The 55225-nt window shown below is 76.3% G+C and carries 63 protein-coding genes (1 of these 63 cut by a window edge); 37 read left to right on the top strand and 26 right to left on the bottom strand.

The genetic code is table 11. The features are described 5' to 3' along the window. Positions 1–731, bottom strand: the beginning of a protein-coding gene (locus tag ACFO3M_RS16150) for an APC family permease (RefSeq protein ID WP_387990866.1). 1315 nt of this gene lie to the left of the window's left edge; 731 of the gene's 2046 nt are visible here — the first part of the coding sequence; it begins with the start codon at positions 729–731; the stop codon falls past the left edge of the window. 170 nt (positions 732–901) lie between these two features. On the opposite strand from ACFO3M_RS16150, the gene ACFO3M_RS16145 reads away from it, so the two are divergent. Further along, positions 902–1567, top strand: coding sequence for a potassium channel family protein (locus ACFO3M_RS16145; protein WP_387990863.1), 666 nt, complete (start codon positions 902–904; stop codon positions 1565–1567). After that, complete coding sequence (locus ACFO3M_RS16140) at positions 1567–2232, top strand: potassium channel family protein (protein ID WP_387990860.1); 666 nt, start codon at positions 1567–1569, stop codon at positions 2230–2232. The genes ACFO3M_RS16145 and ACFO3M_RS16140 overlap by 1 nt, the downstream gene beginning before the upstream one ends. Here ACFO3M_RS16140 and ACFO3M_RS16135 read toward each other — a convergent pair. Genes ACFO3M_RS16135 through ACFO3M_RS16105 form a run of 7 tightly spaced genes read right to left on the bottom strand, consistent with a single transcriptional unit; the run spans position 2229 to position 6773 of the window. Further along, positions 2229–3101, bottom strand: a complete 873-nt coding sequence (locus tag ACFO3M_RS16135) for a DUF3159 domain-containing protein (RefSeq protein ID WP_387990857.1) — start codon at positions 3099–3101, stop codon at positions 2229–2231. The two genes, ACFO3M_RS16140 and ACFO3M_RS16135, sit on opposite strands and share 4 nt — an antisense overlap. Then, positions 3098–3475, bottom strand: coding sequence for an OB-fold nucleic acid binding domain-containing protein (locus ACFO3M_RS16130; RefSeq protein WP_387990854.1), 378 nt, complete (start codon positions 3473–3475; stop codon positions 3098–3100). The genes ACFO3M_RS16135 and ACFO3M_RS16130 overlap by 4 nt, the downstream gene beginning before the upstream one ends. Further along, entirely contained in the window at positions 3472–4266 is a 795-nt protein-coding gene (locus tag ACFO3M_RS16125; RefSeq protein WP_387990851.1) for an alpha/beta hydrolase family protein, read from the bottom strand. The genes ACFO3M_RS16130 and ACFO3M_RS16125 overlap by 4 nt, the downstream gene beginning before the upstream one ends. Continuing rightward, positions 4263–4997, bottom strand: coding sequence for a DUF3710 domain-containing protein (locus tag ACFO3M_RS16120; RefSeq protein ID WP_387990848.1), 735 nt, complete (start codon positions 4995–4997; stop codon positions 4263–4265). Before ACFO3M_RS16120 ends, ACFO3M_RS16125 begins: the two co-directional genes overlap by 4 nt. 1 nt (position 4998) lies before the next feature. Then, the gene (dut, locus tag ACFO3M_RS16115; protein ID WP_387990845.1) at positions 4999–5454 is read right to left on the bottom strand and encodes a dUTP diphosphatase; all 456 of its coding nucleotides are present in this window, start codon (positions 5452–5454) and stop codon (positions 4999–5001) included. Between the two features lie 50 nt (positions 5455–5504). Further along, positions 5505–6431, bottom strand: a complete 927-nt coding sequence (locus ACFO3M_RS16110; protein WP_387990842.1) for a hypothetical protein — start codon at positions 6429–6431, stop codon at positions 5505–5507. A 39-nt stretch (positions 6432–6470) separates the two neighbouring features. Further along, positions 6471–6773, bottom strand: coding sequence for a DUF4193 domain-containing protein (locus ACFO3M_RS16105; protein ID WP_204693870.1), 303 nt, complete (start codon positions 6771–6773; stop codon positions 6471–6473). Between the two features lie 307 nt (positions 6774–7080). On the opposite strand from ACFO3M_RS16105, the gene ACFO3M_RS16100 reads away from it, so the two are divergent. Together ACFO3M_RS16100 and ACFO3M_RS16095 are read left to right on the top strand one after the other, a co-directional pair. Next, complete coding sequence (locus tag ACFO3M_RS16100) at positions 7081–8124, top strand: phosphotransferase family protein (protein ID WP_387990839.1); 1044 nt, start codon at positions 7081–7083, stop codon at positions 8122–8124. 106 nt (positions 8125–8230) lie between these two features. Continuing rightward, on the top strand, positions 8231–8767 hold the full coding sequence (locus ACFO3M_RS16095; RefSeq protein ID WP_387990837.1) for a LytR C-terminal domain-containing protein: 537 nt from the start codon (positions 8231–8233) through the stop codon (positions 8765–8767). Between the two features lie 7 nt (positions 8768–8774). Here the strand turns inward: ACFO3M_RS16095 and ACFO3M_RS16090 are convergent, their stop codons facing one another. After that, positions 8775–9596 carry an inositol monophosphatase family protein gene (locus tag ACFO3M_RS16090; RefSeq protein WP_387990834.1) on the bottom strand — a complete coding sequence of 274 codons (822 nt, stop codon included), beginning with the start codon at positions 9594–9596 and terminating at the stop codon, positions 8775–8777. 60 nt (positions 9597–9656) lie between these two features. Here ACFO3M_RS16090 and ppgK point away from each other — a divergent pair, with 60 nt between their 5' ends. From ppgK to ACFO3M_RS16065, 5 genes are all read left to right on the top strand, one after another. Continuing rightward, the gene (ppgK, locus tag ACFO3M_RS16085; RefSeq protein ID WP_387990831.1) at positions 9657–10400 is read left to right on the top strand and encodes a polyphosphate--glucose phosphotransferase; all 744 of its coding nucleotides are present in this window, start codon (positions 9657–9659) and stop codon (positions 10398–10400) included. A 248-nt stretch (positions 10401–10648) separates the two neighbouring features. Continuing rightward, entirely contained in the window at positions 10649–12022 is a 1374-nt protein-coding gene (locus ACFO3M_RS16080) for an RNA polymerase sigma factor (protein ID WP_387990828.1), read from the top strand. Positions 12023–12483: 461 nt separating this feature from the next. Next, the gene (locus ACFO3M_RS16075) at positions 12484–12708 is read left to right on the top strand and encodes a DUF7455 domain-containing protein (RefSeq protein ID WP_143108228.1); all 225 of its coding nucleotides are present in this window, start codon (positions 12484–12486) and stop codon (positions 12706–12708) included. Positions 12709–12851: 143 nt separating this feature from the next. Then, positions 12852–15092, top strand: a complete 2241-nt coding sequence (locus ACFO3M_RS16070) for a VanW family protein (RefSeq protein WP_387990824.1) — start codon at positions 12852–12854, stop codon at positions 15090–15092. 83 nt (positions 15093–15175) lie between these two features. After that, positions 15176–16246: a YihY/virulence factor BrkB family protein gene (locus tag ACFO3M_RS16065; RefSeq protein ID WP_387990821.1), complete on the top strand. Its 1071-nt coding sequence runs from the start codon at positions 15176–15178 to the stop codon at positions 16244–16246. Here ACFO3M_RS16065 and ACFO3M_RS16060 read toward each other — a convergent pair. Further along, positions 16243–16473, bottom strand: a complete 231-nt coding sequence (locus ACFO3M_RS16060; protein ID WP_387990818.1) for a DUF3039 domain-containing protein — start codon at positions 16471–16473, stop codon at positions 16243–16245. The genes ACFO3M_RS16065 and ACFO3M_RS16060 overlap by 4 nt on opposite strands. 152 nt (positions 16474–16625) lie before the next feature. On the opposite strand from ACFO3M_RS16060, the gene ACFO3M_RS16055 reads away from it, so the two are divergent. Both ACFO3M_RS16055 and ACFO3M_RS16050 read left to right on the top strand, forming a co-directional pair. Further along, a complete protein-coding gene (locus ACFO3M_RS16055; RefSeq protein ID WP_387990815.1) occupies positions 16626–17528 on the top strand; it encodes a pseudouridine-5'-phosphate glycosidase in 903 nt (300 codons plus the stop codon). Continuing rightward, the gene (locus ACFO3M_RS16050; RefSeq protein ID WP_387991037.1) at positions 17525–18406 is read left to right on the top strand and encodes a carbohydrate kinase family protein; all 882 of its coding nucleotides are present in this window, start codon (positions 17525–17527) and stop codon (positions 18404–18406) included. Before ACFO3M_RS16055 ends, ACFO3M_RS16050 begins: the two co-directional genes overlap by 4 nt. Positions 18407–18426: 20 nt before the next feature. Here ACFO3M_RS16050 and ACFO3M_RS16045 read toward each other — a convergent pair whose 3' ends face one another. From ACFO3M_RS16045 to merB, 3 genes are all read right to left on the bottom strand, one after another. After that, a complete protein-coding gene (locus ACFO3M_RS16045) occupies positions 18427–18741 on the bottom strand; it encodes a DUF3099 domain-containing protein (protein ID WP_387990813.1) in 315 nt (104 codons plus the stop codon). A gap of 232 nt (positions 18742–18973) precedes the next feature. Further along, positions 18974–19591, bottom strand: coding sequence for an HhH-GPD-type base excision DNA repair protein (locus ACFO3M_RS16040; protein WP_387990811.1), 618 nt, complete (start codon positions 19589–19591; stop codon positions 18974–18976). Between the two features lie 103 nt (positions 19592–19694). After that, complete coding sequence (merB, locus tag ACFO3M_RS16035; RefSeq protein ID WP_387990808.1) at positions 19695–20354, bottom strand: organomercurial lyase; 660 nt, start codon at positions 20352–20354, stop codon at positions 19695–19697. A gap of 458 nt (positions 20355–20812) precedes the next feature. Here merB and ACFO3M_RS16030 point away from each other — a divergent pair, with 458 nt between their 5' ends. After that, on the top strand, positions 20813–21235 hold the full coding sequence (locus ACFO3M_RS16030) for a CBS domain-containing protein (RefSeq protein ID WP_387990805.1): 423 nt from the start codon (positions 20813–20815) through the stop codon (positions 21233–21235). Positions 21236–21244: 9 nt separating this feature from the next. On the opposite strand, the gene ACFO3M_RS16025 is transcribed toward ACFO3M_RS16030, so the two are convergent. Continuing rightward, on the bottom strand, positions 21245–21367 hold the full coding sequence (locus ACFO3M_RS16025; protein WP_387990802.1) for a hypothetical protein: 123 nt from the start codon (positions 21365–21367) through the stop codon (positions 21245–21247). A gap of 254 nt (positions 21368–21621) precedes the next feature. Between ACFO3M_RS16025 and ACFO3M_RS16020 the strand changes: the two genes are divergently transcribed. Continuing rightward, positions 21622–21780, top strand: a complete 159-nt coding sequence (locus tag ACFO3M_RS16020) for a hypothetical protein (protein WP_387990799.1) — start codon at positions 21622–21624, stop codon at positions 21778–21780. 117 nt (positions 21781–21897) lie between these two features. Here ACFO3M_RS16020 and ACFO3M_RS16015 read toward each other — a convergent pair whose 3' ends face one another. Beyond that, positions 21898–22689, bottom strand: a complete 792-nt coding sequence (locus ACFO3M_RS16015; RefSeq protein WP_387990796.1) for an alpha/beta fold hydrolase — start codon at positions 22687–22689, stop codon at positions 21898–21900. A gap of 342 nt (positions 22690–23031) precedes the next feature. On the opposite strand from ACFO3M_RS16015, the gene ACFO3M_RS16010 reads away from it, so the two are divergent. The 5 genes from ACFO3M_RS16010 to ACFO3M_RS15990 all read left to right on the top strand — a co-directional run bounded on the left by ACFO3M_RS16010 (position 23032) and on the right by ACFO3M_RS15990 (position 26563). Then, positions 23032–23379 (top strand): PIG-L deacetylase family protein, encoded by a 348-nt coding sequence (locus ACFO3M_RS16010; RefSeq protein ID WP_387991034.1) that lies wholly within the window; start codon positions 23032–23034, stop codon positions 23377–23379. Positions 23380–23473: 94 nt separating this feature from the next. After that, positions 23474–23905 (top strand): D-aminoacyl-tRNA deacylase, encoded by a 432-nt coding sequence (dtd, locus tag ACFO3M_RS16005; protein WP_387990793.1) that lies wholly within the window; start codon positions 23474–23476, stop codon positions 23903–23905. A 247-nt stretch (positions 23906–24152) separates the two neighbouring features. Further along, positions 24153–25136: an RNA polymerase sigma factor SigB gene (sigB, locus tag ACFO3M_RS16000; RefSeq protein ID WP_387990790.1), complete on the top strand. Its 984-nt coding sequence runs from the start codon at positions 24153–24155 to the stop codon at positions 25134–25136. A 163-nt stretch (positions 25137–25299) separates the two neighbouring features. Continuing rightward, positions 25300–25851, top strand: coding sequence for a TIGR03086 family metal-binding protein (locus tag ACFO3M_RS15995; protein ID WP_387990787.1), 552 nt, complete (start codon positions 25300–25302; stop codon positions 25849–25851). Positions 25852–25918: 67 nt separating this feature from the next. Further along, a complete protein-coding gene (locus tag ACFO3M_RS15990; protein WP_387990784.1) occupies positions 25919–26563 on the top strand; it encodes a dihydrofolate reductase family protein in 645 nt (214 codons plus the stop codon). A gap of 75 nt (positions 26564–26638) precedes the next feature. On the opposite strand, the gene ACFO3M_RS15985 is transcribed toward ACFO3M_RS15990, so the two are convergent. Then, positions 26639–29344 (bottom strand): bifunctional acetate--CoA ligase family protein/GNAT family N-acetyltransferase, encoded by a 2706-nt coding sequence (locus tag ACFO3M_RS15985; protein WP_387990781.1) that lies wholly within the window; start codon positions 29342–29344, stop codon positions 26639–26641. Continuing rightward, a complete protein-coding gene (locus ACFO3M_RS15980; protein ID WP_387990780.1) occupies positions 29337–30518 on the bottom strand; it encodes an acetoin utilization protein AcuC in 1182 nt (393 codons plus the stop codon). The genes ACFO3M_RS15985 and ACFO3M_RS15980 overlap by 8 nt, the downstream gene beginning before the upstream one ends. A 213-nt stretch (positions 30519–30731) precedes the next feature. Between ACFO3M_RS15980 and ACFO3M_RS15975 the strand changes: the two genes are divergently transcribed. Then, on the top strand, positions 30732–31439 hold the full coding sequence (locus tag ACFO3M_RS15975; RefSeq protein WP_387990778.1) for a metal-dependent transcriptional regulator: 708 nt from the start codon (positions 30732–30734) through the stop codon (positions 31437–31439). 165 nt (positions 31440–31604) lie between these two features. After that, a complete protein-coding gene (locus tag ACFO3M_RS15970; protein ID WP_387990776.1) occupies positions 31605–33686 on the top strand; it encodes a S9 family peptidase in 2082 nt (693 codons plus the stop codon). A 6-nt stretch (positions 33687–33692) separates the two neighbouring features. Here the strand turns inward: ACFO3M_RS15970 and ACFO3M_RS15965 are convergent, their stop codons facing one another. From ACFO3M_RS15965 to ACFO3M_RS15955, 3 genes are all read right to left on the bottom strand, one after another. Beyond that, the gene (locus ACFO3M_RS15965; RefSeq protein ID WP_387990774.1) at positions 33693–34775 is read right to left on the bottom strand and encodes a DUF4192 domain-containing protein; all 1083 of its coding nucleotides are present in this window, start codon (positions 34773–34775) and stop codon (positions 33693–33695) included. 103 nt (positions 34776–34878) lie between these two features. After that, on the bottom strand, positions 34879–35634 hold the full coding sequence (locus ACFO3M_RS15960) for a hypothetical protein (protein WP_387990771.1): 756 nt from the start codon (positions 35632–35634) through the stop codon (positions 34879–34881). Positions 35635–35688: 54 nt separating this feature from the next. Further along, the gene (locus tag ACFO3M_RS15955) at positions 35689–35982 is read right to left on the bottom strand and encodes a Dabb family protein (RefSeq protein ID WP_387990768.1); all 294 of its coding nucleotides are present in this window, start codon (positions 35980–35982) and stop codon (positions 35689–35691) included. 62 nt (positions 35983–36044) lie between these two features. On the opposite strand from ACFO3M_RS15955, the gene ACFO3M_RS15950 reads away from it, so the two are divergent. From ACFO3M_RS15950 to yczE, 7 genes are all read left to right on the top strand, one after another. Continuing rightward, complete coding sequence (locus ACFO3M_RS15950; RefSeq protein ID WP_387990765.1) at positions 36045–37298, top strand: glycosyltransferase family 4 protein; 1254 nt, start codon at positions 36045–36047, stop codon at positions 37296–37298. A 34-nt stretch (positions 37299–37332) separates the two neighbouring features. Then, a complete protein-coding gene (locus ACFO3M_RS15945; protein WP_387990762.1) occupies positions 37333–38094 on the top strand; it encodes a class I SAM-dependent methyltransferase in 762 nt (253 codons plus the stop codon). A gap of 37 nt (positions 38095–38131) precedes the next feature. After that, positions 38132–39166, top strand: coding sequence for a prenyltransferase (locus tag ACFO3M_RS15940; protein WP_387990759.1), 1035 nt, complete (start codon positions 38132–38134; stop codon positions 39164–39166). A 65-nt stretch (positions 39167–39231) separates the two neighbouring features. Further along, the gene (locus ACFO3M_RS15935; protein ID WP_387990757.1) at positions 39232–40050 is read left to right on the top strand and encodes a glycosyltransferase; all 819 of its coding nucleotides are present in this window, start codon (positions 39232–39234) and stop codon (positions 40048–40050) included. Continuing rightward, a complete protein-coding gene (locus ACFO3M_RS15930) occupies positions 40047–40976 on the top strand; it encodes a glycosyltransferase family 2 protein (RefSeq protein ID WP_387990754.1) in 930 nt (309 codons plus the stop codon). The genes ACFO3M_RS15935 and ACFO3M_RS15930 overlap by 4 nt, the downstream gene beginning before the upstream one ends. A gap of 9 nt (positions 40977–40985) precedes the next feature. Beyond that, positions 40986–41507, top strand: coding sequence for a DinB family protein (locus ACFO3M_RS15925; protein ID WP_387990751.1), 522 nt, complete (start codon positions 40986–40988; stop codon positions 41505–41507). A 171-nt stretch (positions 41508–41678) separates the two neighbouring features. Next, positions 41679–42284 carry a membrane protein YczE gene (gene yczE, locus ACFO3M_RS15920; RefSeq protein ID WP_387990748.1) on the top strand — a complete coding sequence of 202 codons (606 nt, stop codon included), beginning with the start codon at positions 41679–41681 and terminating at the stop codon, positions 42282–42284. Here yczE and ACFO3M_RS15915 read toward each other — a convergent pair. The 4 genes from ACFO3M_RS15915 to ACFO3M_RS15900 all read right to left on the bottom strand — a co-directional run bounded on the left by ACFO3M_RS15915 (position 42268) and on the right by ACFO3M_RS15900 (position 45069). Beyond that, positions 42268–42597 carry a TraR/DksA family transcriptional regulator gene (locus tag ACFO3M_RS15915; RefSeq protein WP_387990745.1) on the bottom strand — a complete coding sequence of 110 codons (330 nt, stop codon included), beginning with the start codon at positions 42595–42597 and terminating at the stop codon, positions 42268–42270. The genes yczE and ACFO3M_RS15915 overlap by 17 nt on opposite strands. Continuing rightward, positions 42587–43273, bottom strand: coding sequence for a class I SAM-dependent methyltransferase (locus ACFO3M_RS15910; protein WP_387990742.1), 687 nt, complete (start codon positions 43271–43273; stop codon positions 42587–42589). Before ACFO3M_RS15910 ends, ACFO3M_RS15915 begins: the two co-directional genes overlap by 11 nt. Next, positions 43270–44538, bottom strand: a complete 1269-nt coding sequence (locus ACFO3M_RS15905) for a YibE/F family protein (protein WP_387990740.1) — start codon at positions 44536–44538, stop codon at positions 43270–43272. Before ACFO3M_RS15905 ends, ACFO3M_RS15910 begins: the two co-directional genes overlap by 4 nt. A 63-nt stretch (positions 44539–44601) precedes the next feature. Beyond that, the gene (locus tag ACFO3M_RS15900; protein ID WP_387990737.1) at positions 44602–45069 is read right to left on the bottom strand and encodes an STAS domain-containing protein; all 468 of its coding nucleotides are present in this window, start codon (positions 45067–45069) and stop codon (positions 44602–44604) included. 164 nt (positions 45070–45233) lie between these two features. Here ACFO3M_RS15900 and ACFO3M_RS15895 point away from each other — a divergent pair, with 164 nt between their 5' ends. From ACFO3M_RS15895 to ACFO3M_RS15865, 7 genes are all read left to right on the top strand, one after another. Further along, positions 45234–45731: an Hsp20/alpha crystallin family protein gene (locus ACFO3M_RS15895; protein ID WP_387990735.1), complete on the top strand. Its 498-nt coding sequence runs from the start codon at positions 45234–45236 to the stop codon at positions 45729–45731. Positions 45732–45829: 98 nt separating this feature from the next. Next, positions 45830–46234 (top strand): helix-turn-helix domain-containing protein, encoded by a 405-nt coding sequence (locus ACFO3M_RS15890; protein ID WP_387990732.1) that lies wholly within the window; start codon positions 45830–45832, stop codon positions 46232–46234. Between the two features lie 32 nt (positions 46235–46266). After that, entirely contained in the window at positions 46267–46578 is a 312-nt protein-coding gene (locus tag ACFO3M_RS15885) for a metal-sensitive transcriptional regulator (protein ID WP_387990729.1), read from the top strand. A 28-nt stretch (positions 46579–46606) separates the two neighbouring features. Continuing rightward, the gene (locus ACFO3M_RS15880) at positions 46607–46816 is read left to right on the top strand and encodes a heavy-metal-associated domain-containing protein (RefSeq protein WP_387990726.1); all 210 of its coding nucleotides are present in this window, start codon (positions 46607–46609) and stop codon (positions 46814–46816) included. A 25-nt stretch (positions 46817–46841) separates the two neighbouring features. Further along, positions 46842–47723: a hypothetical protein gene (locus tag ACFO3M_RS15875; RefSeq protein WP_387990723.1), complete on the top strand. Its 882-nt coding sequence runs from the start codon at positions 46842–46844 to the stop codon at positions 47721–47723. Further along, entirely contained in the window at positions 47720–50035 is a 2316-nt protein-coding gene (locus tag ACFO3M_RS15870; RefSeq protein ID WP_387990720.1) for a heavy metal translocating P-type ATPase, read from the top strand. Before ACFO3M_RS15875 ends, ACFO3M_RS15870 begins: the two co-directional genes overlap by 4 nt. Next, positions 50032–50931 carry an oxidoreductase gene (locus ACFO3M_RS15865; protein WP_387990717.1) on the top strand — a complete coding sequence of 300 codons (900 nt, stop codon included), beginning with the start codon at positions 50032–50034 and terminating at the stop codon, positions 50929–50931. Before ACFO3M_RS15870 ends, ACFO3M_RS15865 begins: the two co-directional genes overlap by 4 nt. A 21-nt stretch (positions 50932–50952) precedes the next feature. Here the strand turns inward: ACFO3M_RS15865 and ACFO3M_RS15860 are convergent, their stop codons facing one another. Both ACFO3M_RS15860 and ACFO3M_RS15855 read right to left on the bottom strand, forming a co-directional pair. Next, on the bottom strand, positions 50953–51882 hold the full coding sequence (locus tag ACFO3M_RS15860) for a M56 family metallopeptidase (RefSeq protein ID WP_387990714.1): 930 nt from the start codon (positions 51880–51882) through the stop codon (positions 50953–50955). A gap of 1 nt (position 51883) precedes the next feature. Then, entirely contained in the window at positions 51884–52243 is a 360-nt protein-coding gene (locus tag ACFO3M_RS15855) for a BlaI/MecI/CopY family transcriptional regulator (protein WP_387990711.1), read from the bottom strand. Between the two features lie 206 nt (positions 52244–52449). Here ACFO3M_RS15855 and ACFO3M_RS15850 point away from each other — a divergent pair, with 206 nt between their 5' ends. The 3 genes from ACFO3M_RS15850 to ACFO3M_RS15840 form a co-directional block, all read left to right on the top strand. Next, the gene (locus ACFO3M_RS15850) at positions 52450–54003 is read left to right on the top strand and encodes a cytochrome ubiquinol oxidase subunit I (protein ID WP_387990708.1); all 1554 of its coding nucleotides are present in this window, start codon (positions 52450–52452) and stop codon (positions 54001–54003) included. Positions 54004–54017: 14 nt separating this feature from the next. Continuing rightward, positions 54018–55025 carry a cytochrome d ubiquinol oxidase subunit II gene (gene cydB / locus ACFO3M_RS15845; RefSeq protein WP_387990705.1) on the top strand — a complete coding sequence of 336 codons (1008 nt, stop codon included), beginning with the start codon at positions 54018–54020 and terminating at the stop codon, positions 55023–55025. A gap of 8 nt (positions 55026–55033) precedes the next feature. Next, positions 55034–55225: hypothetical protein (locus ACFO3M_RS15840; protein WP_387990702.1), on the top strand; the 192-nt coding region annotated here is incomplete at its 3' end.

Genomic DNA, 55225 nt, shown 5'->3' with positions numbered 1-55225 from the left:
GTCAGCGCGGTGCACCCGGAGGCGAAGGCCCGCAGCGCGAAGAACACCAGCGCGACGCCACCGAGGTCGTCGTAGCCCGCCTCTGGCAGGACCGACCAGCCGGCGCTCTCGGCGATGACCGGGGAGTCGGTGAAGAGGTCGCGGACCAGCCCCGTGACGATCATGACCATGATCCCGGCGACGAACAGGTACGTCGGGACGGCGAACGTCTTGCCCGACTCCCGCACGCCGCGCAGGTTGGTCGCCGCCAGCAGCGCGACCAGCCCGACGGCGATGAGCACGCGGTGCTCGTTGAGCGTGGGGAAGGCCGAGATGATGTTGTCGGTGCCCGCCGACACGGACACGGCCACGGTGAGCACGTAGTCGACCAGCAGCGCGCTGGCGACGGTGAGCCCGGCGAACTGGCCGTGGTTCTTCATCGCGACCTCGTAGTCGCCGCCGCCCGAGGGGTAGGCGTGCACCACCTGGCGGTAGGACAGCACGACGGTCGCCAGCAGCAGCACGACGACGACGGCCAGCCACGGCGCGAGGAACAGGAACGCGGTGCCGGCCAGCGTCAGGACGATCAGGATCTCCTGGGTGGCGTAGGCCACGGAGGAGAGCGGGTCGCTGGCGAAGATCGGCAGGGCCAGGGACTTCGGGAGCAGGGACTCCCCCGCGCGGTCGCTGCGGACCGGCCGGCCGACGACGAGCCGTTTGGGGAGTTGTCCGAGGTCGGACAGCTTGGGCACGGCGGCGATGGTACGGACGCGGGGGCACCCGGTGCCGCTCCGCGCCGGGCGCCCCGCCCGGAGGGGGCACGCGGTCCGGGCGCACCCCCCGGACCGCCCGCGGACGGGTGTAGCTTCGCGCCCTGGACCGCGGGCGGACGGCGCCCGTGCGAGGCATCCGGGAGCGACACGTGCACGTGGTCGTCATGGGCTGCGGCCGTGTCGGCTCGGCCATCGCGCGACGGCTGGAGCAGATCGGCCACAGCGTCGCGGTGATCGACCAGGACCCGGAGGCCTTCCGCCGGCTCGGGCCCGAGTTCACCGGCCGGCAGGTTACCGGCCTGGGCTTCGACCGGCAGGTGCTGCTCGACGCCGGCATCGACTCCGCCGGCGCCTTCGCCGCCGTCAGCAGCGGCGACAACTCGAACATCATCAGCGCGCGCGTGGCGCGGGAGACCTTCGGCGTCCAGCACGTCGTCGCCCGGATCTACGACTCCAAGCGCGCCGAGGTGTTCGAGCGGATGGGCATCCCGAGCGTCGCGACCGTGCCCTGGACGGTGAACCGGCTGCTGCGCGAGCTGCTGTCGGTCAAGGTCAGCGAGATCTGGCGGGAGCCCACCGGCCGGGTGCTGCTGATGCGGGTGACCGTCACCGACGGCTGGGTGGGCCGCAGGCTCTCCGAGCTCGAGGCCGCCTCCGGCGCCCGGGCCGCCTGGCTGGTCCGCTTCGGGGAGGCGCAGCTGCCCACCGCGTCCACCGTGCTGCAGGACGGCGACCAGCTCGTCGTCGCGGCCACCGACGAGATCTCCGACCGCGTGCACCGGACGATCGAGCACCCCGAGGAGGGCAGGGCCTGATGCGCGTGGCCATCGTGGGCGCCGGGGCGGTCGGCCGCTCCATCGCCGGGGAGCTGCTCAACAACGGGCACACCGTGATGCTCATCGAGAAGGACGGCCGCAAGGTCCGCACCCGTGCGGTGCCGGGCGCGGAGTGGGTCCAGGCCGACGCCTGCGAGGTCTCCTCGCTCGAGGAGGCCCAGCTGGCCACCTGCGACGTCGTCGTCGCGGCCACCGGCGACGACAAGGCCAACCTCGTCGTCTCGCTGCTGGCCAAGACCGAGTTCGCGGTCAACCGCGTCGTCGCCCGCGTCAAGGACCCGCGCAACGAGTGGCTCTACACCGAGGCGTGGGGCGTCGACGTCGCCGTCTCCACCCCGCGGGTGCTCGCCGCGCTGGTCGAGGAGGCGGTGACCGTCGGCGACGTCGTCCGGCTGATGAGCTTCCGCAAGGGCGCGGCCAACCTGGTCGAGATCACCCTCGCCGAGAACACCCCGTGGGCCGGCCGGCCGCTGCGCGAGGTGCCGCTGCCGCGAGAGACGGTGCTGACGGCGATGCTGCGCGGCGACCGGGTCATCACGCCCACCCCGGACGAGCCGCTCGAGGTCGGCGACGAGCTGCTGTTCGTCACGCACGCCGACGTCGAGGAGCAGCTGCAGCAGGTCCTGTCGCCGACCGCTCTCTAGGCGCCGCCGGCGTCGGTCTCCACGCGGTGGCGGTGCAGGCGGGCGACGACCCAGAGCGTGAGCGCGAGGGCGGCCGCGGTCACCGGCAGGCCGAGGACGAGCGAGGCGACGCCGAGCAGGTCCTCCTCGTCGGCGAGGTAGAGCGGCGTCTGCACGGCGACGCGCAGCAGGAACGTCACCGCCCAGACGACGGTCAGCCAGCCGTAGGCGCGCACCATCCGGGGGTCGTCGCGCCAGTGCCGCTCGGGCTCGGGGTCGGCCGGGCGCCCGGCCTGCGCGGGCCCGGGCTCCGGCGGGTGCGGGCGCGGCTGGTGGTGCAGCCGGGCGCGGGCGCTGTCGACGCGGCGCCGCAGCCCGGGCAGCGTGTGCGCGGCCATCGACCCCAGGTGGCTCGGCGCGAGCCACTCGGCGACCACGCCGACCAGCGGCCAGCGCAGCGGCACGGAGCCGAGCAGCACCACGCCGATCACGGCGTTGCGGATGATCCCCGGGACGAAGTAGTTGCGCGCCTGCCCCGAGGCGGCGGCGATGGCGACCGCCACCGCGACGCCGAACAGGCCGCTGAACGCCTGCTGCACGCTCTCCCGGCGCACCAGCCGGACCAGCAGGACCAGCACGGCGGCGCCGACGGCGGCCCAGATCCCGGTGCGCAGGTCGCCGATCGAGTTGGCGACGATGAAGGCGAGCGTGGGCAGCGTGGCGTCGACCATGCCGCGCCAGCCGCCGAGCTGCTCCAGCACCATGTGCCGGTCGAAGGTGACGCCCCGGCCCGTGTCCTCGGTCGTGGTGCCGTCCGCGTGCGTGGGCTCCTGGTGCGGTGCTGCTCCCCCCGGATCGCGCCGGCCGTCGTCGTCGGCCGCCGGGATCACCCCGCGCTCAGCTCGTACCAGGGGTTGTAGATGACCTTGCGGCCGTCGAAGTTGGCGAACCGGCCGCGGGCGGTCAGCGTCCGGCCGGGCTCGATGCCCGGGATGCGCCGGCGGCCCAGCCAGACCAGGGTGACCGAGCCGGAGCCGTCGAACAGCTCCGCCTCCAGGGTGGGGACCGTCTCGCGCGGGGTGTAGACGACCGACTTGAGCCGGCCGGTCACGGTCACCACCGCCCCCTTGCGGCAGGCGCTCACCGGCTCGCAGCCGGCGCGGTCGGACTCCTCGCGCAGCTCCTGCGCGTCGATGGCGGAGTCGTCGGCGGTCAGCCGCTGCAGCGTGCGTGCGAGCCAGCCGCCGGGACGGGTCTGTGTCACGGTTCCAGGGTAGTGCCGCCCACCCGGCCGGCGGTGCGTTCCCCCAGCCACGCGCGGACCACCGCCCATGCCTCCCCCGCCGGGTCGATGGGCACCCGGTGACCGCCCGGGACGGTGCGCACGGTCACCCGGTCGCCGGCCGCCGCGGCCGCCGCCGCGTACCGCTGCGACTGCTCGGGCGGCACGACGTCGTCCTCGGTGCCGTGCACGCACAGCACGTCGGCGCCGGTGGGCAGCAGCCCGACCGGGTCGGCGGCCGCGTAGCGGCCGGGCACCTCACCCGGCTCGCCGCCGAGGAACTCCTGGACCGCGCCGCGGCCCAGCCGCTGCTCCGCCGCCCGGCCCAGGTCCACGACGCCGGCCTGCAGGACCGCCGCGGTCACCCGCACCCGCGGGGCGGCGCCGGGCGCGCCGGCCGGCAGCCGCGTCCGCCCGGCGGCCCACGCGGCCAGGTGCCCGCCGGCGGAGTGCCCGGCGACGGTGACCGAGCCGAGGTCCAGCCGGCCGGCGTCCGGGAGGTCCGGCAGCGCGTCGAGCGCGGCGGCGACGTCCTCCAGGGTGGCCGGCCACCCGCCGCCGCTGCCGACCCGCCGGTACTCGACGGCGACGGCGGCGTACCCGGCGGCGGCGAGGTCGGCGGCCAGCGGGCGGGCCAGCTCGACGCCGTACGCGGCCCGCCAGAACCCGCCGTGCAGCACGACGACCACGGGCGCCGGGTCCTGCCCGTCGGGCAGGGTCAGCTCGAGGAACTGGTCGGGGTGGGAGCCGTAGGCGACGACCGCGGGGGTCACGCGGTCGGCCGCGGCGGGGCCGCCGGTCGCCCCGGCTGCTGCCCCGCCTGCTGCTGCCCCGCCTGCTGCTGGCGGGCCAGCTGCGCGGCGGCCTGCGGCGGGAGGGTGAGCGGCAGCTGCTCGCGCACCGGCATCGGCGAGGTGCCCCGGACCACGACCACCCGGCGGAAGACGTCCTCGAGCACCGCCGCCGCCTCGGGCGACTCGGCGGCGGGGCCGCTGATCATCCCCCGGAGGAACCAGCGGGGCCCGTCGACCCCGAGGAAGCGCGCCGCCCGGCGCACCGGCTTCGGCGGGGGCCCGCCGGGCTGGGGCGGCGGGGTGACCACGACGGTGCCGGCCAGCTCGGGACCGAAGGGGCCCTCGGTCTCCTGCAGCCGCCCGCCCTGGCCGGAGGCGCTGCGCGCCAGCTCGGCGCGGACGTCGTCCCAGATGCCGGCGGCGCGGGGTGCGGCGAAGGCGGACAGCTGCAGCAGCGAGTCGCCGTAGCGCAGGGTCGCGCCGATCACCTTCTGCTGCTGGTTGAGGTCCACCCGCAGCTCGGTGCCGGGGACGGCGGGCAGCCGCAGCGAGCCCAGGTCGACGCGGGGCGTGCCGTCGTCGGGGGCGTCGGCCTCGTCGTAGGGGCCGGTGGTCTCCTCGACGTCGCGCTCGCGGTGCTGCGGCTCGGGCGGGACGCCGCGCTCGCGCAGGCTGCGGTCGATCCGGTTGCGCCGTCGTCCGAAGGGCATCTCAGGCCTCCTGTCCCGCGCCGGTGGACCCGTGACCGCCCTCGCCGCGGACGCTCTCCGGCAGCGCCTCGACCGGTACGAAGCGGGCGGTGACGACCGGCTGCACGACCAGCTGCGCGACCCGGTCGCCGGCGCGCAGCGTCAGCGGGGTGGCCGGGTCGAGGTTCACGAGGTTCACCTTGATCTCGCCGCGGTAGCCGGCGTCGATGGTGCCGGGGGCGTTGACCAGGCTCAGGCCGTGCCGGGCGGCGAGGCCCGAGCGCGGGTGCACGAACCCGGCGTAGCCCTCGGGGATGGCCACGGCCACGCCGGTGCCCACGAGCGCGCGCTCGAACGGCGCCAGGTGCACGTCCTCGGTGATGGTGAGGTCGGCGCCCGCGTCGCCGGGCAGCGCGTAGCGCGGGGGTGTCGCCCCCGCCGCGGTCAGCCGGACGGGGACCTCCAGGGGGTCGGCCACGACGGCGACCCTAACCGCGCCGGGGCGGGGTCGGCGGACCGGCCGGGACCTCAGGCCGGGCCGCGGCGCAGGTCGGCGCGGACCCGGCGGGCGAGGGTCTCGGTGGCCTTGAGGTTGCCCCGGCCGCCGAGCGCCGCGCCGACGAACAGCGGCGCGGCCGAGCCGAGGCCGCGGGCCATCCGGCGGGACAGCCGGCGGCGCAGGGCGCGGAACCCGGCGGTGCCGAGGACGACGCCCAGCCCCTCCCGCGCGCCGGTCTCGACGGCGCGCTGCTGGGTCCAGCTGGAGAGGTAGGCGGCGGCGCGCTCGGCCGGTGTGCCGCCGGCCGGCCGGCCCGCGAGCTCGTGCAGCTCGCCGAGGAGGACGACCTCGATGCCGGCGGTGAGCAGCGTCTCGGCGCCGAGCTCGAGCGGCAGCGCCACCAGCGACCCGGGCACGAACCAGTGGGCCGCGGAGAGCCCGCCGGTGGCCGCGCCGACCGCGGCGGTGAGCCGCGCCGAGCGGGTGACGAGGGCGTCGGCGATCTCCTCGTCCGACTTCCCGGGGTAGGCGGCACGCAGCCGGGCGGCGTCGCGGACGGGCAGCCGGGGTGCGGCGGCGGTGAGCAGCTCGCCGAGCACGCCGACCGGGCCGCGGGCCGACTCCTCGTCGTCGGGTCCGCTCCCCTCCGGCGGCTCGGGACGGCGGGCGGCGCCGGCCGCGGCGGCGCCCAGGGCGGTGATGACGTCGCGGAGGACACCGGCGGCCGACCGCCGGGTGTCCGGCTGCCCGGGGGCGGGCGCCTCGTCGGCGCCCCCGCCGAGCAGCCGGGTCACGGCGTCGGCGACCGTGCGGGCCGCCCGCCCCAGGCCGGTGTCCTCGGACAGCCAGGCCGGACCGTCCCCTGACCGGTCCGGCCCCGGCCGGGGCGCGTCCTGCACGGGCCGGGGCGGCGGGACGTCGCGGGGCGCGCCGATGCGCTCCCTCGGGTCGGTCATCGGCTGCTCCCCCCGTGTCCGGTCAAGCGGTGGTGCGGCTCATGCGGCGCAGTCGCGGCAGTACATCTGGTCGCCGCGGGTGGCGGCGAGCCGGCTGCGGTGCTGCACGAGGAAGCAGCGCGAGCAGGTGAACTCGTCCTCCTGCTTCGGCAGCACGCGGACGGTCAGCTCCTCGTTGGACAGGTCCGCGCCGGGCAGCTCGAGGCTCTCGTTGAAGTCGGTCTCGTCGACGTCGACCGAGGCCGACTGGGCCTCCGCCCGACGGGCCTTGAGCTCCTCGAGGGAGTCCTCGCCGAGCTCGTCGGCCTCGTTGCGGCGCGGGGCGTCGTAGTCGGTGGCCATGGGGTGTGCCCCTCCTCCGGGGTAGTTCGCGGACGCGGGGCGTCCGCCTCGTCCGACGGCGGCGGGGTCCGCCGTCGGCCTGGCCGGCCGCCCGGGGGCGGCCGCTGGTCACGGACCGGACCTGCTCCCGGCCGACCACGGGGTCGGCTCGGTACGGGACCGGCAGCCCCCCAACGCCGTGCGGCCCCGGTTTGTGCCCGCCTGTCCGCGCGGGACACACGAGGACGGACGACGGCCCGTCCGGGGCGCCGGGACCGGCCCGGGCGGGCGGTCGGGAGGCGGAGTGCCGGAGGTTACCCTGCCGCCCGTGTCGAGTCCCGTGGGAGCTGACCCCGCCGTCGTCGGTCCGTATCTCGCCTCCGTGCTCAACGACGAGCGCTGGCGGGAGGTGGGCGTCGAGCTGATCGCGGCGGGCATGTCCAACCTCACCTACGTCGTCACCCCGGCCGGGGGCACGGCCGACGACGCGGTGATCCTGCGGCGGCCCCCGACGGGCGCGGTCCTCGCCACCGCCCACGACATGGTCCGCGAGCACAAGGTCGTCTCCGCGCTCGGGCCGACGTCGGTCCCGGTGCCGCGGACGCTGCACCTGTGCACCGACACCGGGGTGCTGGGCGCGCCGTTCTACGTCATGGAGCGGGTCGTCGGCCTGCACGTGGTGAACGAGATCCCGGCCGGCTACGCCGACACCCCGGAGCTGCGGCGGCGGATCGGCGACGGGCTGATCGACGTCCTGGCCGACCTGCACGCCGTCGACGCCGAGGCCGTGGGCCTGGGCGACTTCGGCCGGCCCGAGGGCTTCCTCGCCCGGCAGGTGCGCCGGTGGACCAAGCAGTGGGACGCCACGCGCGACCGCGACCGCCCGCACATGGACGCCCTCGCCGAGCGGCTGGCCGAGACCGTGCCGGCCACCCAGCGGACCGGGATCGTGCACGGCGACTACCGGCTGGACAACTGCCTGCTCGACCCCGAGCGCCCCGGCGCCGTCCGCGCCGTCCTCGACTGGGAGATGTCGACCCTCGGCGACCCGCTCACCGACATCGGGATGCTGTTCGTCTACTGGCCCGAGGCCGGGGAGACCCGCCCGGTGCTCAGCCCGGTGACGACGCTGCCCGGCTTCCCCACCCGCCGGGAGATCGCCGAGCGGTACGCGGAGCGCAGCGGCGTGGACCTCTCCGACCTCGACTGGTACGTCGGGTTCGCCTTCTTCAAGTTCGCCGCGATCGTCGCCGGCATCGTGGCCCGCTCGGCCGCCGGCGCGATGGCCGGCAAGGACACCTCCGGCTACGCCGACCGCATCGACCCGTGCGTCGAGCTGGGACGCGCCGCGCTGGAGGACGGTGCCCTCTGAGCGCCGGCGGCGTGCCTAGACTCCGCGCGACCCGACCTGGACTCCGCGCGACCCGACCTGGCGCGGCCCGCCGGACCCCTCCGGGTCGCCGCCGAGGAGGACGACCGTGAGCACCAGCACCGCCACCCCGCCGGTGCGTCCCCGCAAGGACCGTCGCTACCTGCCGCCGCTGGTCTTCCTGCTCGTGCTGGCCCTGGGCGCGCTCGCCGTGTGGTGGAAGGTCTTCTCCGACGAGGGCGCCCGCGACGCGGCGCAGGCCGCGGCGTGCGAGACCGCCGAGGCGGCGCCGCCGTCGCTGGACCCCAGCACGGTCACGGTGCGCGTCTACAACGCCTCGGACCTCGCGGGCAAGGCGCAGGAGGTCGCCGGTGAGCTGACCGCGCGCGGCTTCGTCGTCGAGGAGGTCGCCAACGACCCGACCGACCGCGAGGTGACCGGCTCGGGCGAGATCCGGCACGGCGCGCGCGGCACCGACGCCGCCCGGTACCTGTCGCTGTTCCTCCCGGACGCCGGCGCCTACCAGGACACCCGCGCCGACGCCCGCGTCGACCTGGTGATCGGCCCGGAGTTCACCGGGCTGGCCCCGGCCGACCAGGTCGCGGCCACCCTCACCCCGATCGCCAGCGCCGAGGCCGCCTGCTGACGACCCGTCAGACCACCTCCGGGTGGAGCCGGTCGAGCAGCGCGAGCAGCGGCCCGGCCACCGTCTCGGGGACGGCGACCGCCATCGGCTCGGCGAACGGCCGGCCGGGCAGGCCGGTGACCACCAGCCCGGCCTCGGCGGCGACCAGCGCGCCGGCGGCGTGGTCCCAGGGCTTGAGGTCCAGCTCGTAGTAGGCGTCCACCCGGCCGGCGGCCACCGAGCACAGGTCCAGCGACGCGCAGCCCTGCCGGCGGATGTCGCGGACCTCGGGGAGCAGCTGGGCGACGACGGCGCCCTGGGCCCGCCGCTGCTCCACGCGGTACCCGAACCCGGTGGCCACCAGCGTCTGCCCGAGGGACGCCGGCCGGTTGCCCGCCAGCCGCACCGGCTCCGGCCGCGCCGGGGTGGAGAGGAACGCCCCGCCGCCCGCGGTGGCGGTGAACAGCTCTCCGGTGGGGACGTCGAGCACCGCGCCGGCCACCGTGACGCCGTCGACCTGGGCGGCGATGGACACGGCGTACCCGCGCAGCCCGTAGAGGAAGTTGACGGTGCCGTCGATCGGGTCGACGACCCACCGCACGCCGCTGGTGCCCGCGCGGGAGGCGCCCTCCTCGCCGAGCAGGCCGTCGTCGGGCCGGGCGGCGAGCAGCCGGCCGGTGATCAGCCGCTCGGAGGCGGTGTCGACGGCGGTGACGACGTCGGTGGGGCTGCTCTTGACGTCGACGGCGGCCGCGGCCGACCCGCGCTCGCGGGCGACGAGGTCGGCCGCCTCGCGGGCGGTCGCGACGGCGAGGCCGAGCAGCTCGGCGGGGGGTGGCGGGGCACTCACCCGGGCGATCCTGCCCGAGCCGCCGCCCGGGGTGCGGTCCCGGTCACTAGGGTGACCGGCGTGCAGGGGTTCGGCGTGGACATCGGCGGCAGCGGCATCAAGGGGTGCCTGGTCGACCTCGAGGCCGGTGCGCTCGTGGGCGAGCGGGTGCGGGTGGAGACGCCTCAGCCGTCCACGCCGGAGGCGGTCTACGAGGTCGTCGCCGGCATCGTGTCGTCCTTCGGCTGGACCGGCCGCATCGGCGTCACCTACCCCGGGGTGATGAAGCGCGGGGTCGCGCACACCGCCGCCAACATGGACAAGGCCTGGATCGGCACCGACGTCGACGCCGGGCTCAGCGCGCTGGTGCCCGGGACCGTCGAGACCCTCAACGACGCCGACGCCGCCGGGCTGGCCGAGATGCGCTACGGCGCCGGCCGGGACCAGGACGGCGTCGTCCTCATGCTCACCTTCGGCACCGGCATCGGCAGCGCGCTGTTCGTCGACGGGCGGCTGGTGCCCAACACCGAGTTCGGGCACATCCAGGTCGACGGCGAGGACGGCGAGAAGCGCGCGTCGGCGGCCGCCCGGGAGCGCGAGGACCTCAGCTACCCGCACTGGGCCAAGCGCGTCGACCGCTACCTCGACGTCCTCGAGGCGGGGCTGTGGCCCGACCTGATCATCGTCGGCGGCGGGGTGAGCAAGAAGGCCCACAAGTGGGTGCCGCTGCTGAGCACGCGGACGCCGGTGGTGCCCGCCCAGCTCCAGAACGACGCCGGCATCGTCGGGGCCGCGCTGGCCGCCGCGGAGCGGCTGGAGCCCTGACCGGGGCACGGTCCCGCCCTTCCGGGCGATCCCGCGCCGTTCGAGGCGGTGGTCACACCGGCTCCCGTCGCTACAATGGAAGAGCCCCAGCCCGTCACCACCCAGCCGGGAGTCATCCCCCGTCCGAGCAGCGGCGAAACACCGTTCCGGACTCTGGGGCCCTCCCCGCTCCGCGGCCGACGGCCGGGGCCGCTGCCCGGGAGTCACACCGCCCCCGGGGAACGCACCCAGCACGGGAAGGATCCTGAGTGCCCGCCGACAAGCCTGCACCGGACGACACCGCCGCGAGCAGCACCCGCTCGAAGACGGTCGCCGCGAGCACCCGGTCTCCCCGGACCAGCGCCACCGTCGGCGTCGCCGACGACGCGCCGGCCAAGCCCGCCGCACGCAAGCGGGCCGCCACGGGCAAGGCCAAGACGGCCGCCCCCAAGGGAGCCGCGAAGCCGAGCATCAGCCCCTCCCCCGGTACCGGTGAGGGCACCGTGCTGACCGCCGTCGCGTCCGAGGACTCCGCCGTCGCGGTGGTCGACGCCGGGGCCGAGGGCCTCACCATCGACGAGACCGTCGTCGCCGGTCCCGACGGCGCCGAGGCCGAGGCGCCCGCCGCCGAGGAGACCGCCGAGGGCGGCGGCGACTTCGAGTGGGACGACGAGGAGGAGTCCGAGGCGCTGCGGCAGGCCCGCAAGGACGCCGAGCTCACCGCCTCGGCCGACTCGGTCCGCGCCTACCTCAAGCAGATCGGCAAGGTCGCCCTCCTCAACGCCGAGGAGGAGGTCGACCTCGCCAAGCGCATCGAGGCCGGCCTGTACGCCGCCGAGCGCATGCGCCAGGTCGAGGAGGAGGGCCAGAAGCTCTCCCCGCAGATGCGCCGCGACCTCAACTGGATCATCCGCGACGGCGAGCGCGCCAAGAACCACCTGCTGGAGGCCAACCTCCGCCTGGTGGTCTCCCTCGCCAAGCGCTACACCGGCCGCGGCATGGCGTTCCTGGACCTGATCCAGGAGGGCAACCTCGGCCTGATCCGCGCGGTCGAGAAGTTCGACTACACCAAGGGCTACAAGTTCTCCACGTACGCCACCTGGTGGATCCGGCAGGCGATCACCCGTGCCATGGCCGACCAGGCCCGCACCATCCGCATCCCGGTGCACATGGTCGAGGTCATCAACAAGCTCGGCCGCATCCAGCGCGAGCTGCTCCAGGACCTCGGGCGCGAGCCCACCCCGGAGGAGCTGGCCAAGGAGATGGACATCACCCCGGACAAGGTGCTGGAGATCCAGCAGTACGCCCGCGAGCCGATCAGCCTCGACCAGACCATCGGCGACGAGGGCGACAGCCAGCTCGGTGACTTCATCGAGGACTCCGAGGCGGTCGTCGCCGTCGACGCGGTCAGCTTCACCCTCATGCAGGACCAGCTGACCAGCGTGCTGCAGACGCTGTCCGAGCGGGAGGCCGGCGTGGTCCGGCTGCGGTTCGGCCTCACCGACGGCCAGCCGCGCACGCTCGACGAGATCGGCCAGGTCTACGGGGTCACCCGCGAGCGGATCCGGCAGATCGAGTCCAAGACGATGTCGAAGCTGCGCCACCCCAGCCGCTCGCAGGTGCTGCGCGACTACCTCGACTGAGGAAGGACCCTCCTGCCCCCACCGCTCGCAGGCTCGCGGCGGGCCCCTGCAGGAGGGCCGTTCCAGGACGTCACCTGACGGCCGGCACCCAGCACGGGTGCCGGCCGTCGGCGTGTGCCGGCCGCGTTGCGGGATGGTCACGATCTCACCCTGCCGGGCGGACGGCGCGGTGTACGGCGGCACCGGCCGGGTAGACGGCGTAGCGTGGGCGACGTCGAGACAGCAGCGGACCCACAGCCGGAAACCAGCCCGGCGCCCGGAACGACCCAGCACCACCAACAGACCGGCACCACCCAGAGGTCCCTGCTGACCACCGTCCCCACCGGTCCCAGCGGTCACCGGCTCACCGGAACCCGGCGAGTCGCCCGCAGTGACACGAGGCACGGGAACAGGAGGATCCATCCTGGCGCTGTGCAGGAGGCCGATCCGCAGCAGCGGGTCCGTGCGGTAGAGAGCGAGTGATGACCCAGATGACCCAGACGCTGACGACGACCCCCGCCGCCGACGACCTGGTCGTGCCCTTCCACTGCGACCGGTGCGGCGCACTGGCCAAGGTGCGTGTCGTGCTCGCCAGCGGCAGCGACCTCGTGTTCTGCGGGCACCACGCCCGCGAGTACGAGTCCAAGCTCCGCGACATCGCCGTCGACATCATCGAGACCGACGGCGAGCAGCGCCTCGCACACTGAGAGAGGCGCTATCGTCGCTCACCGCGATGATGCCCTCACCCGACGCCGCCGCCGGCGTCCCCGATCCGCCTGACGCGGACGGGGACCCGGCGGCTCCGTCGTTCCCGGGGTCCCCCGGTCGACGGCGACCCGAGGAACCCCCGATGCCGCAGCCCCCTGCCTCCTCCCCGTCGACCGGCACCGCCCCCGAGGCGGACGCCGACGCGCACGCGGGCCTGTCCGACGACACCCGCCCGGTCCCCCGCGACCGCGGTCCCGTCGGGCCCGACGCACCCCCTCCGCCGGCCGCCGCCCCCGCCGACACACCGGAGCAGCCCGCCCCGGACACCGGCGACACGCCCGGGCCGGACCCGGTCCACGACACCGTCGCGCTGACCGGCGGCCCGGCCGCGCCGGAGACCGGGCAGCGGACCACCCAGCCGGTCGAGCCGGCCGCTGCCGAGGCTCCCGCCGGGGACGCCTCGGACACCGTCGTCCTCGGCGGTGCCGCCGCCGTCCCGGCCGACCCGCCGGCTCCCCGGCCGCCCGCCGCTCCCCCCGTCCCCCCGCCCGGCTCCGGCGGCGGCCGGGGCGACGGCGGCGGTCCCGGCGAGCCGCCCGCGGGCGCCCGCCGTCCCCGCTGGCGCCGGCCCGCCGTCCTGGCCCCCGCCGGCCTGCTCGCCGTCCTCGGGCTGGCCTGGGGCGTCGACGTGCTGGTGGCCGGGGACGACGTCCCCCGCAACACGGTGGTGGCCGGCATCGACGTCGGCGGCCTGTCCCCCGCGGCCGCCGCCGACCGGCTCGAGCAGGACCTCGCCCCCCGGGTCGCCGCCGACCACGTCGTCGTCGCCGACGACGTCGAGGCCACCCTGTCCCCCGCCACCGCCGGCATCACCCTCGACGTGGACGCGACCGTCGACGCCGCCGACGACCAGCCGCTGAACCCCTGGACCCGCCTGGTGTCGCTGTTCAGCGAGCGCGAGGTCGACCCGGTCATCACCGGCGAGGACACCGCGCTGGTCGCCCAGGTCGACACCATCGCCACCCAGGTGGACCGGGTGCCGGTCGACGCGACCATCGCGATCGAGGGCACCACGCCGACCCTGGTCGAGCCGGTGGACGGCCGGACGCTGGACCGCGAGGGCGCCGCCGAGGCGATCACCGCGGCGCTGGCCTCCGGCGGCGACCCGGAGACGCCGATCGAGCTGCCGGTCGACGTCGAGCCGGTGCGGGTGGGCACGGAGGAGGCGCAGCGCGTCCTCGACGAGACCGTCACCCCCGCGCTCGCCGCGCCGGTCACGGTGACCAGCCAGGACGGGGGCACCTCGGTCGAGGTCCCGGTCGAGGCGATCGCGGCGTCCCTGACGTTCACCCCGCAGGACGGCGGCGAGCTCGCCGTCGCCGTCGACCCGGCGGCGCTGCAGTCGGCCATGGCCGAGGACTTCACCGCCTTCGGCGAGCCGGCGCAGGACGCCCGCTTCGAGGTCGTGGGCGACGGCGTGCGGGTCGTGCCGTCGGTCGACGGCACCGGCGTGGACCCGCAGGCCCTGTCCGGCCAGCTGCTCGAGGTGCTGGACGACCCGGCGCCGCGCACGGTCACCGCGCAGCTGGGCCCGGTGCCGGCCGAGCTGACCACCGAGGAGGCGCAGGCGCTCGGCATCGTCGAGGAGGTCAGCTCCTTCACGACCACGACGACGAACAACGCCAGCGCCACCAACATCCGGACGGTGGCCGAGGAGGTCGACGGCGCGCTGGTGCTCCCCGGCGAGACGTTCAGCCTCAACACCCACACCGGCCCGCGCGGCACCGCGCAGGGCTACGTGCCGGCCAACGTGATCAGCGGCGGCGAGCTGTCGACGGCGGTCGGCGGCGGCATCAGCCAGTTCGCCACCACGATGTTCAACGCGGTCTTCTTCGCCGGGCTCGAGGACGTCTACCACAAGCCGCACAGCTTCTACATCAGCCGCTACCCCGCCGGCCGCGAGGCCACGGTGTACGAGGGCCAGATCGACCTGCAGTGGCGCAACGACTCCGACACCGGCATCTTCGTCGACACCCGGTGGACCCCCGGGGCCTCCGGCGGGTCGATCACCGTGACCTTCTACGGGACGCGGCGCTACGAGATCGAGGCGATCGAGGGCCCGCGGACGAACTACCGGCAGCCGGCGGTGCAGGAGAAGGTCGACGACGGCGACTGCATCCCGCAGTCCGGCGTGCAGGGCTTCGACGTCACCGTGACCCGGGTGTTCCGCGACCTGCAGAGCGGCTCGGAGATCAGGCGGGAGACGTTCGAGACCAGCTACGCCGCCGAGGCGGTCATCCGCTGCGTCGCCCCGGCGCCGGCTGCCGACCCGGCCGCACCTCCGCCCGACGGCGGCACGCCGCCGGCGGGGCCCACGGCCTGACCCCGCTCCCCGACCGGGTCCACCGGCGCCCGGCCCCGCCCCGTCGGCGGCAGGGGCGGGCGCCGGGCGTGCACACTGGCCTGGTGAGCACCGTGCGGGCCGGCGGGCGGTCAAGCACCGACGGGGCCGCGGAGGACACGCACGCCCCCGCGGCCGCCCCGCCCCCCGCCGGCGCCAGCCGCGCCGACCTCCCGGCCCCCGGCCGCCTCGACCACTGGCCGCCGGTGGTCCGGGTGCCGCTGCAGGTGCTCGGGCGCACGGTGGCCAAGGCCTGGCAGGACCGCATCCTCGGGCTGTCCGGCGAGGCGGCGTTCTGGCAGATCCTCTCGGTGCCGCCGCTGCTGATCGCGCTGCTCGGGTCGCTCGGCTTCCTCGGTGACTGGATCGGCGCGCAGTCGGTGCAGACGATCGAGGACACGCTGGTCGACGCCTCCAGCGAGGTGCTCACCGCCGACGTCGTCGACTCGCTGGTGCGGCCCACGCTCAGCGACATCCTGACCTCGGGCCGGCTCGACGTCGTGAGCGTGGGCTTCCTGCTCACCCTGTGGGCCGGGTCCTCGGCGACAGCGACGTTCATGAACACGATCGTCATCGCCTACGACCAGCGCGACGTCCGCGGCCCGATCGCCACCCGGCTCATGGCGCTGTGGCTGTTCGTCGTCGGCCTCGTGCTCGCCGTGGTCATGCTGCCGCTGCTGGTGCTCGGTCGCGGGGTGCTGGTCGGGCTGCTCCCGCCGGAGTGGCACGAGACGGCGACGGTGCTGATCAACGCCGTCTACTGGCCGGTGGTGGTCGTGGGCCTGCTGCTCGCGCTGACGAGCTTCTACCACGTGGTCCTGCCGCGGCGGCTGCCGTGGCGGCGGCACCTGCCGGGCACGCTGCTGGCCGTCGGCTTCTTCATGGTGGCGGCGACGGTGCTGCGGCTGTACGTGTCCGACATCCTGGTCGCCGCGCTGCCCTACGGCGCGCTGGCGACCCCGATCGCGGCGCTGCTGTTCCTGTTCTTCTTCGGGATGGCGGTGCTGCTCGGCGCCGAGCTCAACGCGACCGTCCAGGAGCGGTGGCCGGCGCCGCTGCGCCGGCACACCCGCCGGGCGCAGCGCCGCCGCGCCGCCGAACTCGAGGCCGAGGCCAAGCGCCTCGGACTCCGCTAGTCCTTGCGGAGCTGCTCGTAGATCTCCTTGCAGGCCGGGCAGACGGGGCTGCCGGGCTTGGGCGACTTGGTCACCGGGAACACCTCGCCGCACAGCGCCTCGACCAGCGTGCCCATGACGGCGCTCTCGGCGATCTTGTTCTTGCGGACGTAGTGGAAGACCTCGTTGGCGTCGCCGGTGTCCGAGTCGCGGACGTCGGGCTTCTCGAGGAGGTCGGTGCTGCTCACGGTCTCTCCCTGGCTCGGGGACGTCTCCTGCGCGGGCACCCCGGCGTCCTCCGGCGGAGGTGGTGGCCGGGCGCGACCGCCCCGCCCACCATGATGGCAGGGTGCCCCCCGAAGCTCCCCGCACCGAGCCCCGCCGTGCCGCCACCGCACCCGTGACCCTCTCCCCGGAGGTGGCCGGGGCGCTCGACGCCGGCGCCCCCGTCGTCGCCCTGGAGAGCACGCTGCTCGCCCACGGCCTGCCGCGGCCGGACAACCGCGCCGCCGCCGACGACGTCGAGGCGGCCGTGCGGGCCGGCGGCGCGGTGCCGGCCACGATCGCGGTGCTCGACGGCGTGCCGCACGTGGGGCTGACGGCCGAGCAGGTCGACCGGGTGTGCGCCGACCCCGACCTGGCGAAGCTCGGCGTCCGGGACCTGCCGGTGGCCGCCGCGCTCGGCCTGTCCGGCGCCACCACCGTCTCGAGCACCGCGCTGCTGGCGGAGGCCGCGGGGATCGGCGTGTTCGCCACCGGCGGCCTGGGCGGGGTGCACCGGCAGTCGGCCGAGACCTTCGACGAGTCCGCCGACCTCACCGCGCTCTCGCGCACCTCGCTGGCCGTCGTCTGCGCCGGCGTGAAGTCCATCCTCGACGTCCCCGCCACGCTGGAGCGGCTGGAGAGCCTCTCGGTGACCGTCGTCGGCTACGGCACCCGCACCTTCCCCGGCTTCTACGTCGCCGACTCCGGCGCCCAGGTGGACTGGGCGGTCGAGTCCCCCGAGCAGGCGGCCGCGGTGCTCGCCGCGCGGCGCGCGGTGGCGCCGGGCGCGGTCGTCGTCGCCAACCCGCTGCCGGCCGACGAGCAGCTGGACCCGGAGCTGCACGCCCGGGTCATCGCCGACGCGCTGGCCGCCGCCGAGGCCGCCGGGGTGCGCGGCAAGGCGGTGACGCCGTTCGTCCTCGACCACCTGCACCGGGCCAGCGAGGGCGCGACGCTCGCGGTGAACGTGCGGCTCGTGCTGCGCAACGCGGAGCTCGCCGGGCGGATCGCGGCCGCGCTGGCCGCCGCGGCCCGCTGAGCACCCGCCCGGTCGTCGTCGTCGGCGACCTGGCCACCGACGTCGTCGCCGTCCTGTCCGGCGAGCCGGCGCCGGGCTCGGACCGGCCGGCCGCCATCCGCACCCGCGGGGGCGGGGCGGGGGCCAACGTCGCCGCGCACCTGGCCGCGCTCGGGGTGCCGGTCACCCTCGCCGGGTGCGTGGGCGACGACCCGGCCGGCGCGGCGCTGCTCGCCGAGCTCGCCGCCGCCGGGGTGGGCCTGGCGGTGCGGACCGTGCACGGCGCGGCCAGCGGGACGATCGTCAGCCTGGTCGAGCCGGACGGGGAGCGGAGCATGCTCGCCGACCGCGGCGCCAACCTGGACCTGCGGCCCGACGACCTCCCGCCGCCGCTGCCCGGCGCCCACCTGCACCTGTCGGGCTACACGCTGCTCGACGAGCGCCCCCGCGCGGCCGGGCTCGCGGCGCTGGCCGCGGCCCGGGCGGCCGGGTGCACGGTGTCGCTGGACCCGGCGTCGACGGGCCCGCTGGCCGGCTACGGCGTGGACCGGTGGCTGGCCGACACCGCCGGCGTCGACCTGCTGCTGCCCAACGCCGACGAGGCGCGGCTGCTGTCGGGCTGCGCGGACGTGACCGACGCCGCGCGGGCGCTGGCCGCCCGGCACGGCGCGGTCGCGGTCACCCTCGGGGGCGACGGGGCGCTGTGGGCCGCCGGGACCGCGGTGCTGCACCGCCCGGCGCGCCCCGCCCGGGTCGTGGACACCACCGGCGCCGGGGACGCGTTCACCGCCGGGCTGCTCGCGGTGTGGCTGGGCGGGCCGGACGCCGACCCGGCCGCCGCGCTGGACGCGGGGCTGGCCCGGGCCGCCGAGGTGGTCGGCCGGCCGGGCGCGCGCTGAGGAGGCTCGGAGGCAGGGGCTCAGCCCTCGATGACGGTGCCGCCCTCGATGGCGCGCCGGCGGCGGGCCGGGTCGTCGAGGATGCGGTCGGGCTGCGGCGCCCGGTACCGGTGGGCGTCGAGCTTCTTCTTCGGCGGCCGGTCGTTGGCCATGACTACGGCGATCCACGGCAGCACCGTGCCGAGGACGGCGAACACGATCGCCAGCCACAGGATCTGGTAGGTCGCCGCGGCCAGCACCAGGGCGACGGCGCGGACGGCCATGGTGAGGACGTACCGCTTCTTCCGGGCCGCGTGCTGCTCGGCCAGGCTGGGCTCTGCCTGCGTGATGAGCACCGGCTCCGACCGTCGGGGTCGTGCGGACTGCTGGCTCGAGGCCACGGACACCCATCCCCTCCGCCGGCCCGGGGCCCGACGCTGTCGCCTCGCGGCCGGGTCCGGTCCCTGCTGGCCGGCCCCGGGGATCCCCGGTCCGGCCCCCATGGTGCCACCGGGACAGGGGCTGTGCAGGTGCCTCCGCGGACGATCGCGGGCCAGATCCAGCGTGTCGCGACGGACTCCCCGCCGCCTATCCGGCGGCCTGCTCCGCCGCCTCCTCGGCCGCCTTCCCGGCGGCCTGCTTGGCGGCCTGCTTCGCGGCCTGCTTCGCGGCCCTGACCTCGGCCAGCGACTCCGGGCCGGTGATGTCGGCGACCGACCGGCGCGAGCCCTCCTCGCCGTAGGACCCGGCCGCCTCGCGCCACCCCGGCGGGGTCACGCCGTACTGCTTGCCGAGCAGCGCCACGAGGATCTTCGCCTTCTGCGCGCCGAAGCCGGGCAGCTCGCCGATCCGGCGCAGCAGCGCGGCGCCGTCCGGGACGCCGTCCCACAGGCCCTCCGCCCGGCCGTCGTAGCGGTCGACGAGCAGCCGGCACAGCGCCTGGGCGCGCTGGGCCATCGAGCCCGGGTAGCGGTGCACGGCCGGCGGCCCCTGGAACCAGGCGAGCAGGACGTCGGGGTCGGCGTCGGCGATCGCGGCCGCCGAGAGCGTGTCCACCCCCATGCGGTCGGCGAGCAGCCGCGGGCCCGCGAAGGCGCGCTCCATCGGGAACTGCTGGTCGAACAGCATGCCGAGGACGAGGGCGAGCGGGTCGCGGCCGAGCAGGTCGTCGGCGGCGTCGTCCTGGGTGATGCGGAGGCTCGGCACGCCCTCGATCCTGCCGCACCGTGCGACGAGGGCATCCGGAGCGATCACCGACCTCGACGCAGGCCGGCCCGGAGGAGGTCGAGGGGACCCGCCCGTCGGCCCCTCAGAGCCCCCAGAAGGGGCCGGAGAGACCGACGCTGCGCATGTAGTCGGCGGCCCGGGCGGGCTCGCGGCGGGTGTACCCGCGGTCGAAGCGGCCGGTGTACCAGTCCGAGGCGAGGCGCCAGAGCGTGGTCAGGTCCATGACGTAGCCGCGGTCGTTCCCGGTCCGGTCGAGCCACGCGTCGACGCACGTCTCGCCGCAGAAGATCCGCTGATGGCCGCAGGTGCGGACGACGTCGTCCCAGATCCGCGCCGCGGGGACGAGGAAGTGGGCGACCTGGTCCCCCTCCGGCGGTGCGGTGCGCGTGACGTTCCACGCGTGCGGGGCCGCGCAGGCGGGGCAGGTCGTCGCGACGAGCAGTGCCGGTTCCCGGTGGAGCAGGTGGGGCATCGCGAAGGAGTCCCAGGCGCAGCCACCCCACCACAGCGTCGAGCTGCCCATCACGGAGAAGCCGAGGGGGATGGCGGAGAAGGGGTGGGCCATGACGATGCTGCCGGCCTGGTCGAGGACCAGGTGCCGCGCGGCCGCGAGCTGCTCCAGGGCGTCGCGGATGCGCTGCGGTGACACGTCGAACCGGTGGGCGAGCTCGTCGGGAGCCGGTGGGCGGCCCTCCAGGGCGAACCCGGTGTAGACGGCCAGGCGGACGTCCTCGAGGTCCATGCGACCCTCCTTCGCTCGGCAGGCGTCATCCCCCGTCCCGGTGCTGCGTGACGGTCGCGGACGCGGCGGTCCGACGGTCCGGGAGCCGGGTCGGTCCGGCCCACGGACCGGGGAGCGCCGGTCGCCCGCTGCTCCGCGGCCGTCTGCGACGCCTTGCCCGACGACCCGGACACGCCCTCGCGCACGGGGTCGGGTCCAGGACCGGGGGGCGCCAAACCCGCGCGGAACGAGTCCATGTCGGCGACCCGACGCCGCAGTTCCCCAGGGACCGTCACGCTCGACCTCCGCGTCTCCCTGCAGCCTACGGTCGTCCGCTCCTCCCGCACCGCTGCTCGGGCACCGGGAGGCAACCGGGCCCCCGGTGCTGCTGGTGCCGCGCCCGTGCTCGGGAGCAGACTCGTGCCGAGCCCCTGGAGGGCTCCCCTTCCTGCGGCGGCCCCGCTCGAGAGGAGGACCCGATGACCACGACCACCACCGGCCACGTGACCGTCGGCGAGGTGATGCGGCCCCCGGTGACGACGGTCGAGCGCGACGCCCACGTGGCCGCGGCCGCGTGGCTGATGAAGAAACACCACGACAACGCGCTGGTCGTCGTCACCGACGGCGCGACGCAGGAGCCGGTCACCCTGGTCTGCGACGGCGACGTCGCCCAGGCGGTCGCGGACGGGCGGGACCTCGAGCAGGTGCGGCTCACCGACCTGCCCCTCCTGCCGATGGTGCTGGTTGCGCCGGACACGCCGGTCGCCGACGCCGCGGAGCAGATGCTCGCGGCCGGCGTCGTCTACGCGCCCGTGGTGCAGGACCGGCGGCTGGTCGGGCTGGTCGACCTCCCCGCCGTCTGCCGCGGCCTCCTCGCCGAGCGCGCGAGCGGCGGGGCATAGGGCCCGACGTCAGGCGGAGACGGAGAACAGCGGCCGGCTCCCGGGCACGTCGCGCAGGACGGGGACGCCGCGGTCGTCGGAGGCGAGCCCCGAGCCGACGACGGGGTCCCGGACCGTGCCGGAGACGAGCACCTCCCGTCCCCGGCGACGCCGACCCCGTGCCCGCCCCAGCGGGACGGCTCCGCGCGCGCCAGGGCGAGGAACCGGTCGCGGATGGAGGCCCGGGCGGCGTCGCCGACCCGCGCGACGAGCTGGGTGGAGCCCGCCACGGCGACGAACAGCACCGTCGACGGCACGGTCGTGGTGGGGTGCGCCGCCGGGCGGGTGCCGGTGGGGAACCGCTCGATCTCGGCCAGCGGGGCCTCGGTGTCCCCGAGGAAGAAGCGGTGGTCGTCGCCCTGGAGCTCGACCAGCCGTGCGCCGGGGATGTGGTCGGCGAGGTACCGGCCGATGCCGATCGGGATCACCAGGTCACCGCGGCGGTGCAGCACCAGGGCCGGGACCCGGATGGTGGGAGCACGTCGCGCAGGCCGATGCGCGGGTAGAGCTCGAACGTGCGGCGGGCCGTCCCGGAGCTGGCGCCGAGGCGCTGCAGCGTGCCCCACCAGGCGCGCAGCGCCGTGTCGCCGCGGCGTCCCGGGGCTCACGGCACGGTCCCGGGCTCACGGCACGGCGAGGAGGAAGCGGCGCACGGCGGCGTCGAACGCCGCGGGGGCCTCGAGGTTGACGACGTGGCCGACGCCGGGGAGGAGCACCAACTGGGATCCGGGGATCGCGGCGTGCAGCGCCTCGGCCACCGGCCGCGGCGCCCGCACGTCCTCGGTGCCGTGGAGCAGCAGGGTCGGGACGGCGACGGTCGGCAGCACGTCCCGCAGGTCGGCGTCGGCGAACGCGGTGAGCATCGACCGCGTCCCGGCCGGACGGACGTCGAGCACCACCGCACGGACGAGGTCGAGGGTCTCCTGCGGCACGGGGCCGGCGAAGAAGCCGGGCAGGTAGCCGTCGACCCACTCGGCCGGGGGGCGGTCGAGCTCCGCGCGCACCCGCCGCAGCCGGGCCTCGACCTCCTCCGGGGGCAGCGACCCCTTCCACCCGGCGTAGGCGGAGGCGAGGACCAGGGAGCGGACCACCTCCGGGTGGCGCTGCCACACCGCGAGCGCGAGCCCGCCGCCGAACGACAGTCCGCACAGGTGCACCCGGCCCAGGCCGAGCCCGCCGACGAGCGCGGCCACCGCGTCGGTGTACCCGGCCAGCGTCAGGTCGGCCGGCGGGTCGGGGGACGCACCGCAGCCGGGCGCGTCCCAGGCGACCACGTCGAACCCGTCCGACAGCCCCTCCAGCTGCGGCCGCCACTCCCGGCCGTCGCTCCACGCGCCGTGCAGGAGGAGCAGAGGCGCTCCTGCACCCGCGCGGTGGTAGGCGATGGTCCACCCGCCGGCCTCGACGACGTCCACGGCGGCCCCTCGACGATGCTGCTGGCCGTGGTGCGGGGCGGCTGCCGCCCCGCGGGCCGAGCGTCCCACCAGGGCCACCGGGCGTCGAGACGCCGGTCGACGGTGACCTGAGGACCCTGGTGCGACCGCCCCTGGACACGGGATGCCGCCTGGCCGACCCAGGGACCGGGTCGGACCGGCCGGCGGGGCAGGCACCGGGCCCGACCGGTGCGGGACGAGGAGGCGGCCGTGCCGCAGACGCTGACGGTGTCCCAGCCGGGGACGGTCCTGGGGTCTGGGCCCATCCGGACGACGAGGCCTACCTGTCGGCCGCGCTGATGGCCGAGGCCGGGGACGCGGGGGCTGACCGTCGTCGTGGTCACCGCCACCGACGGCGAGTTCGCCGGGAGGGGGGACGGTCCGGTCGCCGACCTGCGGCGGCTGGAGGTGGTGGCGAGCCTGGCCGCGGTCGGCGTCACCGACCACCGGTGGCTCGGCTCCCGGGACGGGCGGTGCGCCGCCGTCCCTCCGGACGACGGCGGCCGGGCGGTGCGCGCCCTGCCCGAGGACGTGCGGCCGGACACCGTGGTCACCTTCGGCCGCGACGGGCCGTCGGGGAGGACACCTGCCTCCGCTGGTGGTCGGAGGGAGTTCCGGCCGGGTCCCCGCACCGCCGGCGGTTCCCGTCCCCACGCCCCGGGCCCCGAGTGATGCGGTTCTGCGGGGGGTGTCCGGTGGGGCGGCCCGCTGACCCGTTCCGCCCAGGGGGTCCTGCCGCCGCGCACCGCTCGCGCAGGATGGGTCGGTGCGCGCGGTGGTGAGCAGGGTGTCCTCGGCCTCGGTGACCGTCGACGGGGCCGTCGTCGGGGAGATCGGGACGGGCCTGCTCGCGCTGGTCGGCGTCGGCCGGGACGACGACGCCGACCGGGCCCGCACCCTGGCCCGGAAGGTCCACGAGCTGCGGGTGTTCCCCACCGGGGACGGCGCCCGCTCGGCCGGCGACCTCGGCCTGCCGGTGCTCGTGGTGAGCCAGTTCACCCTCTACGCGGACACGCGGAAGGGCCGCCGCCCGTCCTGGGACGCCGCCGCGCCCGGGGACGTCGCCGAGCCGCTGGTGGACGAGGTGGTGGCGGAGCTGCGGCGGCGCGGGACCGGCGTGGCGACCGGCGTGTTCGGCGCGCGGATGGCGGTGGCGTCGGTCAACGAGGGGCCGATGACCTTGCTGCTGGAGGTCTGACCCGGCGACCGGACGGGTACGGGTGGTGACCGAACACACGGCCTGTGCGTTCACTGTGAACCCGGGCCGCGTGGAACACCCGGCCCCGTCGGGACCGTTGTACGGGGCGAAACACAACGGACCACAACGGACGAACGAACCGTGGGGGCCCCGCCGGACAACGGAGCCCCACCCCCGACGCGGGTGCGCCACCGCCACCGGACAGCCGGCGGCGCATCCGAACTCCGAGCAAGGACGAAGACATCCCGTGACGCTCCTCCAGTCTTCCCCCAGTGACGCCCTCGAGGTCCGCTCGCCCCGCCGCGAGCCGGACACCAGTGGCCTGGTGTCGACCGACCTGGTGCGCGTGTACCTCAACACCATCGGCAAGACCGCCCTGCTGACCGCCGAGCAGGAGGTGGAGCTGGCCAAGCGCATCGAGGCCGGTCTCTACGCCGAGCGGCTGCTCGCCGAGCGGCAGCTCACCCCTGCCCTGCAGCGCGACTACAAGGCCCTCGCGGTCGACGGCAAGGCCGCCAAGCGGCACCTGCTCGAGGCCAACCTGCGCCTGGTCGTCTCGGTGGCCAAGCGCTACACCGGCCACGGCATGACGTTCCTGGACCTCATCCAGGAGGGCAATGTCGGCCTCATCCGCGCCGTCGAGAAGTTCGACTACACCAAGGGCTTCAAGTTCTCGACCTACGCGACGTGGTGGATCCGCCAGGCGATCACCCGCGCGATGGCCGACTCCGGCCGCACCATCCGGCTGCCCGTGCACCTGGCCGAGCAGGTCAACAAGGTCGTGCGGACCCGCCGGCGGGTGCACCAGGAGCTCGAGCGGGAGCCCACCGCCGAGGAGCTCGGCCTCGAGCTCGACATGACGCCCGAGCGGGTCACCGAGCTGCTCGAGTACAGCCGGGACCTGGTCAGCCTCGACCAGACGGTCGGCGCCGACGAGGAGTCCCGCCTCGGTGACTTCATCGAGGACGCCGACGCCGCGGTGGCCGAGGACGCGGTGGCCTTCCAGATGATGAAGGGCGACGTGCGCAACGTCCTCTCCACGCTGGAGGAGCGCGAGCGCGACGTGGTGGTGCTGCGCTTCGGCCTCGACGGCGGCCAGCCCCGCACGCTCGAGCAGATCGGCAAGCAGTTCGGCCTGTCCCGCGAGCGGGTCCGCCAGATCGAGCGCGAGACGATGGCCAAGCTGCGCGACCCGCAGCGCGCCGACGCCCTGCGCGACTACCTGGCGTAGACGAAGGACCCCTCTGCCCCCCACCGCTCGCACGCTCGCGGCGGGACCCTGCAGAGGGCCGCACCGAGAGCCGGCTCCCCCTCGCGGGAGCCGGCTCTCGGCGTTGACAGGGGTCGCGCCCCGGGCCAGGCTCGTGCTCAACCGAAAGGTTGAGGAGGCGGCCATGGCGGGCACGGCGGAGCGGTGGGCGAGGCTCGCGGACGACTTCGGCCGCAGGGTCGACGGCGTCCCGCCCGGACGCTGGGACGACCCGGCGCCGTGCGAGGGCTGGGTGGCCCGCGACGTCGTCCGGCACCTGGTGGAGTGGATGCCCGCGCTCTACTTCCCCGCGGTGGACCTCCCGCTGCCCGCGCACCCCCCGGTCGACGACGACCCCGCGCGCGCCTGGCGGGCCACCGACGCCGCGATCCGGGCCCTGCTCGCCGACCCGGACCTCGCCCGCCGGCCGACCAGCACCCGGGCCGGGGACATGCCGCTCGAGGACCTCGTTGCCATGACCGGCCTCATGGACCTCCTGGTGCACGCCTGGGACCTCGCCCGCGCCACCGGCCAGGACGAGACGATCGACGCGGACGAGGCCTCGGCGTTCCTCGCCGGCATCGAGCCGTGGGACGCCGCGCTGCGCGGCAGCGGCCACTACGGCCCGCGGGTGACCGTGCCCGAGGACGCCGACGACCGGGCGAAGCTGCTCGCCTTCACCGGCCGCCGTCCCTGAGGCAGGCGCGCCGATGAGTTCCGGCGCCGCCGGCGGTCAGCCCCTCGTCGACACCGAGGGAGGGACCGTGAGCCAGCTGTTGAGGGTGCAGAACTTCACCGTCTCGAGCGACGGGTACGGCGCCGGCGAGGGCCAGAGCCTGGAGCGGCCGTTCGGGCACGCCGACCCCATGACGTTGATGGCCTGGGCGGTCGCCACGGCCAGCTTCCCCAACCGCACCCGGCCGGGCGGCAGCCGCGGCCTGGACGACTACTTCACCCGCGACTTCGCGCACGGCATCGGCGCCGAGATCATGGGCCGGAACAAGTTCTCGCCCCACCGCGGCCCCTGGGAGGACCTCGAGTGGCAGGGCTGGTGGGGCGAGGACCCGCCGTTCCACACGCCGGTCTTCGTGATGACCCACCACGTGCGGCCGTCGTTCACGCTGTCGGACACGACGTTCCACTTCGTCGACGCCGACCCGGCCACGGTGCTGGAGAAGGCGCGCGCGGCGGCCGGCGGTGCCGACGTCCGGCTCGGGGGCGGCGCCACGGTGATCCGCCAGTTCCTCGACGCCGACCTCGTCGACACGCTGCACGTCGCCGTCGCACCGGTCGAGCTGGGCGCCGGCTCCCGGCTGTGGACCTCGCCCGACGAGCTGCTCGACCGCTTCCACCACGAGGTCGTGCCCAGCCCGAGCGGCGTCACCCACCACCTGTTCTGGCGGAGGTGACCCGCCCTGCGGTGTCGTGCCCGAGCGGGGCCGGAGGGCTCCGCGGGTGGTGCCGGCCGGAGGCCGACGGTGTGATCAGTCGCGCATGCGGCGGGGACCCGGATCGACCCGGGCGGTCGGCGGCCCGACGCGCACGGTGCCGCCGGCGACCACGAGCGACCGGCCGCCGTGCCAGGGGTTCGCCGGGCCGACGATCACCGGCGACAGGGCGAGGCCGAGCACCTCGGGCAGGTCCTCGGCGAGCCGGGCCACCCGCAGCAGCAGGTCCTCCAGCGCCGCGACGTCGACCCGCTCGGCCCCCCGCCAGCCGTCGAGCAGCGGCCACGCCCGGGGCGCGCGGACCAGCTCGGCGGCGTCGAGGTCGGTGAGCGGCAGCGTGCGGTAGGCGCGGTCGCCGAGCAGCTCGGTGGCCACTCCCCCGAGGCCGAAGCTGACCAGGGCGCCGAACGACGGGTCGTCGACGACCTCGATGACGGTGGCCACGCCCGGCGCGGCCATCTCCTGCACGATCACCGGGTCGCCGGCCGGGATGGCCTCGAACGCGGCACGGACGGCGCCGGCGTCGGGCAGGTCCAGCCGCACACCGCCGAGGTCGGTGCGGTGCCGCAGCCACGGCGCCGTCGACTTGAGCACCACCGGGTAGCCGATCGCGCCGGCCGCGGCGACCGCCTCGTCCGCGGTGGTCGCCGTCCGCGTGCCGAGCAGCGGCACCCCGTAGGCGCCCAGCAGGGCGATGACCTCGTCGTCGCGGAGCTGCCGCCCCCCGGGGGACCCCGCCATCACGCCGAGCACCACCGACCGCGCCCGGTCGACGTCGACGCCGGGCAGCTCGGGCACGGTGCCGGCCGGCCGGCGGCGCCAGCGGGCGTACTCGGCGACCCGCGCCAGCGCGATGACCGCCCGCTCCGGCGTCGCGTAGGACGGGACCGAGCCACGGGCGGGCATGCCCTCGTCGTCGGGCACGGTGAGCTCCGGCGGGATGCCCTCCGCCGACAGGAACGTCGCGAGCACCGGCTTGGCCGAGCCCTGCGACACCTCGCGCAGCGCCCGGCCGTACGCGTCGGGCGAGGTCCGCACCAGCGGCGGGAGGAACACCGCGACGACGGCGTCCACCCCGTCGTCGTCGACCGCCTCCTGCAGCGCCGCGCGGAAGGCCTCCGGGGTGCCGGCGGTGCCGATGTCGACCGGCGCCTCGTGCGCCAGGGTCAGGCCCTGGTCGAGGACGGCGTCGGCGACCAGCACGCCCAGCGCCGTGGAGTTGCCGACGACGGCGACCCGGTCGCCCGCCGGCAGCGGCTGGTGGGCCAGCAGCATGCCGACCTCGAACAGCTGGGCGACGGTCTCCACCCGGATGACGCCGGCCGAGGCGAACAGCGCCGCCACCGACTGCTCGGGCACCGCGACCGACGTGCCGGCCAGGCCCGGCGTGAGCCCGCCGTGCCGGCCGCTCTTCACCGCCACCACCGGCTTGGTGCGGGCGACGCTGCGCGCGAGCCGGGCGAACTTGCGGGGGTTGCCGAAGCTCTCCAGGTGCAGCAGCACGACCTCGGTGCCGGGGTCGGTGGCCCAGTACTGCAGCAGGTCGTTGCCGCTGACGTCGGCGCGGTTGCCGGCCGAGACGAAGCTCGACAGGCCGATGTTGCGGCTGGCCGCCCGCTCCAGCAGGGCCACGCCGAGCGCGCCGGACTGGGCGAAGAAGCCCACCCGCCCGCGGCCGGGGACCCGCGGGGCGAGGCTGGCGTCGAGCCGGATCGCCGGGTCGGTGTTGACGATGCCGAGGCAGTTGGGGCCGACCACCCGCATGCCCGAGGCCCGCGCCGCGGCGACCAGCCGCCGCTCGGCCTCCCGGCCCTCGGGCCCGGTCTCGCCGAACCCGCCGGAGATGACCACCAGGCCGCGGACCCGCTTGCGCCGGCAGGCCTCCACCACGTCCGCGACCTCGTCGGCGGGGACCGCGACGACGGCGAGGTCGACGTCGCCGGGGACGTCCTCGATGGAGGCGTAGGCGGGGACGCCACGCACGTGCCGGGTGCCGGGGTTGACCGGGTAGACCGGCCCGTCGAAGCGGTAGTCGAGCAGGTTGCGCAGGACGAGGTTGCCGATCTTGCCCTCGTCGTTGCTGGCGCCGACCACCGCGACCGACGACGGGGTGAGCAGCCGCGCGATCGACCGGGACTCGCTGCGCTGCTCGCGCTCGTAGGCGACCGCCAGCGAGGTCTCGGTGGGGGCGATCGGGAAGGTCAGGTGGACCACGCCCTCCTCGTAGGAGCGGCGGGCCTGGTAGCCGGCGTCGAGGAAGACCCGGACCATCCGGCCGTTCTGCGACAGCACCTCGGCGACGAAGGTGGTGATGCCGCGCTCGCGGGCGGCGGCGGCCAGGTGCTCCAGCAGCACCGAGCCGAGCCCGCGGCCCTGGTGGGCGTCCTCGATGAGGAAGGCGACCTCGGCCTCGGTGGTGCCCGGGAGGCGGTCGTAGCGGCCGACGCCGATCAGCTGGTCGCCGAGCAGCAGGACGAACGCGACGCGGGTGTCGTGGTCGACGTGGGTGAACCGGTGCAGGTCCCTGTCCGACAGCCGCTTCATCGGCCCGAAGAACCGGTAGTAGCGGGTCTGGTCGGAGCTGCGGTCCATGAGCCCGGTCAGCCCCTCGGCGTCCTCCGGGCAGATCGGGCGCAGGTGCACCGTGCCGCCGTCCGCGGCGACGATGTCGGCCTCCCAGTGCGCGGGCGGCTGCGGCGCCACCTCGGCTGGGGCCTGGTCGACGGTCTGCTGCTCAGTCACGGGGGTCGTCCGGGTCGAGGCCGAACCAGGGGAAGGACGCCTTGCGGGTGCGGGAGATCGCCCGGTCGACGCGGGACTCGGTGAACGGGTCCCACGCGGAGAAGCCGGTGTAGCCGCCCTCGGTCATGTGCGTGGGCGGCCGGGCCCGCAGCCCGCGGGCGACGACGTCGTCGCGCCAGGACTGCGGGATCGCGGTCACCGGGTCCAGCCGCTCCCCCGACGCCTCGGCGAGCAGGTGCGTCCAGGCCCGCGGCACGCAGCGCACCAACCCGTACCCGCCGCCGCCGAGGGCGACCCAGCGGCCGTCGCAGACCTCGTGCGCGAGCTCGTGCACCGCCCGGTAGCTGGCCCGCTGGCCGTCGACGGTGAGCGCGAGGTCGGCCAGCGGGTCCTCGTGGTGGGCGTCGCAGCCGCACTGGGTAACCAGCACCTGCGGGGCGAACGCGCGCACCACGCTGGGGACGACAGCGGTGAAGGCGCGCAGCCAGCCGGAGTCGTCGGTGCCGTTGGGCAGGGCGAGGTTGACCGCGGTGCCCAGCGCCTTCTCGGGGTCGCCGGTCTCCTCGGGGAAGCCGGTGCCGGGGAACAGCGTCAGCGGGGTCTGGTGGACGCTCACCGTGAGCACCCGCGGGTCGTCGTAGAACGCGGCCTGCACGCCGTCGCCGTGGTGCACGTCGAGGTCGACGTAGGCGATCCGCTCGTAGCCCTGGCCGAGCAGCCAGGCGATGGCGATCGCGGCGTCGTTGAACACGCAGAAGCCCGACGCGCGGTCGCGCATGGCGTGGTGCAGGCCGCCGGAGATGTTGACCGCGTGCTGCGCCCGGCCGGAGTGCACCAGCTCGGCGGCCTGGACGCTGCCGCCGGTGATGAGCGCGGCCGCCTCGTACATGCCCTCGAAGACCGGGTTGTCGGCGGTGCCCAGGCCGAACGCCTCGTCGGGGTGGGTGGGCGCGCGCCGCACCGCCTCCAGGTAGGCGGGGTCGTGCACCAGGGTGAGCAGGTCCTCGCCGGCCGGCGTGGGACGGACCACCTCCACCCGGCCCGGCGCCAGCACGCCCAGCCCGTCGGCCAGCCGCATGGTGAGGTCCAGCCGCACCGGGTGCAGCGGGTGGTCACCGCCCATCGTGTAGCCGAGCAGGGCGTCGTCCCAGACGACGGCCACCGAGTCGCTCACGAGCCCTCCCTGTCGCCGTCCCCGCCGGGCGCGCCGCCTGGGCCGGTGCCCGCGCGGGTGGTGCCCGGTCCGGACGCTACCGCCGCGCCCTCCGGCCGTCCCCTCCACGGCACCGCGGCCGTGGCCTCGATCGCCCGCCCGGGAACCCCGTCCGCGATCCCCGGAACGGGACCCCGCGCACCGTACGATCGGGTCCGACACGGAGGAGTGCCAGTGAACGACCTCATCGACACCACCGAGATGTACCTCCGCACGATCTTCGAGCTGGAGGAGGAGGGCATCGTCCCGCTGCGGGCGCGCATCGCCGAGCGGCTGCACCAGAGCGGCCCGACGGTGTCCCAGACCGTGGCCCGCATGGAGCGCGACGGCCTGCTGACCGTCGAGGGCGACCGCCACCTGCAGCTGTCGGAGACCGGACGCGCCCTCGCCACCGCGGTCATGCGCAAGCACCGGCTGGCCGAGTGCCTGCTCGTCGACGTCATCGGCCTGGACTACGCCGAGGTCCACGAGGAGGCCTGCCGCTGGGAGCACGTCATGAGCGAGGCGGTGGAGCGCCGGCTGCTGTCCCTGCTGGGCAACCCGACGGTCTCGCCCTTCGGCAACCCGATCCCGGGCCTGGACGCGCTCGGCGGGGAGACCTCGGCCGTCCTCGACGCCCTGACGCTGCTGTCGAACACCGCGACCGCCGAGGGCCGGCAGGTGACCATCCGGCGGATCAGCGAGCAGCTCCAGGAGGACGCCGCGCTGCTCCGGCAGCTCGCCGACCAGGGCATCCGACCCGGCGCCACGATGGTGGCGCAGTCGGTGAACGGCACGATCAGCCTCGACGGGCACCCGCTGCCGCAGGGCGTGGCCCAGCACCTGTTCGTCTCGGCCATGGACGAGGACCTGACCCCGGTCGAGGCCGCCGCCCAGCTCTGAGAGGACCCCGCCGCCCCCACGCCTCGCGGGCTCGGCGCGGGGACCGCAGCGGGGCCGTTCCAGCACGTCACCGAGCCCGGCGCCCGGTCCCCCGCTCCGGTGGGGGGCCGGGCGCTGCTGGTTACGGTGGGCGGCACCGTCCCGTCGTCCCCGCGAGGAGCCCCGGTGAGCCCGTCCGACGCCGTGCCCGAGACCGCTCCCGATCCCGATCCGGCGCACCCGTTCGCCCGGCTGGCCGACTTCGTCGCGATCCCGCGGGTGACCGGCCTGGCGCTGGCCCACGACGGCCGGCTGGCGGTCTCGGTGCAGACCCTCGACGCCGACCGGAAGAAGTGGGTCTCGGCGCTGTGGGACGTCGACCCCGACGGGCACCGCCCGCCGCGCCGGCTGACCCGCAGCGCGCCCGGGGAGGCGGCGCCGGCATTCGCCCCGGACGGCACGCTGCTGTTCCTCTCGGCCCGCCCCGACCCCGCCGCCGGCAAGGACGGCGGCGACCCGAAGCCGGCGCTGTGGGCGCTGCCGCCCGGCGGCGGGGAGGCCCGGCCGGTGGTGACCCGGCCCGGCGGCGTGGGCGGGTTCGCCGTGTCGGCCGACAGCGGTGAGGTCGTCGTCGTGGCCTCGACCATGCCCGGCGCCGCCGACGCGGACGAGGACGGACAGCGCCGCAAGGCCCGCACCGACGCCGGGGTGTCGGCGGTGCTGCACGAGGCCTATCCCGTCCGGTACTGGGACAGCGACCTCGGGCCGGCGGCCCCGCACCTGTTCTGGGCCGGCGCGCTGCCCGCGGAGGACCCCGCCGGCGAGCCGGCCGGGCCGGTGCCGCTGCGCGACCTCACGCCCGACGCCCTCCCGCCGCTCGGCGCCGGGGAGGCGGTGGCCCTCTCGCCCGACGGCCGGCTGCTGGTGCGCGTGGACTCCGTCGCCGACGGCCCGGCCGGCCGGCGCGACCGGCTGGTCCTCGTCGAGACCGCGACCGGTGACGGCCGGGTCCTGGTCGACGACCCGCTGGCCGATGTGTACGCCGCCGCGTTCTCCCCCGACGGCGCCTGGGTGGTCTGCGTGCGCGAGTCGATGACCACCTACGCCGAGCCGCCGGACTACACGCTGCTGCTGGTCGACGTCGCCTCCGGGGACGCCCGCGACCTGACCCCGGACTTCGACCGGTGGCCCAGCGCCCCGCGGTTCAGTGCCGAGGGCGACGCCGTCTACTTCCTCGCCGACGACGACGGCCGGCACGCGCTGTTCCGGGTGGAGCTCACCGGCGGCGCCCCGGTCCGGCTGACCGCCGACGGCGCCTACAGCGACCTGCGGGTGGCCCGCGACGGCAGCGCCCTGTTCGCGCTGCGCTCGGCCTACGACGAGCCGCCGGCGCCGGTGCGCCTGGACCCGCGCGCCACCGGCCAGCACCCCGAGCCGCTGCCCGCCCCCGGCGCGCTCGGGCCGCTGCCCGGCACCCTGCACGAGGTGCGCGCCACCGCCGCCGACGGCGCCGAGGTGCAGTCGTGGCTGGTGCTGCCCGAGGGCGCGAGCGCCGAGGACCCGGCGCCGATGCTGCTGTGGATCCACGGCGGGCCGCTGATGAGCTGGAACTCCTGGTCGTGGCGCTGGTGCCCGTGGGTGATGGCCGCCCGCGGCTACGCCGTCCTGCTGCCCAACCCGGCCCTGTCGCAGGGGTTCGGCCAGGACTTCGTCCGCCGCGGCTGGGGCGAGTGGGGCGGTGCGCCCTACACCGACCTGATGACCGCCGTGGACGCCGCCCTCGAGCGGCCCGAGGTGGACGCGGAGCGGACCGCGGCGATGGGCGGCTCCTTCGGCGGCTACATGGCCAACTGGGTGGCCACCCGGACCGACCGTTTCCGGGCGATCGTCACCCACGCGAGCCTGTGGGACCTCGACTCGTTCGTCGGCACCACGGACGCCGCCTACTACTGGGAGCGGGAGTGGGGCGCGCCGCTGGTCGAGCCCAAGCGCTACGAGCAGAACTCCCCGCACCGGTTCGCCGACGCCATCCGCACGCCGGTGCTGGTGATCCACGGCGACAAGGACTACCGCGTGCCGATCGGCGAGGGCCTGCGGCTCTGGTACGACCTGCAGAAGCGCGGCGTCCCGTCGAGGTTCCTGTACTTCCCGGACGAGAACCACTGGGTGCTCACCCCCGGGAACGCGACGGTCTGGTACGAGACGGTGATCGCCTTCCTCGCCGAGCACGTCCTCGGGCAGGGGTGGCAGCGCCCCGAGCTCGTCTGAGCCCGCTCACCCGGCCTCCTCGAGGGTGCTGCTGATCAGCACGCGCAGCTGGGCGGGCGGCAGGCACTGCGCCAGGCCGTCGGCGAGCAGCCGGGGCAGCCGGGCGTCCGGGTCCGCGGCCAGCGCGCGGTCCAGGGCCACGTTGGCCGTGGCGCCGTCGCCGCGCAGCCAGGCGCTGACCGCGAGCAGCGTGGCCGGCGGCCCGTCGAGCGGTACCGGCGCGCGGCGGGTGCACTCGGTCCACAGCACCTCGGCGGCCGCGGCGTCCTCGCCCAGCGCGAGACCGAGCGCGCGGTCGCGGACGTCGGGGACGGTGAGCCCCCACAGCACCCGGGCCACCCGGGCGTCGGCGAGCCGGGTGGCCGCGGTGGCCGGTCCGGGCCGGCAGTCGGCCAGGGCCGCGGCGAGCGCCGCGCCGGCCTCGGCGGCGACGGCGTCGCGGCCGAGCGCCCGGAGCCGGGCGGCGTGCTCGCGGCCCTCCGCCAGGCAGGCCGCCGCCATCGCGGGCGCCGCCGGGTCGCCGTCGGGCGGGGTGATCCGCGCGGCGAGCGCGGCGCGGACGGCGGCCAGGACCGCGCCGTCGGCCACCGCCGCGGCGGCCAGCGGGCTGGCGCCGGCGGGCAGCGGCGTCCCGGAGCCGGGCTCGCAGCACGGGTACGGGCAGTCGTAGTCCCACCAGCGGCCCGACCGGACCAGCAGCGCCTCGCGCACCGGCACGTCCCGGGCGTCGAGGGCGAGCACGAGCTCGTGCACCAGGTCGCGGTGCGGGAGCTCCGGGGCCGGCTCCCCCGGCCCGGACGGGAGGACGGGGACCGACCGGTCGTCGGGGGCCTCGGACACCACCGCCAGCAGCACCGCGACGGGGTCGTCGGTGAGCACCTTCCCGGCCAGCGTGACCGCCAGCGCGCGGGCCGCGGCGGGCGGCGGGAGGTCGGCGCGCACGGTGAGGCCGACGCGGCTGCCGTTCGGGCCGCGCAGGCCGACCAGCACGATCGACTCGGCGGGGTGGAAGCCGAGCAGGTGGGGCAGGGCGGCGGCGACCTCGCCGGTGTCGCCGAGCCGGATGACGGGGATGGGGGGTTGGTCCACCCGGCCGACCCTGGGGCCGGACGGGCCCTCGCTGGGCTCGCGCAGGGTGCCTGTGGAGGGGGCCGCTCCTGTGGACGGCCGGGACCGGGGGTGTCGGTCCCGGCTAGTCGAGGGCCTCGGCCTGCGTCTCGTACGCCTGCTCGAGCAGGCCGGTGAACGCCGTGGGGTCGGGCCGCCCGCCGGAGGTGTCGGTGGTCAGCAGCACGACCACCCGGTCCCCGTCCTGCACCACGCCGACCAGCGCCGGCACGGTCAGCTGCTGCCCGTCGGGCCCGGTCACCGTGGTCGTGTAGGTGACCCCGGCGGAGCCGTCACCGAGGTCGGGGACGTCGAGCCCGGCGAAGGCGATGGTGACCGTGCCGACCTGCGGCGCGCTGACCTGCACCTCCCGGCACCGGTCGAGCTGCTGACCGAAGCCGGCCAGCGCGTCCTCGGCCGGGCCGCCGGAGGCCAGCGCCTGCACGGTGGTGACCGTCCCGGTGACGGCGACCTGCGCGGCGACGTCGTCGTACTCGTCGAAGGACGGCTGGGTGCCCTGCACCGCGGGCCCGCACTCCGGCGGGGTCACCTGCAGGTCCTCGGCCGTGCCGCCGGCCACCGCCGCGCCCTGCGCGAGCTGGGCCTCGGTCAGCGGGGTGACCTGCGCGCCCGCGCCGAACGCCTCGGCCGGCAGCAGGCCGGGCGCGAGGTCGGTCCCGGCGGACGAGGACGGCGACGCCGAGGACGAACCCGAGGCCGAGGACGACGAGGAGGTGGAGGCGGGCGAGGCCGCGCCCCGGACGTCCTCCCCGCCGCAGGCCGCGAGCAGCGGGACGGCGAGCAGGCCGGCGGTGGCGAGGACGGGGCGGCGTCCGGTCATGCGCCGGACGCTATCCAGCACCGGGCAGAACCGCAGGTCAGCCGCCCGATCGGGTCACAGCTCGTACTGGACGGCGCTGCGGGCGGCCAGGTACGGGCGCACGTGCTCGGCGATGACCGCGAGGTGCACCGGGTCGGTGGCGTAGCGCCGGAAGGCCTCGGCGTCGGGGAAGTCGGCGACCAGGACCGCGTGCGCGTTGCCCTCGACCAGGCCGGCGTCGGGGGCGACGGTGAACCCCAGCGACCCGGGCACCTGCTCCGGCAGCCGGCGCAGCGCGGCCACCGTCTCGGCCCGCCGGGCGTCGTCGGCGGCGTCGGACCAGGTGAAGTGCACGACGTGTCGGATCACGCCGGTCACCCTGTCAGGCGGGCCCGGAAAGTGGACCGGACGGGGTCGGTAGGGTCCGGCGCATGGGACGACGGCTGCGGATCGCACTGCTGTCGTACCGCAGCAAGCCGCACGGCGGCGGCCAGGGCGTCTACGTCCGGGCCCTCTCGCGCGAGCTCACCGCCCTCGGCCACGACGTCGAGGTGCTCTCCGGCCAGCCCTATCCCGAGCTCGACGACGGAGTCCCGCTCACCCAGGTGCCGAGCCTGGACCTCTACCGCGAGCCCGACCCGTTCCGGACGCCGCGGCCCTCGGAGTTCCGCGACCGGATCGACGTCCTGGAGTGGGCGGCGATGTGCACCGCGGCGTTCCCCGAGCCGCTGACCTTCACGCTGCGCGCCGCCCGGCTGCTGCTCCCCCGCGCGCACGAGTTCGACGTCGTGCACGACAACCAGAGCCTGGGCTACGGGCTGCTGCGGCTGGTCCGCGCGGGCGTCCCGACCGTGGCCACGGTGCACCACCCGGTCGCCATCGACCGGCAGCTCGAGCTCGCCGCCGCGCCCACGCTGCGACGCCGGCTGACCCTGCGCCGCTGGTACGCCTTCACCGCCATGCAGGCCCGCGTGGCCCCCCGGCTGGACGCGGTCACCACCGTCTCGGAGAGCTCGCGGCGCGACATCGAGACCCACCTGCACGTCCCCGCCGCGGCCGTCGAGGTCATCCCCGTCGGCATCGACCCCGACGTCTTCACCCCGCCGCCGGCCGACCGGCCGCGCGAGGCCGACTCGATCGTCGTCACCACCAGCGCGGACGTCCCGCTCAAGGGGCTGGTCCACCTGCTCGAGGCGGTGGCCAAGCTGCGCACCGAGCGGCCGGTGCGGCTGACCGTCGTCGGCACCGCCCGGCCCGGCGGTCCGGCCGAGTCGGCGCTGGACCGCCTCGGCCTGCGCGACGCCGTCCGCTTCACCGGGCCGCTGCCCGAGGCCGACCTGGTGCGGCTGCTGCAGACGGCCACCGTCGCCGCCATCCCCTCCCTCTACGAGGGCTTCTCGCTGCCCGCGGTCGAGGCCATGGCCTGCGGGACGCCGCTGGTCACCACCGACGCCGGCGCGCTGCCGGAGGTGGTCGGCTCCCAGGCCGGCCTGCGGGTGCGCGCCGGGGACGTCGACGAGCTGACGGCGGCGCTGAAGCTGGTGCTCGAGAAGCCGTCGCTGCAGGAGCAGCTCGGCCGCGCCGGGCGCCGCCGGGTGCTGGCCGCCTACACGTGGCGCTCGACCGCGGAGCGGACCGCGGACTGGTACGCCGGGGTGCTGGACCGGAAGGGGCGCCGCGGATGACGCCGGGCCCGACGCGCGACCGGGAGGGCCGTCCGTGCTGACCGTCGACTACGACCTGCTCGACCTGCGCCCCGGCATGACCGTGCTGGACCTCGGCTGCGGCGAGGGCCGGCACGCCTTCGAGGCCTACCGCCGCGGCGCGTCCGTGGTCGCCGTCGACTGGGGCGTGCCCGAGGTGGAGACGACCAAGCGGTGGCTGGGCGCGATCGCCGAGGCCGGCGAGGCACCGGCCGGGGCGCACCACGAGGTGGTCCGCGGCGACCTGCGGCACCTCCCGTTCCCCGACGGCAGCGTCGACCGGGTGATCGCCTCGGAGGTGCTCGAGCACATCCCCGACGACGGCACCGCGATGACCGAGATCGCCCGGGTGCTCAAGCCGGGCGGGCGGGTCGCCGTCACCGTGCCGCGGTACGGCCCCGAGCGGGTGTGCTGGGCGCTGTCGGACGCCTACCACGCCAACGAGGGCGGGCACGTCCGCATCTACCGCGGCGACGTGCTGCGCGCCCGGCTGTCGGTGGCGGGCCTGGTGCCCGGGCGCAGCCACCACGCGCACGCGCTGCACGCGCCCTACTGGTGGCTCAAGTGCGCCGTCGGGGTGGACCGGGACGCCGCCGTCGTCCGGGCCTACCACCGGCTGCTGGTGTGGGACCTGACGAGGCGGCCGTGGGTGACCCGGCTCGCCGAGAGGGTGCTCGACCCGCTGATCGGCAAGAGCCTCGTGGTCTACGCGGACAAGCCCCGGGTGCCGGCGGCGGGCGCCCGCCCGGAGCGGGAGAAGACCGCTGCGGTCCGCTGAGCTGCCCGAGCTGCCCGGCGTCCTCGACGGGGCCGCCGTGCGGCGCACCGTGTCCGCCATCGCCGCCGAGCAGGGCCGCGACGGGTCGCTGCCGTGGTTCCACGGGGGGCAGCTGGACCCGTGGGACTCGGTCGAGGCGGCGATGGCCCTCGACGTCGGCGGGGAGCACGCGCGGGCGGCGGCGGCCTACCGCTGGCTGGCCGCCCGGCAGCGCCCGGACGGCTCCTGGGCCGCCGAGTACCGCGACGGCGCCGAGACCCAGCCCGCCGTCGAGAGCAACCACGCCGGCTACCTCGCCGTCGGGGCGTGGCACACGTGGCTGGCCAGCGGCGACGAGCGACTGGTCCGCGAGCTGTGGCCGGCCGTCCGCCGCGGCCTGGACCTCGTCGTGGACATGCAGCTGGCCTCCGGCGCCATCGGGTGGGCGCTGCGGCCCGACGGCACGCCGGACGACGTCGCGCTGCTCACCGGCAACGCCAGCCTGTTCCAGGCGCTGCGCTGCGGCATCGCGCTGGCGGAGCTGGCCGGGCGGTCGCAGCCGGACTGGGAGCTGGCGGTCACCGGCCTCGGCACGGCGCTGCGCACCGAGCCCGCCGCCTTCGCCGACCGCTCCCGCTGGTCGATGGACTGGTACTACCCGGTGCTGGCCGGCGCGGTCACCGGCGGGCCCGCCCGCGCCCGGCTGGCGGCGGACTGGGACCGCTTCGTCGTCCCGGGCCTGGGCGCCCGCTGCGTGGCCGACCGCCCGTGGGTGACCGGCGCGGAGACCTGCGAGCTGGCGCTGGCGCTCGTCGTCGCCGGGCAGCCGGAGGCCGCCCTGGAGCAGGTGGCGGCCATGCAGCACCTGCGCCACGACGACGGCTCGTACTGGACCGGCTTCGTCTACCCCGACGACGCGCGCTGGCCGGTCGAGCGGACGACGTGGACCGCGGCGGCGGTGGTGCTCGCCGCGGACGCGCTGGCCGGCGCCACACCCGCCTGCGGGTTGTTCGCCGACCCGGCGGCGCTGCCCGCGCCGGGCACCGAGGACGCCGGTTCGGCAGCGACGCTGCCGGGCAGTGCCTCCGCGTGACGCGCACGTCGGTACGGCCCCGCACCCCCCGCACCCCCACCCCCGACGGCGTCAGCGTCGTCGTGATGAGCCGCGACCGGCGCGCGGACCTGCTGGCCACGCTCCCGCGCCACGAGGCGCCGGTCGTGCTGGTGGACAACGGCTCCACCGACGGGACCGTCGACGCCGTCCGCGCCGCGCTGCCGCAGGTGACCGTGCTGCCGCTGGTCGAGAACGCCGGGGCCCACGCCCGCACGATCGGCGCCGGGCACACGGGCAGCGAGTTCGTGGCCTTCGCCGACGACGACTCGTGGTGGGCGCCCGGCGACCTCGCCCGCGCCGCGGCGGTCATGCGCGCGCACCCGCGGCTGGCGGTGCTCAACGCGCGGGTCCTCGTCGGCCCGGAGGAGCGGCTGGACCCGCTGTGCCCGGAGCTGGCCGCGAGCCCCCTCGGCACCCCGGCGCACCTGCCCGGACCGCGGCTGCTCGGCTTCATCGCGTGCGCGGCGATGGTGCGCACCGAGGCGTTCCTGTCCGTCGGCGGCTTCGACCCGGTGGTGCGCTTCCCCGGCGAGGAGGAGCGGCTGTCGCTGGACCTGGCCGCCGCCGGCTGGGACATCGCCTACGTGGACTCGGTGACCGTGCACCACCACCCCTCGGTCCGGCGGTCCGACCCCGCCGCGCGGCAGGCCGCGATCTGGCGCTCGAAGCTGCTCACCGCGGTGATGCGGCTGCCGCTGCGCGACGTCGCCCGCACCGTGGGCGCCGCGCTCCGGGCCGGGGCGCCCGGGCGCCAGGGGCTGCGGCGGGCGCTGATGCGGCTGCCCGCCGCGCTGCGCCGCCGTCGCCGGCTGCCCGCCCACGTCCTGGCCGACCTGCGCCTGCTGGCCGGGGACGCCGCGTGACGGCCACCGCCGCACGGCCGCAGGAGATCGGGAGCGACCCGCGGGTCGCCGTCGTCGTGATCACCCACCAGCGCCGCGACGAGGTGCTCGGGGCGCTGTCCCGGCTGCGGGCGCTGCCCGAGCGGCCGCACGTGGTGGTCGTCGACAACGGCTCCACCGACGGGACCGCGGAGGCGATCGCCCGGCGCTTCCCCGCCGTGGAGCTCGTCGCCAGCCCGGAGAACCTGGGCGCGATCGGCCGCAACGTCGGCGTCGGCCGGCTGGACACGCCGTACGTGGCCTTCTGCGACGACGACACCTGGTGGGACCCGGGGTCGCTGCGGACGGCGGCCGACGTCCTCGACGCGCACCCGCGGCTGGCCGTGGTGACCGCGCGGATCCTGGTCGAGCCCGGCGGCCGGGAGGACCCGATCGTGCCGGAGCTGCGCGACTCCCCCGTCCCCGGCGCCGGCTGGCTGCCCGGCCCGGCGCTCGGGTCCTTCCTCGCCGGCGCGAGCGTCGTCCGGCGGGAGGCGTTCCTCGAGGTCGGCGGCTTCAGCGAGCGGCTGTGGCTGGGCGGGGAGGAGGAGCTCATGGCCGGCGACCTCGCCGCCGCCGGCTGGGAGCTGTGCTACCTGCCCGAGCTGACCGTGCACCACCAGGCGTCGAAGGCCCGCGACGGGCACCGCCGCCGGCGCGACGGCATCCGCAACACCCTCTGGACGACGTGGCTGCGGCGCCCGCTGCGCCCGGCGCTGCGGCGCACCGTGCACCTGCTGGCCACGCTGCCGCGGGACCGGGTGACCGCGCAGGGGCTGTGGGCCGCCGTCCGCGGGATCCCCTGGCTGGTGCGCGAGCGGCGGGTCCTGCCGCCGCACGCGGAGGCCCGGTTCGCCGCGCTCGACGCCGCCCAGCGCCGCTCCACCGCCCGCCGCTACGTCAGCTGAGGGGACCCCGTGACGCCGCCGGACCACCGCACCGACCCGCCGCTGGTGGCGGAGGAGACGGCCACCGTCCTGGGTTTCCTCGAGTACCAGCGGCAGACGCTGGAGTGGAAGTGCGCGGAGCTGACGCCGCGGCAGCTGGCGACCCGGGCGGTGCCGACGTCGGAGCTGACCCTGCTGGGGATGGTCCGGCACCTGGCCGCGGTGGAGGCCGGCTGGCTGGTCGGGTTCGGCGGGCTGCCGTTCGACCTCTGGCCCGACGTGGTGCGGGACCGCGACGAGCAGTTCCGGGTGGACCCCGCGACCGTCACGGCGGCCGACGTCAAGGCGGCGTGGGCGACGTGGCGGGCGGTTGCGGAGGCGGTGCGGTCGGTCGTCGGCCGGCTGCCGCTGGACACCGCGGACCGGCCGTGGGGCCGTGACGACGAGTTCTCCCTGCGCTGGATCCTGGTGCACCTGGTCGAGGAGTACGCCCGGCACAACGGCCACGCCGACCTGATCCGCGAGGCCCTGGACGGCGTCACCGGCGAGTGAGCGCCGGCGCTCCGGCGCCCGGTGTCGACCTGCTGCTGTCTCGGCCCCGCTGAGGCGGCACCAGGTCGACGACGGGCGCCCCGGACCAGGCCAATCCGGGCGATTGGCCCGTAGGAGCCAGGCCGGGCGCGCAGCAGAGTGGCGGTCGTGTTGCAGCACCGTCCGGTTCCCGTGTCGGCCCGTCTCCCGCGCCGCCTCGTCCAGCTCTACGCCGGCCTCGCGCTGTACGGGGCGTCGATGGCCCTGCTGGTGCGGTCCTCGCTCGGGGTCACGCCGTGGGACGTGCTGCACCAGGGCCTCGCGCAGCGGCTGGGCTGGTCGCTCGGGCTGGTCACCGTGGTCGTGGGTGCGCTGGTCCTGCTCGCGTGGATCCCGCTGCGGGAGCGGCCGGGGATCGGCACGGTGAGCAACGTCGTCGTCATCGGCGTCGCCGTCGACGGCACGCTCGCCGTCCTGCCCGCGCCGTCGCACCTGGCGGCGCAGGCGGCGTTCGCGGTGTCGGGCATCGTCCTCAACGCCGTCGCCACGGCCGCCTACGTCGGGGTGCACCTGGGGCCGGGCCCGCGGGACGGGCTGATGACGGGGCTCGTGCGGCGCACCGGCGGGTCGGTGCGGCTCGTGCGCACCACGATCGAGGTCGCCGTCGTCGCGACCGGGTGGGTGCTCGGCGGCACCCTCGGCGTCGCCACCGTCGCCTACGCCCTCGCCATCGGCCCGCTCACCCAGCTGCTGCTGCCCCGCCTGTCGGTGCGAGCGGAGGTCAGCGCGCGCAGCTGATGCAGGTGCGGGCGGTGGGCCGGGCGGCCAGGCGCTCGGGCGCGATCGGCCCGCCGCAGGTCTCGCAGCGGCCGTAGGTGCCGGCCTCGACGGCGGTGACGGCGGCGTCGACGTCGGCCAGCCGGCGGCGCGCCTGCTCCAGCAGCGCCGCCACCTGCTGCCGCTCGAAGGCGATGGTGGCGCCCTCCGGGTCGTGCTCGTCGTCGGCGTTGGACGCCCGCGACGCGGCGACGATCTCGTCGAACTGGCGGGTGAGCGCCTCGATCTGCGCCTGGGCGGCCGCCCGCTCGGCGCCCAACGCGTCAGCGGACACGGCGCAGCAGCCGCAGCGAGCCGGTGCCCGGCAGCTCCTCGAAGTCCCCGGACGCGAGCACCCGGCGGTACACCCCGAAGGGTGCCTGGCCGCCGTCGGCGGGGTCGGGGAAGACGTCGTGGATGGCCAGCGTGCCGCCGACGGCGAGCTTGTCCACCCAGGCGTCCTGGTCGCGGCGCGCGGACTCCTCGGTGTGGCTGCCGTCGAGGAACAGCAGCGCCAGCGGGGTCGTCCACAGCGGCGCGAGCACCTCCGACCGCGCGACGACGGCGACGACGACGTCCTCGGCTCCCGCGTCGGCGATCGTGCGGCGGAACCGCGGCAGGGTGTCGATCCGCCCGACGGCGGGGTCGACCAGCGACGGGTCGTGGTACTCCCAGCCGGGCTGGTGCTCCTCGGACCCGCGGTGGTGGTCGACGGTGACCACCTGCCGGCCGGTCTCCCGCGCCGCGGCGGCGAGGTACAGCGCCGACTTGCCCATCCACGAGCCGATCTCCAGCAGCGGGCCGGGCACCGCCACCGCGCGGGCGGCCTCGTAGAGGGCGCGGCCCTCGTCGGCCGGCATGAACCCGGGTGCGGCCTCGGCGGCCGCCAGTAGTCGAAGGACCCCGTCCTCCTCCCGCCTCGCGAGCTCGGCGCGAGCCTCTGAACGGGGCCGGTCGGTGCGCGTGTTCACCGGGCAAACCTCGCACGCAGGCCCGACAGGCGTCGCTCCGGGGCCGCGCCGGCCGCCGTCCCGGCCGCGGTCGCGAAGAACGCGCCGACCGCCGTCGTCACCGGGACCGCCAGCACCAGCGCGATCGCGCCGACCAGCGTGCGGATGACCTCCTCGGCCACCGCGGCGCTGGTGAGCGTGACGCCGGCGGGCTGCGTGTAGACCTCGAACAGCAGCAGCAGCGGCAGCGCGGCCCCCGCGTAGGCGAAGACGATCGTGTAGACGGTGGAGGCGATGTGGTCGCGGCCGACGGCCATGCCGCGGCGGTACAGCTGCCGCCACCCCATCGCCGGGTCCACCTCGTTGAGCTGCCAGATCGCCGAGGCCTGGGTGATCGTGACGTCGTTGAGCACGCCGAGGCCGGCGACGACGACCCCGGCGATCACCAGGCCGGAGAAGTCCAGCGTCGGGTCGAACGTCAGCAGCTGGATGGTCTCCTCGCTGGTGAGCCCGGTCAGCCGCGCGACGTCGACGGCCACCGACCCCAGCACGGTCACCAGCGCCAGGCCGAACAGGGTGCCCACCAGCGCCGTCGTCGTCCGGGCGGAGAAGCCGTGCGCGAGGTACAGGACGACGAACATGATCGCCGCCGAGCCGACCAGGCTGACCAGCGTCGGCGAGGACCCCTCCAGCAGCGCCGGCAGCACGAACCGCAGCAGCACGAAGAACGCGAAGGCGAGGCCGACCAGCGCGGCGAGCCCGCGCAGCCGCGCGACCGCCCCGACGACGAGGGCGAACGCCACCGCGAGGACGACGATCGGCGTGGTCCGCTCGAAGTCGGCGAACTGGTAGTCCGGGCCGCCCTCGGCGCCGGGGTCGCGGGTGAGCACGAGGGTGTCGCCCTCGCCCACCCCGTTGGCGACCACCTCGGCCGACAGGTCGACCTGCTGGTAGTCCCCCGCGCCGTCGCCCTCGAGCACCTCGACGACGGCGGTGGCGCACGTGGCCTGCCCGGTCCCGGCCTCACCGCAGGGCAGCGTCTGCAGCGAGACCACCCGCGCGTCGGCGTAGGTGGTCCCCGCCGGGAGGAAGGTGGCCGCGACCTGCTCGGCGCTGGTCGGCTCGCCGCCGGGCCAGAGCGCGACCAGGCCGACCACGGTGGCCAGCCCGACCGGCACGAGCAGCAGGAGCATCAGCGTGACCGCGCGGCGTCGCCGGGTCAGCGTCTCCGGGCTCGGCGGGGGCGCGTCGGGGTCGGGCCCGTGGCTGTGGGTGTGGGGCGGCACCCGGCCAGGCTAGGAGCAGCCCCCGGCCCGGGACCGCCCGACACCGTGGTCGCGCGGCGCCGGTCAGGCGCTGCGGCCGTCCGGCCCGTCCGGGCGCCGCGAGGGACCCCCCGACGGCGGTGCGCCGCCGGCGTCGGCCGGTCCGGCGCCCTCGCCCACCACCTCGAAGCGGCGCCACAGGCCGGTCAGCTGCAGCGGCCGCGCGACCGCGGCCGGCGGCTCGACCAGCGCGACGGTGACCGCCCGCGGCTGGGTCATCCGCTGCAGCTGCACGAGGACGGCCATCCCGGCGGAGTTCATGTAGGAGACGCCGCTCAGCTCCAGCTCCACCCGCGAGAGCGTGGGCACCGACAGCAGCTGGTCGGTGACCACGCGGACCAGCGGCCGGCGGGCGGCCTCGGTGAGCTCACCGGTCACGGTGATGCAGCTGACGTCGCCGTCGAGCCGGGCGTCGACCTGGGGCTCGCCCTCGTGGGGCGCGGCGCCGGGGTCCTCGGCCGCGGGTCCACCGGTCTCTCGGTGCTCGTCCATGCCCGGGGTCTGCCCCCGTTGCCCGCGGTCCATGCGCGGCCGGGAACAACAGCCGACGAGAGACGTTTACAAGGATGCCCGGTCGAGGTAATCTCCAGTCGCCACTGGAGGTTCATCCCCGGGCAGCGAACTCCACACCGGATCTCCCAGGAGGTTCACCAGCCATGCTGACCGCGTACGACCCGTTCGCCGCCACGTCCGCCGCCTTCCGCGCGCTGGACCAGCTCACCGGCCGCCCCGGCACCGCCCGCGCCCTGTCGGGCATGCCGATGGACGCCTACCGCGTCGGTGACAAGTTCGTCGCCCACTTCGACCTGCCCGGCGTGGACCCGGGCTCGATCGACCTGTCGATCGAGGGCACGACGCTCACCGTCAGCGCCGAGCGCTCCGTCCCGCAGCTGGAGGGCGCGGAGTGGGCCGTCGCCGAGCGTCCCTACGGCGCCTACACCCGGCAGCTGGTGCTCGGCCGCAGCCTCGACACCGACCGGCTGGAGGCCAGCTACCACGACGGCGTGCTCACCGTGAGCATCCCCGTGGCGGAGAAGGCCCGCGCCCGCAAGATCACCGTGACCCGCGCCGACGTGCCGGCCGCGGTGGAGAGCCGGACCATCGAGGGCGAGCAGGAGCCCGCCCAGGGCGAGACCCGGGCCGTCGAGAGCTGATCGGCGTCCCGTCCGCGGGGGCCGGGCCGGTACGGCCCGGCCCCCGCGCCACATCCGGGGCCCGTCGGGCCCCGGCACCGCAGGGAGGAGGAGGTCCCGTGGCCGGCCCCGACGACCGCCGGCAGGGCGAGCCGCAGCAGGCCGACCCGGCGGCCGACGCCGTGCGCCGGCTCGACGACCCCGACTTCCCGGCGCTCACGATGAGCCAGGCCGCCACGCTGCTCGGCGTCCAGGCCGCCTTCCTGCGCAGCCTCGACGGCTCCGGGGTCCTGCAGCCACACCGCTCCCCCGGCGGCCACCGGCGCTACTCGCGCCACCAGCTCGTCCTCGCCGCGCGGCTGCGCGGCCTCCTCGACGACGGCCACACGCTCGCCTCCGCCGAGGTCATCCTCGGCCTGCAGGACGAGCTCGCCGACGCGCGCGCGGACACCGTGCGGCTGCGCGAGACCGTCGCCCGCCTGCGCGCCGGCCGCCCGGAGGAGCCGGAGCAGGACGGGAGTTGATACCCCCTGGGGGTAGGGGTACAGTCGTCCGCGTGACCGACTCGGAGAGCGCCCCCGGCCACGTCCACGGCTACATCCACCGCAAGGACGACCACCTGAAGCGGCTGCGCCGCATCGAGGGCCAGGCCCGCGGGCTGCAGCGCATGGTCGAGGACGAGAAGTACTGCATCGACATCCTCACCCAGGTCTCGGCGATGACCTCCGCGCTGCAGTCGGTGGCGCTGAGCCTGCTCGAGGAGCACCTGTCGCACTGCGTCGCCGAGGCCGTCGCCACCGGCGGCCCGGAGGCCGACGCGAAGGTCCGCGAGGCCTCCGCCGCGATCGCCCGGCTCGTCCGTTCCTGATCCCCACCCCCACCCGGAGGACCCCGCCATGAGCACCGCCAGCTACACCGTCACCGGCATGACCTGCCAGCACTGCGTCGCCTCGGTCACCGAGGAGGTCAGCGGGATCCCCGGCGTCACCGACGTCGAGGTCGACCTGGCCAGCGGCGGCCTGACCGTCACCAGCGACGCCCCCGTCGACGACGCCGCCGTGCGCGCCGCCGTCGCGGAGGCCGGCTACGAGGTCGCCGGCCGCTGACGCGGCCGGTCGGGAGGGAGCCGTCGTGCGCACCGCCACCCGGGTCGCCGCCACGCTCGGCGCCGCGGCCGCCGTCCTCGGCGCCGGCTGGGGCGTGGGCGCCCTCGTCGGCCCGGTGGGCGCACCGCCGGCCGCCACCGGGGACGCCACCGCGGAGCACGCGGACGAGGGCGGGCACGCGGCGGCGGCTCCCGCCGAGGAGCACGACCTGCCCGCCGGGCTCGCCGTCTCGGCCGAGGGCCACACCCTCGACCTCGCCGACGACGTCCTGCCCGCCGGGGCCGCCGTCCCGCTGTCGTTCCGGCTGCTCGGGCCCGACGGCGACCCGGTGACCGCCTACGAGACCGTGCACGAGCAGGACCTGCACCTGGTCGTCGTCCGCCGGGACCTCACCGGCTACCAGCACGTGCACCCCGAGCTGTCCCCCGACGGCACCTGGACGACGACGGTCGCGCTCGAGCCCGGCGCCTGGCGGGTGCTGGCCGACGCCACGCCCACCGACCTCGGGCGCGACGTCGTGCTCGGCGCGGACCTCGCCGTCGGCGGCGCGTGGGAGCCCGCGCCGCTGCCCGCCCCCGCGGCGACCGCGGAGGTGGACGGCTACACCGTCACCCTCGACGGCGACCTGGTGGCCGGCCGGGAGTCCGAGGTCGTGCTCACCGTGAGCCGCGACGGCGCGCCGGTGACCGACCTGCAGCCCCACCTCGGCGCCCGCGGCCACCTGGTCGCGCTGCGCGCCGGGGACCTCGGCTACCTGCACGTCCACCCCACCGGGGACGCCGGCGGGCAGGTGCGCTTCGCCGTCGAGGTGCCCGCGGCCGGCGAGCACCGCCTGTTCCTCGACTTCCGCCACGGCGACGTCGTCCGGACCGCCGCCTTCTCCCTCACCGCCCGGAGCGCCCCGTGACCACCCCCACGCAGATCGAGCTGTCGATCGGCGGCATGACCTGCGCCTCCTGCGCGGCCCGCATCGAGAAGAAGCTCAACCGGCTCGACGGCGTGACCGCCACGGTCAACTACGCGACGGAGAAGGCCCGGGTCACCTTCGGCGACGGCGTCGCGCCCGAGGACCTCGTCGCGACCGTGCAGAAGGCCGGCTACACCGCCGCCCTCCCCGTTCGGCCCCGTCCCGAGGCTCGCCCCGAGCTCGCGAGGGGTGAGGAGGACGGGGCCCTCCCACCGGACGCCGGGCTGCGGCAGCGGCTGCTCGTCTCCGCGGCGCTCAGCCTGCCGGTCGTGCTGCTCGGGATGGTCCCGGCGCTGCAGTTCGAGTACTGGCAGTGGGCCTCGCTGACGCTGGCCGCCCCCGTGGTCGTGTGGGGCGGCCGGCCGTTCCACCGCGCCGCCTGGACCAACCTCCGCCACGGCGCGGCCACCATGGACACCCTCGTCTCGCTGGGCACCCTCGCCGCGTTCGGCTGGTCGCTGTACGCGCTGTTCCTCGGCACCGCCGGCGAGCCCGGGATGACGCACCCCTTCTCGCTGGCCGTCACCCGCGGCGACGGCAGCGGCGACGTCTACCTCGAGGCCGCCGCGGGCGTCACCACCTTCCTGCTGGCCGGCCGCTACGCCGAGGCGCGCGCCAAGCGGCGGGCCGGGTCGGCGCTGCGGGCGCTGCTGGAGATGGGCGCCCGCGAGGTGTCCGTCCTGCGCGGTGACCTCCGCAACGGTGGCGCCGAGGTGCGCGTGCCGGTGGAGCAGCTGCACGCCGGCGACCTGTTCGTCGTCCGGCCCGGCGAGCGGGTGGCCACCGACGGCGAGGTCGTGGAGGGCTCCTCCGCCGTCGACGCCTCGATGCTCACCGGCGAGTCGGTGCCGGTGGAGGTCGGCCCGGGCGACGCCGTCGTCGGGGCCACGGTCAACGCCGGCGGCCGGCTGGTCGTGCGGGCCACCCGGGTCGGCGCGGACACCCAGCTCGCGCAGATGGCGCGGCTGGTCGAGGAGGCGCAGAACGGCAAGGCGCAGGTGCAGCGGCTGGCCGACCGGGTGTCCGGGGTGTTCGTGCCGGTCGTGCTCGCGCTGGCGCTGGCCACCCTGGGCTTCTGGATCGGCACCGGCGCCGGCGTGGCCGGGGCGTTCCCCGCCGCCGTCGCCGTGCTGATCATCGCCTGCCCCTGCGCCCTCGGGCTGGCCACGCCGACCGCGCTGATGGTCGGCACCGGCCGCGGCGCGCAGCTCGGCATCCTGGTCCGCGGCCCGGAGGTGCTGGAGTCCACGCGGCGGGTCGACACCGTCGTGCTCGACAAGACCGGCACCGTCACCACCGGCCGGATGAGCCTGGCCGGCGTCGTCGCCGCCGACGGCGAGGACGCGGCCGAGGTGCTGCGCCGGGCCGGCGCGCTGGAGGACGCCTCCGAGCACCCGATCGCCGCGGCCGTGGCGTCCGCCGCCCGCGAGCGCACCGGCGCACTGCCGGCCGTCACCGGGTTCCGCAGCGAGGCCGGGCTGGGCGTCCGGGGCACCGTCGAGGGCGTGCCGGTCGTCGTCGGCCGGCCCGCGCTGGTGGGCCCGCTGCCCCCGGAGCTGGCCGCGGCGGTCGCCGACGCGGACGCCGCCGGGCGCACCGCGGTCGCCGTCGGCTGGGAGGGCGCCGTGCGCGGCGTGCTCGTCGTCGCCGACACCGTCAAGCCGACGTCGGCGGCGGCCGTGCGGCAGTTCCGCGCGCTCGGGCTGCGGCCGGTGCTGCTCACCGGCGACTCGGCCGCCGCCGCCCGCGCGGTCGCCGCCGAGGTCGGCGTCGACGACGTGGTCGCCGAGGTGCTGCCGCAGGACAAGGTCGACGTCGTCCGGCGGCTGCAGGCCGAGGGCGCGACGGTGGCGATGGTCGGCGACGGCGTCAACGACGCGGCCGCGCTGGCGCAGGCCGACCTGGGGCTGGCGATGGGCACCGGCACCGACGTCGCCATCCAGGCCAGCGACCTCACCCTCGTCCGCGGCGACCTGCGCGCCGCCGCCGACGCCGTCCGGCTGGCCCGCCGCACGCTCGCGGTGATCAAGGGGAACCTGTTCTGGGCGTTCGCCTACAACGTCGCCGCGCTGCCGCTGGCGATGGCCGGGCTGCTCAACCCGATGATCGCCGGGGCCGCGATGGCGTTCAGCTCCGTCTTCGTCGTCACCAACAGCCTGCGGCTGCGCCGGTTCCGCCCGCTGCCGGGCAACGACACCTCCGCGGTGCCGTCCGGCACACCGGCGCCCGCCGCCGCGTTGGACCCGGCATGACGAGCAGCTGGACCCCCGCCGACATCCCCGACCAGACCGGGCGCACCGTCGTCGTCACCGGTGCCACGAGCGGGCTGGGCCTGGCCACCGCCCGGGCGCTCGCGGAGCGGGGCGCGCGCGTCGTGCTCGCCGTGCGCGACCCCGCCCGCGGCGAGTCGGCCGCCGCCGGCCTGCCGGGCGACGTCGAGGCGCGCTCCCTCGACCTCGCCGACCTCGCCTCGGTGCGTGCCTTCGCCGACGCCTGGGACGGTCCGCTCGACGTCCTCGTGAACAACGCCGGGATCATGATGGTGCCGCAGGGTCGCACCGCCGACGGCTTCGAGCTGCAGTTCGGCACCAACCACCTCGGCCACTTCGCGCTCACCAACCTGCTGCTGCCGCACCTCACCGACCGGGTGGTGACGGTCGCCTCGACGGCGCACCGGATGGGCGGCCTCGACCTCGCCGACCTCGACTGGCAGACCCGGCGCTACTCGGCCGAACGCGCCTACGGCGCCTCGAAGCTGGCCAACCTGCTGTTCACCCTGGAGCTGCAGCGCCGGCTCACCGCCGCCGGCTCGCCGGTGCGGGCGCTGGCCGCGCACCCGGGCTGGGCGGCCACCAACCTGCAGGGCCGCACCGGCAACCGGCTGAAGGACGCGTTCGCGCTGCTGGGCAACCGGGTGGTCGCCCAGTCCGCCGAGCAGGGCGCGCTGCCGACGCTGTTCGCCGCGACCGCCGACCTCCCCGGCGGCAGCTACGCCGGCCCGGGGCAGCTGATGGAGACCCGCGGCGCCCCGACGCTCGTGGGGCGCTCCAACGCGGCGAGCGACGTCGCGACGGCGGCCCGGCTGTGGACGGCGTCGGCCGAGCTCACCGGCGTCGACTTCCCCGCGACGCTGCCCACCCGGGCCTGAGCACCTCCGCGGAGGCGCCCCTCAGAGGGCGGGGAGCAGGAGCAGGACGGTCGGGACCAGCAGGAGCAGGCCGGCGCAGAGCAGGGCGACGGCCCGGGCGGCGGCCGGCAGCGGGGCGGGCGGGCTGACCAGCCGCAGCACGCGGGCGGCGACCGCGCCGCCGGTCACCGCCAGCGCGCCGCTCGGCACGCCCCCGCCCGCTCCCCCGGCCGTGACGACGATCGCCTGCGCCAGCGTGCGCCGCGGGTCGGGCCCGGCCAGCGAGGTCACCGCCCGGTCGTCGGCGCGCATCTCCACCAGCTCGCGGACCGCGGCGTGCGCGCGGGCGGCCGCGGGCAGCACCGGCAGCGCCGCCTCCCACGCGACGAACGGCAGCAGGTAGAGGTGGTGGTGCTCGGCCAGGTGCGCCCGCTCGTGCGCGACGACGGCGGCCAGCTGCCCGTCGTCGAGCTCGGCGACCATCCCCGAGGACAGCACCAGCAGCGGGCGGGCGCCGGGGATGCAGAACGCCACCGGCGCGGGGTGCTCGAGCAGCCGGGCGTCGGGGGCGGCCGGCGACGGCTGCACGACCAGCTCCAGCAGCGCCCGGTGCCGCCGCCGCGTGCGCGCGGTCCGCACCCACGACAGCGCGAGGACGCCGAGCAGCTCGGCGGCGAGGACGCCGGCCAGGGTGAGGGTGACCCAGTGGTCGCCCCGGACCGGGTCGCGGGCGGGGTGCCCGGTCAGCACCGCCCAGCCGGCCTCCGGCAGCGAGTGCCCCCACGGCGCCAGCCCGTGCACGAGCAGCGCGCCGATGATCGACAGTCCACCGGCCAGCCCGATCGCCTGCCAGCAGACCAGCGCCACCAGCGGATCGCGCCGGGGCCACCGGGCACGGCCGAGCAGCGCCGGCACCGGCCAGGCCAGCAGGGCGGCGAGGACCGCGAGCGCCGCGGCGGTCGCGGGCAGCACGTCAGCGCGCGTCCGGCGCCGTCTCGCTGAGCAGCTGCCGCAGGAGGCGGGCCTCCTCCGGGTCGACGCCGCCGACGAACCGGGCGAGCACCGCCTGCCGGTCGCCGGCCTGGCCGAGGACCTCGTGCATGAGCTCGGCGGCGTGGTCGGCGCGGCTCGCCCGCGGCCGGAAGCGGCGCGGCCGGGCGTCGTCGTGCTCGACGAAGCCCTTGGCCTCCAGCCGGGACAGCACGGTGTGCACGGTGGTGAGCGCCAGCTCGCGGTCGGCCAGCGCGTCGCGCAGCTCGGCCGCCGCGACCGGCCCGTCGGCCGCCCACAGCACGTCCATGACGGTGCGCTCCAGGTCTCCCAGCGACGCCACGACGACTCCTCCCCCGGCCCGGCTTCTCTACCCAGCGTAGAACGTGCTCCGCCGGCCGGCCGTGCCGCAGGTCCCCGCCCCCTCCGGAGGGAGGCCCCCGCCTGTCCGCCACCTCACACGCCGGTCGTCTACACGTTGTAGAAAAGGAGTTCTACGAGGCGTAGAAAGAAGGTGTCGGCGCAAGGCACAGACGAGGAGCGGCGCGCGTGGACGTGCTCGACATCGCCCGGTGGCAGTTCGGCATCACGACCGTCTACCACTTCCTGATGGTCCCGCTGACCATCGGACTCGGGATCCTGGTGGCGGTCATGCACACCCTCTGGGTGCGCACCGGCAAGCCGGAGTGGCTGCGGATGACGCGGTTCTGGGGCCGCGTCTACCTGGTCAACTTCGTGCTCGGCGTGGCCACCGGCCTGGTGCAGGAGTTCCAGTTCGGCCTGGCGTGGAGCGAGTACTCGCGCTTCGTCGGCGACGTGTTCGGCTCGCTGCTGGCGATGGAGGCGCTGCTCGCCTTCTTCCTCGAGTCGACCTTCCTGGGCCTGTGGATCTTCGGCTGGGGCCGCATCCCGAAGAAGCTGCACCTGGCGGCGCTGTGGGCCGCGGTCATCGGCTCGATCGTCAGCGCGTACTTCATCATCGCGGCCAACTCGTGGATGCAGCACCCGGTCGGCGTCACCGTCGGCGACGACGGCCGCCCGCAGCAGGTCGACTTCCTCGCCGTCCTGACCAACAACACCGCCCTGGCCGCCTTCAGCCACGCGATCGTCGCCGCGCTCATGGTCGCCGGCGCCCTGCTCGTCGGCATCGGCCTGTACCAGCTGCGCAGGCGCGAGCTGGCCGGCGCCCCCACCACCGACGTCGACCACTCGGTGTGGCGCCGCTCGGTGCGGCTCGGCGGGTACGTGTCGCTGGCCGCGTTCGTCCTGGTCGCCGTCACCGGCGACTGGCAGGGCAAGCTCATGTACGCGCAGCAGCCGCTCAAGATGAGCTCCGCCGAGGCGCTCTGCGAGACCGAGGCGCCCGCGCCGTTCTCGGTCTTCGCCTGGGGCAAGCTCGGCTCCAACGAGTGCGACGACGTGCACAGCTGGACCGTTCCCGGCCTGCTCTCCTTCCTCGCCCACAGCGACTTCGAGACCGCCGTCCCCGGCGTGAACGAGCTGCAGGAGGAGTACTCCGCGGTCTACGGCGCCACCTACCCCGACGACCCGTCCTTCGGCGACCGCGCCGGCCAGCCGATCGACTACACGCCGGTGCTGGCGGTCACCTACTGGAGCTTCCGGCTCATGATCGGCATGGGCGCGGTCTCGGCCGGCGTCGCGGCCTACGCACTGTGGGCGACCCGCCGCGGCCGGGTGCCGACGTCGCGGATCGGGGTCTACGGCTCGCTGCTCGCCGTCGGCGCGCCGTTCGTGGCCAACGCGACCGGGTGGGTGTTCACCGAGATGGGCCGCCAGCCCTTCGTCGTCTACCCCAACCCGGACGTCCCGGTCGGCGAGCAGGTGTACTTCTTCACCGCCCAGGCCGTCTCCCCCGGCGTCACCGCCGCCGAGGTCTGGACCTCGCTGATCAGCCTCGGCCTGCTCTACGGCGCGCTCGCGGTGGTCGAGCTGTTCCTGCTCGTCCGGCTGGTCCGCCGCGGGGTCACCACCGGCGACACGACGCCGACCCCGCCGGCGGTCGGGTCGTCCCGCAGGGACGACGACGACCCGCGTCCGGGCGACGACCGGGCCGACGACGACGTCCTCTCCTTCGCGTACTGACCGGAGTGCCTGACATGGACCTGCAGACCCTGTGGTTCGCCGCCGTCGCGGTGCTGTGGACCGGCTTCCTGCTGCTCGAGGGGTTCGACTTCGGCGTCGCGGCGCTGCTGCCGGTGCTCGGGCGCCGCACCGCGGACAAGCACCTCATGCTGCGGACCATCGGCCCGGTCTGGGACGGCAACGAGGTCTGGCTGATCACCGCCGCCGGCGCGGTGTTCGCCGCCTTCCCCGGCTGGTACGCCACCTGGCTGCCGGCGCTGTACCTGCCCTTCGTCCTGGTGCTGCTCGGCCTGATCGTGCGGGCGGTGGCCTTCGAGTGGCGGCACAGCTCGCACGACCCGCGCTGGGACGCCACCTGGACCCGCGTCATCACCGGCGGCTCGCTGGTGGCCGCGGCGGGCGTGGGCGCGGCGCTGGCCGCCACCACGCTCGGCCTTCCGATCGACGCGGCGGGCACCCGGGTCGGCGGCGCGTTCGCCGGGCTGGGCTGGTCCTCGCTGCTCGGCGCGGCCGCGGTGGTCGGCTACTCGCTGGTGCACGGCGCGCTGTTCCTCGCGCTCAAGACCGACGGCCCGGTGCGGCTGCGGGCGCGGGCGTTCGCGCTGCGCTGGTCGCCGCTGGCCGCGCTGCCGCTGCTGGTGTGGGCCGGGCTGGTGCAGCTGCGCTCGGGCACGGCGCTCACCGGCGCGCTGTGGCTGGTGGCCGCGCTCGCCGTCGTCGTCACCTGGACCCGGGTGCGGCTGGACCGCGAGGGGCAGGCCTTCGCCGGCTGGGCCACCGTGCTGCTCGCCTCGGCGGCCACGCTGTTCGGCTCGGCCCACCCGGTGGTGGTGCCCTCGACGGTCGACCCGGCCTTCGACGTCACCGTCGCCGAGGCTGCGGTCAGCGACTACACGCTCACCGTGATGACCTGGGTGGCCGCGGTCGGCCTGCCGGTGGTGCTCGCCTACCAGGCCTGGACGTACTGGGTGTTCCGCCGGCGCCTGACCGCCGAGCCGCAGTCCGAGCCGGTGGCCGCGTGAGGAGCCCGGTGCACGACAGGGGCCCCTCGCGGGGGCCGCTGGCCCCGCTGGCCGGCGTGCCGGGGCTGCCCGGCGCGCTGGCCCGGGCCGCGGCCGCCGCCCTCGGCTCGACGGCGGGGCTGCTGCTGCTCGCCGCCGGCCTCGCGCTCGCCGTCGCCCGCGCCGCCGGGTACGCCGACGGCGCCCTGACCGGCCCGCTC

The organism is Geodermatophilus arenarius (assembly GCF_042654585.1).
GTDB lineage: Bacteria > Actinomycetota > Actinomycetes > Mycobacteriales > Geodermatophilaceae > Geodermatophilus > Geodermatophilus arenarius.
Note: the sequence above shows the minus strand (reverse complement) of the source record. Positions and strands in the feature narration are given on the sequence as shown.

Excerpts from the sequence above, each read along its gene's own strand:
- ACFO3M_RS16140 (WP_387990860.1), top strand. The coding sequence starts at position 1,567 with ATGCGCGTGGCCATCGTGGGCGCCGGGGCGGTCGGCCGCTCCATCGCC.
- ACFO3M_RS16120 (WP_387990848.1), bottom strand. The coding sequence starts at position 4,997 with ATGCCCTTCGGACGACGGCGCAACCGGATCGACCGCAGCCTGCGCGAG.
- ACFO3M_RS16110 (WP_387990842.1), bottom strand. The coding sequence starts at position 6,431 with ATGACCGACCCGAGGGAGCGCATCGGCGCGCCCCGCGACGTCCCGCCG.
- ACFO3M_RS16105 (WP_204693870.1), bottom strand. The coding sequence starts at position 6,773 with ATGGCCACCGACTACGACGCCCCGCGCCGCAACGAGGCCGACGAGCTC.
- ACFO3M_RS16075 (WP_143108228.1), top strand. The coding sequence starts at position 12,484 with ATGACCCAGATGACCCAGACGCTGACGACGACCCCCGCCGCCGACGAC.
- ACFO3M_RS16070 (WP_387990824.1), top strand. The coding sequence starts at position 12,852 with ATGCCGCAGCCCCCTGCCTCCTCCCCGTCGACCGGCACCGCCCCCGAG.
- merB (WP_387990808.1), bottom strand. The coding sequence starts at position 20,354 with ATGGACCTCGAGGACGTCCGCCTGGCCGTCTACACCGGGTTCGCCCTG.
- ACFO3M_RS16030 (WP_387990805.1), top strand. The coding sequence starts at position 20,813 with ATGACCACGACCACCACCGGCCACGTGACCGTCGGCGAGGTGATGCGG.
- ACFO3M_RS15995 (WP_387990787.1), top strand. The coding sequence starts at position 25,300 with ATGGCGGGCACGGCGGAGCGGTGGGCGAGGCTCGCGGACGACTTCGGC.
- ACFO3M_RS15960 (WP_387990771.1), bottom strand. The coding sequence starts at position 35,634 with ATGACCGGACGCCGCCCCGTCCTCGCCACCGCCGGCCTGCTCGCCGTC.
- ACFO3M_RS15950 (WP_387990765.1), top strand. The coding sequence starts at position 36,045 with ATGGGACGACGGCTGCGGATCGCACTGCTGTCGTACCGCAGCAAGCCG.
- ACFO3M_RS15935 (WP_387990757.1), top strand. The coding sequence starts at position 39,232 with ATGAGCCGCGACCGGCGCGCGGACCTGCTGGCCACGCTCCCGCGCCAC.
- ACFO3M_RS15900 (WP_387990737.1), bottom strand. The coding sequence starts at position 45,069 with ATGGACGAGCACCGAGAGACCGGTGGACCCGCGGCCGAGGACCCCGGC.
- ACFO3M_RS15895 (WP_387990735.1), top strand. The coding sequence starts at position 45,234 with ATGCTGACCGCGTACGACCCGTTCGCCGCCACGTCCGCCGCCTTCCGC.
- ACFO3M_RS15880 (WP_387990726.1), top strand. The coding sequence starts at position 46,607 with ATGAGCACCGCCAGCTACACCGTCACCGGCATGACCTGCCAGCACTGC.
- ACFO3M_RS15865 (WP_387990717.1), top strand. The coding sequence starts at position 50,032 with ATGACGAGCAGCTGGACCCCCGCCGACATCCCCGACCAGACCGGGCGC.
- cydB (WP_387990705.1), top strand. The coding sequence starts at position 54,018 with ATGGACCTGCAGACCCTGTGGTTCGCCGCCGTCGCGGTGCTGTGGACC.